This window comes from Streptomyces sp. NPDC050704, from assembly GCF_040654355.1.
Taxonomy (GTDB): domain Bacteria; phylum Actinomycetota; class Actinomycetes; order Streptomycetales; family Streptomycetaceae; genus Streptomyces.
In genome coordinates this window covers 57418-113877 of sequence record NZ_JBFAHW010000019.1, presented here as the reverse complement: position 1 = coordinate 113877, position 56460 = coordinate 57418, and the positions used below count along the sequence as shown (strand labels likewise).

Sequence of the window (56460 nt, the reverse complement as noted above, 5' to 3'; positions counted from 1 at the left end):
CCCAAGGGGCGCGGGGAACTGCGCGACAAGCCCCCACCGGCCCGCACCCTACGAACCCCCCGTCACCACCCCTTCCCGCGCCTCCTTCAACCGCACCGCATGCTCATTCGTCCGCACGTCATACGTCATGAGCTTCGGAAGACACAACGCCAACGCCCCCACCGCCGCCACACACAGCACACCCCCGGCCCACACAGACGCCCGCACATTCATCAGTGCGGCCATCCCACCGGCCCGCACCTGCCCGAGCTGCGGCCCCACCGAATACGACAGCAACTCGATCCCGGCCAACCGCCCCCGCAACTCGTCCGGAATCGTCTGGTTCCACATCGCCGCCCGGAAGATCCCGCTGACCATGTCGAAGCACCCGCCCAGGGTGAGGCAGAGCAGCACCAGCCACACGTTGTGAACGGCCCCCGCGGCCACCATCGCAAGCCCCCAGAACGCCGCCCCCAGCACCACCATCCGCCCGTGCCGATGAACCCGCGAGGTCCACCCGCTCGTGAGGCTCACCAGCAACGCCCCGGCGGGCAGCGCGGAGTACATCAGCCCCAGCGACCACTCGGCGTCCAACTCGTCCGCCAGGAACGGCAGCACGGCGAGCGGAAAGGCGAGGAACATCGCGGCGAGGTCGATGGTGTAGGTACCCAGGAGCTCCTTGCGGCTCCACGCGTACCTGGCACCCTCCGCGATCGCCCGCAACGACGGCTTCGCCGCCTCGTGCGAGGCGGGCGACGAGGCGAGTCCGACGGCGAGGACGACCGAGACCACGAAGGTCGCGAGATCCGCGGCATAGGCCCAGCCGAGACCGGCGTACGCCACCACGAGCCCAGCGACGGCCGGCCCCGCGACACCCCCGACCGTCCACCGCAACGAGTTGAGCGCGGCCGCCGCCGGCAGGTGCTCGTGCCGGACGATGCGCGGCGTGAGCGCGTCCAGGGCCGGCCGCTGGATCGCGATGAGTGCGGAGGAGACCGCGGCGACGGCGTACAGCGGCCACACCAGCGGGTCCGGCAGCACCGAGTTGACCAGCAGCGCGGCACAGAGCAGGCCCTGTCCCACCTCCGTCCACAGGATCAGCTTCCGCTTGTCCAGGGCATCGGCGAGCGCCCCGCCGTACAGACCGAAGACGATCAGCGGTACGAGTTCCGCGGCACCGATCGCACCGACGGCCACCGCGGACCCGGTCAGCTCCTTCATCTGCACCGGCAGCGCGACGAAGGTCAGGAAGCTGCCGAAGTTGGTGATGAGCCCGGCCACCCACAGCCGCCGGAAGTCGGCGGAGGTCCGCCACGGGGCCAGATCGGGCAGCAGCCCGCGCAGCCGTGCGACGACGGAGCCGGAGACAGGGGCCGAGGCGTCGGTGTCCGTACCGGCGTCGGTATCGCGGCCGGGGCCGGTACCCGTATCGGTATCTGCGTCGGCGGACGCGGGCGCAGATACGGATACGGATACGGATGCATCGGCACCGGCATTGGCATCGGCGTCGGCGTCGGCGTCGGCGGATTCAGTCACGAGTGGCCATGCTCCGGCGCGGCGACCGTGAAGACAAACCCTTTTCCGGCGCCGACGACGTGAAAAAAGCGCCGCTAGGGCGGCCGGGAACCGTGCCTACCAGCGCGCCGGCGGTGGCGACGTCAGCTGGTCCGTCAGCCGTGACAGCCGGTCCCGGAAACGGCGTCGGCCGTGCGGCACCGGGAGGGAGTTCTCCCCGGCCGCCGCGCTCACCAGATGCTGCACGGTGTCCAGGTCGAGATCGGGCTCGGACGGCACCGCGAGCGCCTCGTGCGCCATCGCGTGCAGCTCGCGGTCGCCGGAGTCCAGCGCGAGGACCGTGGCCCCGGCGCTGCGCGCGTTATGGACCCGCTCCAGGAGCGCGGCCCCGGGCGCGTCCGGCGCCACGACCAGCAACGTCTCGCCACGCCTGGCCGCCTCGATCCGGCCGAGCCCGACGGCCAGATGGGCCGGGTCCCCGGGCCGCGCTCCGTGCCGTACGAGCGTCGGCGTCAGCTCGGGCGTGCCCGACCAGGCGGCCTCGTCCACCAGATGCGCGGCCAGATGCCACGGCTCGTACTCCGCCGTCCCCACCAGCAGCAGCCCGCCCCCGTGCGGCACGACGGAGGACCGCAGCGCCCCCGCGAACCGCCGCGTGGCCCCCAACCACTCGGTTCCGGCCAGCACTTCGCGCAACAAGGCCACTCGTACGGCATCCATGCGCACGCATCCTGCCGTAAACGGCCGCTCGTCAGGCGGAGTTCACCCCGAATTCGCCCGACGTGGGCAGAGTGTGCAACCCAGTCGGCAAGGGAGGGTTCCATGACGACCAGTGAGACCAACCAGACCAGCGAGACCGGCGAAACCGGTGAGGTGTCCGTGCCGTTCCGGGCGGGGCAGGGGGGCTACGCGAGCTTCCGTATCCCGGCCGTCGTCGCCACCGGCACCGGACAGCTGCTCGCCTTCTGCGAAGGCAGGGTCGGCTCCCGCGACGACTTCGGGAACATCGACATCGTCCTGAAGCGGTCCACCGACGGGGGACTGACCTGGGGCCCGCTCCAGGTCGCCGCCAAGAACGGCGACGCCCTCGCGGGCAACCCGGCGCCCGTCGTCCTCGACACCGGCCGCGTCCTGCTCGTCCACGTTCGCAACGCGGCCCTCGCCACCGAGGACGCCATCCGCCGCGGCAAGGTGAGCGCCACCGACGGACGCCGCGTCTGGGTCCAGCACAGCGACGACGAGGGGCTCACCTGGTCGAACCCGAAGGAGATCACGGGGCAGGTGAAGAAGGCGGCCTGGCGCTGGTACGCCACCACGCCCGGCCACGCCCTCCAGCTGAGCACCGGCCGGGTCGTCGTCCCCGCCAACCACTCCCTCCCGCCGGCCGGCCAGGACAACGGCACCGAGGGCAAGTACAACGGCGGGCACTGTCTGCTGAGCGACGACCGCGGCGAGAACTGGCGCATCGGATACGTCGACGACAACACCGACGGCTACATCAACGTGAACGAGACGACGGCGGCCGAACTCGCCGACGGGCGCGTCTACTTCAACACCCGCAACGACTCGCCCGCTCCCGGCACCCGCGCCGACGCGTACTCGCGGGACGGCGGCCAGACCCTGCTGAAGCCCTTCCGTCCGCAGGCCGGCCTCACCGCCCCCGTCGTCGAGGCGAGCGTGCTCCAGCTCCGCGACCCCGACGTGCTGCTCTTCTCCGGGCCCGCCGACCCCGGCTTCCGCGCCCTGATGACGATCCGCGCCAGCACCGACGGCGGCACCACCTGGCGGCCCGCGCACACCGTGGACGGACTGCCCGCCGCGTACTCCGATCTCGTCCGCGTCGACGACGACACCGTCGGACTCCTCTACGAGACGGGCGACTTCGGCGCGTACGAGACCATCACCTTCCGCCGCGTGCCGGTGACGGACCTCACCTGAGCCGGAGGTCGGATCCACGCCGACGTAAAGTCGGCCCATGACCTCTAACGACAGTGTGCAGAAGGCCCCCGCGAAGGCTCCGGCCAAGGATCCCTGGGACCTTCCCGACGTCTCCGGGCTCGTCGTGGGCGTGCTCGGCGGCACCGGCCCGCAGGGCAAGGGCCTTGCCTATCGGCTGGCGCGGGCCGGCCAGAAGGTGATCATCGGCTCGCGGGCCGCCGAGCGCGCGCGGTCCGCCGCCGAGGAGCTCGGACACGGCGTCGAGGGTGCCGACAACGCCGAGACCGCGCGCCGCAGCGACATCGTGATCGTCGCGGTGCCGTGGGAGGGGCACGGCAAGACGCTGGAGTCGCTGCGCGGGGAACTGGCGGGCAAGCTCGTCGTCGACTGCGTCAACCCGCTCGGTTTCGACAAGAAGGGCGCGTACGCGCTGAAGCCCGAGGAGGGCAGCGCCGCCGAGCAGGCCGCCGCCCTGCTGCCGGACTCGCGGGTGGCCGCCGCCTTCCACCACCTCTCGGCGGTGCTGCTGATGGACCCCGAGATCGCGGAGATCGACACCGATGTGATGGTGCTCGGCGAGGAGCGGGCGGACGTCGAGATCGTGCAGGCGCTGGCCGGGCGGATTCCGGGCATGCGCGGCATCTTCTCCGGGCGGCTGCGCAACGCCCACCAGGTCGAGGCGCTGGTGGCGAACCTGATCTCGGTGAACCGGCGGTACAAGGCCCACGCGGGTCTGCGCCTGACCGACGTGTAGGCCGTGCGGACGGACGTGCCGACGGATGTGCCGCGGGGGTGGGGGACACTGGAGCTCAGCAGTGTCCCCCGGCACGGCCGGACAGGAATCGACAGGAGCCGCCCCCCATGTCCCGACTCGCCCTCTACACCCTCGTCGTCTGCGTGCTCGCCGTCGCCGCGGCCGTCGTCTCGTTCGTACAGGGCAGCTGGCTGGGGATCGTGTGGGTGCTGCTCGCCGGGCTGTCGTCCAACATGACCTGGTACTACGTGCGTCGGGACCGGGCGCGGCGCAAGGCGTCGTCCGTCACGGGCTGACCGAGCAGTACTGGTTGGTGTCGGTCCAGAAGCGGTACAGGTTCTGGCCGCAGTAGGTCTCGATCTCGTCGATGCCCAGGCTGCGCAGCAGCGAGTCGATCACGTCGAAGAACACGCTGTTCACCGCCGGGATCCACAGGATGGCGATCACCAGGAGCAGCCCGAAGGGCGCGAGCGGCTCCACCTGGCGGCGGATCTTGTACGACAGCCAGGGCTCGATCACGCCGTAGCCGTCCAGGCCCGGCACCGGCAGGAAGTTCAGCAGCGCGGCGGTGACCTGGAGCAGCGCCAGGAACGCGAGGGCGAACCGGAAGTCGTCCGGCACGCCGTCGAGCGCGTCCAGCCAGAACGGGGCCGTGCAGACGATCGCGAACAGCACGTTCGTCAGCGGGCCCGCCGCCGAGATCAGGCTGTGCTTCCAGCGGCCCTGGATGCGGCTCCGCTCGATCCAGACCGCGCCGCCCGGCAGACCGATCCCGCCCATCATCACGAAGATGACGGGCAGCACGATGCTCAGCAGCGCGTGCGTGTACTTCAGCGGGTTGAGGGTCAGATAGCCCTTCGCGCCGATCGAGATGTCGCCGCTGTGCAGGGCCGTGCGCGCGTGCGCGTACTCGTGCAGACAGAGCGAGACGATCCAGGCCGCCGTCACGAAGAGGAAGACGGCGACGCCGGGCTGCTCGGCGAAGCCCGTCCAGGTCGCCCAGCCGGTGACCGCGGTGACGGCCACGATCCCGAGAAAGACGGGGCTGATCCGCCGGTCGCTGTGCCGGCTGGTGGCGGTGGTCATGGGGTCGGGCTCCCTGGGGTTCGCTCAGCGGGGTTCACGCTGATGGGCGTGCCCGACCGTACCGGGCGTATGCCGAAAACGTCTCGCGGTCCACTGTGAGTTCCGGGGAAGGTGGACCCATGGGGTCGTGGCAGGTGTTCTACGAGAGCTGGCAGATGGAGTGCTGCGGCACCCCGTTCTCGGTGGGGGACGAGGTGACCTGGCCGCTGCGGTTCACGGACGCGGACGAGTCGCTCGCCGTTGAGCTGCACGGCGGAAAATGGCCCGAGCGTACCGGCCTCGTCCAGGAGATCCGGCTGGTGAGTGAGCGGAACGCCGCCGCCGTGCCGGGGTCGAGCACCCGTGAACCCGTGCCGGGGGAGCGGTCGCTGCGGACCGTCGATACCTGCCCGAAGTGGTTCAACACCGATGAAAGCCGTACGCCGGAGGGCCTCGCCGAGACCGGTGTCCTCGTCACCCTCGCGATCCCGGACGCCACACCGCCGCAACCCCGCGACCGGCGCTGAGAACACCGGAGACAATGGACCCCGTGCGCTACCGCATCCTCGGCACCACCCAGGCACTCCACACCGACGGCACCCCCGTCCCGGTCGGTGGGGCGCGGCTGCGTGCCCTGCTGACCGTGCTCGCCCTGCGGCCGGGACGAACCGTGTCCGCGGCCGTGCTGGTCGACGAGGTGTGGGGCGCCGACCCGCCCGCCGACACCACGGGCGCGCTGCAGGCCCTGGTGGGGCGGCTGCGCAGGGCGCTGGGCGCGGACGCGATCGGCTCCGCGGAGGGCGGCTACCGGCTGTGCGCGGCGGCCGACGACATCGACCTGCACCGCTTCGACCGGCTCGCCGCCGAGGGCGCCCGCGCGCTGGCCGACGGCGACCCCGGCAAGGCGGCCGTCATCCTCGACGACGCCCTCGCCCTCTGGCACGGCCCCGCCCTCGCCGACCTCCCCGACCGCACCACCGAGTCGTCCCGCTGGGAGACCCGCCGCCTGGACGCCCGCCGCGCCCGCCTCACCGCGGCCCTCGCCCTCGGCCACGCCGAACAGTCCCTCCCCGACCTCACCGCCCTCTGCGACGTCCACCCCCTGGACGAGCCCTTACAGCTCCTGCGCCTGCGGGCCCTGCGCGACGCGGGCCGCACCGCGGAGGCACTGGCCGGCTACGAGTCCGTACGACAGCTCCTCGCCGACCGGCTCGGCACCGACCCGGGTCCTGAACTGCGGGCGCTGCACACGCAGTTGCTGCGGGGCGCCCCCGATCCCGTACCCGCGCACAACGGCGAGCGGCGAGCCCCGGAGCCGGAGTTCCGTACGCACAGCGCACCTCCCGGCAACCTCCGGGCCCGGCTCACCTCCTTCGTCGGCCGGGACACCGACCTGGAGACCATCCGCGGGGACCTCGCGGCGGCGCGGCTCGTCACGCTGCTCGGGCCCGGCGGGGCCGGCAAGACGCGGCTGTCGCAGGAGGCGGGGGAGAGCGTCGCCCCGGCCGCGCCCGACGGGGTGTGGCTGGCCGAACTCGCGCCCGTCGACGACCCGGAGGCCGTACCCGAGGCCGTGCTCACCGCGGTCGGGGCGCGGGAGACCGTGCTGCGCGGCGCCGGGGCCGAGGAGATGCGGGCCGTCGCCGACCGGCACGACGACCCGCTCGTCCGGCTCACCGAGCACTGCGCGGGGCGCCGCATGCTGCTCATCCTCGACAACTGCGAACACGTCGTGGAGGCGGCCGCCCACCTCGTCGAGACGCTCCTCGAACGCTGCCCCGGACTGACGGTCCTCGCCACGAGCCGCGAACCCCTGGGCGTACCGGGGGAGTTGCTGCGCCCGGTGGAACCGCTGCCCGAGCCGTACGCGCTGCGGCTGCTCGCCGACCGGGGAGCGGCCGCCCGCCCCGGCTTCCGCGTCGAGGACGATCCCGCAGCCGCCGCCGAGATCTGCCGACGGCTCGACGGACTGCCGCTCGCCATCGAACTCGCCGCCGCCCGGCTGCGGATGCTCACCCCGCGGCAGATCGCCGACCGCCTGGACAACCGCTTCCGCCTCCTCACCTCCGGCAGCCGCACCGTCCTGCCCCGCCAGCAGACACTCCGTGCCGTCGTCGACTGGTCCTGGGACCTGCTCGACGAGGACGAACGGGACGTGCTGCGGCGGCTGTCCGTGTTCGCCGGCGGCTGTGATCTCGCCGCGGCGGAAGCAGTCTGCGGGCCCGCCGCGCTGGAGGCGCTCGGCTCGCTCGTCGACAAGTCCCTTGTGGTGGCCGCGCCTTCGGGTGAGCCGTCGGGTGAGGGGAGCGGGATGCGCTACCGGCTCCTGGAGACGGTCGCCGAGTACGCGGGGCAACGGCTCGACGAGTCCGGCGAGCGCCCCGGCGCCGAGCGCGCCCACCTCACGTACTACCGCGAACTCGCCCGCACCACCGACCCCCGACTGCGCGGCCCCGACCAGCGGGCGGCCATCGAGCTGCTCCAGCTGGAGGGCGAGAACATGCGCGCCGCCCTGCACCACGCCGTCGCCGAACGCGACGAGCAGGAGGCGCTCTGCCTCTTCCTCTCCCTCGCCTGGTACTGGCAGATCCGCGATCTGCGCACCGCGACCCGCACCTGGGCCCGCGAGGTCATGGCCCTCGGCCCCGACCCGTTCGCGCCGCCCGCGGAGCCCGCCGTCCCGCTGTACGAGCCCTGCACCGCGACCCCGCCGCCGATGCGCCCGGAGGTCCTCGCCGAGGCCCGGCGCGGCGTCCACCTGCTCCATCTCGCCTGTATGGACCTGGAGTTGGAGACCTGGCAGACCCCGGAGGCCGAGGTGAAGCTGCGCGCCATCACCGAGGCCTACCGGCCGGGGCTCCCGCAGGTCTGCCGCAACCCCGGCTACCTCTGGTTCTACGCCGTTCTGCTGACCGGCGACATGGACCGGCTGCGCGGGGTCATCGACGCGAGCATCGAGACCTGCCGCGAACTCGGCTACGGCTGGGAGCTGGCCGTCGCCCTGCAGATGCGCGCCAACATCCTCGCCAACCGCGCCGACTGGGCGGGCGACGCGACCCGCGACGCCGACGAGGCGCTGGAGATCTTCACCCGCGTCGAGGACGCCTGGGGCGCCGCCGAGGCGCTCTCCGCACGCGGTGAGGCCCGCGAACGCAAGGGCGAGTACCAGCTCGCCGCGGCCGACTACGAAGCGGCCATCACCCACGCCGAACGGCTGGGCGCGCGCGCCCAGACGGCGGTGCTCGGCGCCCGCCTCGGCAGTGTGTTCATCGACTCGGGCCAGATCGAGCGCGGCGAGCGGCTGCTGCGCGAGGTCCTGGAACAGGGCCACGGCGCGGCCAACGAGGCGATGCCCGCGGCCCGGCTCTTCCTCGCGATGTGTCTCGGCCGCACCGGCCGGGTCGCCGAGGCGCGCGAGCAGATGGTCCGGCTGCGCACCGACTTCGGAGCCGCCCGCTTCGTGGCCTTCGACGGGTTCGTCCTCGGTGTGGAGGCCTGGCTGGACACACTGGACGGCCGGTACGAGGAAGCCGTGGTGAAGATGCGGGGGGCCTTCGTGCGCGGGAACGACCCGCTGGCCCGGATGATCGCGCCGCACATGATCACCGCCCATCTGATCACCGCCGCCATCGCGCTGTCCGGCGTCGACGGCGGCCGGCGCGCCCGGGACGCGGCCCGCTGCCTGGGCGCCGCGGACCGCCTCGCGCCGCCCGGCCACCTCCCGGCCGCGCTGGAGCGCGAGATGCGGGCCAGGGCCGAGACCCAGACGCGCGCCGTCCTCGACGACGAGATGTACGAGACCGCGTACGCGGAGGGCGGTGACCTCTCCTTCCGGGAGGCCACCGCCCTGGTCTGACGACGACGCGGATCGCTGCACGGGTAAACGGGTAATGGGCAGGCCGGGCGGACGTCAGCTCTTGGTGCGGTACTTGTGGATCGCGACCGGGGCCATCACCACGGTGATGACGACGGACCAGACCAGGGTGATCGTGACGTCGTGGGCGACCGGCTGGCCGCCGTTCATCAGACCGCGGGCCGAGTCCGCGAGGGACGACAGCGGGTTGTAGTCGGTGAAGGTCTGGAGCCAGCCCGGCATGGTGGACGGCGGCGAGAAGATCGAGGAACCGAACTGCAGGGGCATCAGCACGAGGAACCCCATTCCCTGGATGGCCTGGGCGTTCTTCATCACCACGCCCATGGTCAGGAAGATCCACATGATGGCGGAGCCGAAGACCACGGACAGGCCGATGGCGGCGAAGAGGCCCGGGACGTTCGACACGGACAGGCCGAGCATGAAGCCGACCGCGAGCAGGATCGCCGTGGCGACCAGCAGGCGGCCGATCTCGACCGAGATCTTGGCGATCAGGACCGAGGCACGGGAGATCGGCAGGGACCGGAAGCGGTCCATCACGCCCGTCTGGAAGTCCTGGTTGAAGCCGGTGCCCACGCCCATGGCGATGTTCATGCCCATCATCGCCATGAGGCCCGGGACGACGTAGTTGACGTACACGTCCTGGTTGCCCTGGCCGGCGATCGCGCCGCCGAAGACGAACACGAACAGCAGCGTGAACACGATCGGCATCAGGATCACGTCGAACATCGACTCCGGGTCCTGGCGGATCCACAGCACGTTGCGGCGGACCAGGGCGCTGATGTGGCGCAGGTGGGCGCGGAGGCCGACGCGGGGGTCGTCCGTGACCTGGGCGGCCGGGGCGTCGATGACGGCGGTACTCACGCGGAGACCTCCTCGTAGGCGTGGGCGGGCTGGGGTTCGTCCTGGGGGTCGGTGGCCCGGTGGCCGGTGAGGGACAGGAACACCTCGTCCAGGCTGGGCAGTTCGGTGCCGAGGTCGGCGAGGGTGATGCCGCGGGCGGTGACCGCGCCGACCACCGCGGTCAGCTGCTCGTCACTGAGGATCGGGACGACGACCGTGCCCGTCTCGATGTCCACGGTCGCGTTGCCCGGTCCGGTGAGCCCGAAGTCGTCCAGGGCCGCCGCCGTGGGCCGTAGCTCCAGCGGGTCGGCCGGGCGGATGCGCAGGACGCGGCCGCCGACCTTCGCCTTCAGTTCGTCGATGGCGCCGTTCGCGATGACCTTGCCGCGGTCGATGACCGTGAGCTCGTCGGCGAGCTGCTCGGCCTCCTCCATGTACTGGGTGGTGAGCAGCACGGTGACGCCGTCGCCGACCATGCGCTTGACCTCGGTCCACACCTCCATGCGGGTCCGCGGGTCCAGGCCGGTCGTCGGTTCGTCCAGGTAGAGGACGGCCGGGCTGCCGATCATGGACGCGGCGAGGTCCAGGCGGCGGCGCATGCCACCGGAGTACGTGTTCGCCGGGCGCTTGGCCGCGTCCGTCAGCGAGAAGCGCTCCAGGAGCTCGTCGGCGCGGGTCCTGGCGTCCTTGCGCGTCAGGTCCAGGAGGCGGCCGATCAGGTAGAGGTTCTCCCGCCCTGAGAGCTTCTCGTCCACGGAGGCGTACTGGCCCGTGAGGCCTATCACCCGGCGGAGCTGGCGGGGCTGGCGCACGACGTCGTAGCCGGCGACGGTCGCCTGTCCCGCGGTCGGGGCGAGGAGGGTGGACAGGATGCGTACGAGGGTGGTCTTGCCGGCGCCGTTCGGACCGAGTACGCCGCGCACGGTGCCCTCGCGTACGTCCAGGTCCACGCCGTCCAGTGCCTTGGTCTCGCCGTAGTGCTTGACCAGCCCCCGCACGGTGACGGCGTTGCGGCCGCCGGCACCGTCGTCTTGTCGGGGAGTGTTGTCGATTCGCGTCATGCCGACCAAGGTGCCAGCCCCCACCGACAAACCACCTACAGCTTGCCGACAGCGGCCGATATGTCGCCGACAGTCGTTTATTTTCCAGCCCGGTCCCGCATTTCCAGCCCGTCCGGCGTTTGAGGACGAGGCCGTTCAGGCCGATCAGCGGGGGTCTGGGGGCGCAGCCCCCAGGGATGGGACGGGTAGGGGCGGCGGGGGCGAAGGAAAATCAGCGGCCCACAGCCGCCCCCGTCCGCCACACTCCCCACCATGGACATCACGATCAGGCGGGCGCAGCCCGACGAGTACACGGCGCTGGGCGAGATCACCGCGCAGGCCTACCTGGAAGACGGGCTGCTCGACTTCGGGGAGAGCGACGAGTACCTCGGCGAACTGCGGGACGTGGCGAAACGAGCCACCGCAGCCGACGTCCTCGTAGCCACGACCGGCCCCCACCTCCTCGGCGGCGTGACCTTCGTACCGTCCGGCGGCCCGATGGCGGACATCGCGCAACCGGGCGAAGCCGAGATACGAATGCTGGCGGTCGCGAAGGAGGCCCGCGGCCACGGCGCCGGCGAGACCCTCGTCCGCGCCTGCGTCGAGCGAGCCCGGGCCACGGACGGCTGCGTACGCGTCGTCCTGTCCACCCAGCACACCATGCACAGCGCTCACCGCATCTACGAACGCCTCGGCTTCACCCGCACCCCGGCCCGCGACTGGAACCCGATTCCGCACCTCGACGACATCACGCTGCTCACCTACGAGTTGACGTTCTGACACCCTCCGAAGCCGACACGACACAACATGTGGGGGTGCTTCCGGAGCCCGGCACAAGATGTATGCTCATGCTCGCTGTCGCCGCAGGGGAATCCGGTGCAAATCCGGAACTGTCCCGCAACGGTGTACTTGTGCGTGTCCGTCCCCAGGGAACCTCCGAGGAACCCCGGAGGAGAGCCGCGCACTCGGTCAGTCCGAGGACCTGCCGACAGCGCGCCCAGGCCGTCCGGCCCGGGTACCGATGACGTCCGGGCCTCGCGGAGTGGGCCGGTGGACGCGGCGTACCGCTGCGCAGAGCGCGTACCCCCGTGTGCCCCGAAACCCTCTCCCCGCAGGCCCCCGCGCCGAGCGAGGGAGAACCCCACGTGACCATCGCGCCAGCCGATCCGGTCTCAGCGAAAGCGACAGAGGCGGGGACAGGGACCGGGACAGGGAGTGGGACCGGGACAGCGCCGGGGAGAGTGGCCCAGCAGAAGGTCGACAGGGTCGAGGCCGCTGCCGACGGGCCGGGAACCGCGTTGCTGCGGACCCTGACCGACCTCACCGCCGACCTCTCCGACGCCGACCCCGGCAAGGTCGCCGCCGCCGCGCTGCGCGGCCGGTCCGCCGCCGCGGACGTGCCGGAGCTGCGCGAGCTGGCCACGGAGGCGGCCGCGGGCCTCATCTCCGAGGACCCGGTGTACTCGAAGCTGGCCGCGCGCCTGCTGACGATCAGCATCACCGCGGAGGCCGCCTCGCAGGGAGTGAGGTCCTTCTCCGAGTCCGTCGCGGTCGGGCACCGCGAGGGCCTGATCGCCGACCGCACCGCCGAGTTCGTACGGCTCCACGCGGCCCGCCTCGACGCCCTCGTCGACCTCGAAGGCGACGACCGCTTCGGCTACTTCGGCCTGCGCACTCTCCACAGCCGCTATCTCCTGCGGCACCCGATCACCCGGTCCGTCATCGAGACACCGCAGTTCTTCATGCTGCGGGTGGCGAGCGGGCTGGCCGAGGACGACACCGCGCGCTCGGTCGACGAAGTGGCCGCCCTGTACCGGCTGATGAGCCGCCTCGACTACCTCCCCTCCTCCCCCACGCTCTTCAACTCCGGTACGCGGCACCCGCAGATGTCCTCCTGCTACCTCCTCGACTCCCCGCTGGACGAGCTGGACTCGATCTACGACCGCTACCAGCAGGTGGCCCGCCTCTCGAAGCACGCGGGCGGCATCGGACTCTCGTACTCCCGTATCCGCTCTCGCGGTTCGCTGATCCGCGGCACGAACGGGCACTCGAACGGCATCGTCCCGTTCCTGAAGACCCTCGACGCCTCGGTCGCCGCCGTGAACCAGGGCGGCCGGCGCAAGGGCGCGGCCGCGGTCTACCTGGAGACCTGGCACTCCGACATCGAGGAGTTCCTGGAGCTGCGCGACAACACCGGTGAGGACGCCCGGCGTACGCACAACCTGAACCTCGCGCACTGGATCCCGGACGAGTTCATGCGCCGGGTGGACGAGGACCGCGGATGGTCGCTGTTCTCGCCCTCCGACGTGCCCGAGCTGGTGGACCTGTGGGGCGCGGAGTTCGACGCCGCGTACCGCAGGGCCGAGGAGGCGGGCCTCGCGAAGAGGTCGATCCCGGCCCGCGAGCTGTACGGCCGCATGATGCGCACCCTCGCGCAGACCGGTAACGGCTGGATGACCTTCAAGGACGCCGCCAACCGCACGGCCAACCAGACGGCCCTGCCCGGCCACACGGTCCACTCCTCCAACCTCTGCACGGAGATCCTGGAGGTGACGGACGACGGGGAGACCGCGGTCTGCAACCTCGGCTCGGTCAACCTGGGCGCCTTCGTGGACGCGGACGCCCAGGACATCGACTGGGAGCGGCTGGACGAGACCGTCCGTACCGCCGTCACCTTCCTCGACCGCGTCGTCGACATCAACTTCTACCCGACCGAGCAGGCGGGCCGCTCCAACGCCAGGTGGCGCCCTGTGGGCCTGGGCGCGATGGGTCTGCAGGACGTCTTCTTCAAGCTGCGGCTGCCGTTCGACTCGCCGGCGGCCCGCGCCCTCTCCACCCGGATCGCCGAGCGGATCATGCTCGCCGCGTACGAGGCCTCCGCCGGCCTCGCCGAGCGCAACGGCCCGCTGCCGGCCTGGGAGAAGACCCGTACGGCCCAGGGCGTGCTCCACCCCGACCACTACGACGTCGAGTTGACCTGGCCGGAGCGCTGGGCGGCGCTGCGGCAGCGGATCGCGGCGACGGGCCTGCGCAACTCGCTGCTCCTCGCGATCGCGCCCACCGCGACCATCGCGTCGATCGCGGGCGTCTACGAGTGCATCGAGCCGCAGGTCTCCAACCTCTTCAAGCGCGAGACGCTGTCCGGGGAGTTCCTCCAGGTCAACTCCTACCTGGTGGCCGAGCTGAAGAAGCTCGGCGTCTGGGACGCGCAGACCCGGGAGGCGCTGCGTGAGTCGGGCGGCTCGGTGCAGGGCTTCACCTGGGTGCCGCAGGACGTGCGCGACCTGTACCGCACGGCCTGGGAGATCCCGCAGCGCGGCCTGATCGACATGGCCGCCGCCCGGACCCCGTACCTGGACCAGGCCCAGTCGCTGAACCTCTTCCTGGAGACGCCGACCATCGGCAAGCTCTCCTCGATGTACGCGTACGCCTGGAAGTCGGGCCTGAAGACGACGTACTACCTGCGCTCACGCCCGGCGACGCGCATCGCCCGGGCCGCCCAGGCCCAGGCACAGGCGCAGACGCAGACCCCGATCCCCGTGGCGGCGGCCACCGAAGACGCCGTCGCCTGCTCCCTTGAGAACCCCGAGTCCTGCGAGGCCTGCCAGTAATGTCAGCAACGTCCAGCGAAACCAAGAACCTGCTCGACCCGGGCTTCGAACTGACCCTCCGCCCCATGCGCTACCCCGACTTCTACGAGCGCTACCGGGACGCGATCAAGAACACCTGGACCGTGGAGGAGGTCGACCTCCACTCGGACGTCAGCGACCTCGCGAAGCTGTCGCCCGGCGAGCAGCACATGATCGGCCGGCTGGTCGCGTTCTTCGCGACGGGCGACTCGATCGTGTCGAACAACCTGGTGCTGACCCTCTACAAGCACATCAACTCCCCCGAGGCGCGGCTCTACTTGAGCCGCCAGCTCTTCGAGGAGGCCGTGCACGTCCAGTTCTATCTGACGCTGCTCGACACCTACCTGCCCGACCCGGAGGACCGGGCCGCGGCCTTCGATGCCGTGGAGAGCATCCCGTCCATCCGGGAGAAGGCCGAGTTCTGCTTCCGGTGGATGGACTCGGTGGAGAAGATCGACCGGCTGGAGAGCAAGGCCGACCGCCGCCGCTTCCTCCTCAACCTGATCTGCTTCGCCGCGTGCATCGAGGGGCTCTTCTTCTACGGTGCCTTCGCGTACGTCTACTGGTTCCGCAGCCGGGGCCTGCTGCACGGCCTGGCGACCGGCACCAACTGGGTGTTCCGGGACGAGACGATGCACATGAGCTTCGCCTTCGAGGTCGTGGACACCGTCCGCAAGGAGGAGCCGGAGCTCTTCGACGACCAACTCCAGGAGCAGGTCACCGACATGCTCCGGGAGGCCGTCGAGGCCGAGCTGCAGTTCGCGCGGGACCTGTGCGGTGACGGCCTGCCGGGCATGAACACCGACTCGATGCGCCAGTACCTGGAGTGCGTCGCCGACCAGCGCCTCGTACGCCTCGGCCTGGCCCCGGTCTACGGCTCCGAGAACCCCTTCTCCTTCATGGAGTTGCAGGGCGTCCAGGAGCTGACCAACTTCTTCGAGCGCCGCCCTTCGGCGTACCAGGTGGCGGTGGAGGGCTCGGTGTCGTTCGACGACGAGTTCTAGGTCTCCCACCAGGGACCGCATGTGCCGCATGTGCCGCGTGTCATGAGGGCTGCCCTTCGCCGTGGGGAGAGGGGCAGCCCCGCCACGCGGCGGCGAACTCGCCGACCGTCCGGAACCGCCGGTCCGGGTCGGCGCGGGTGGCCCGTCCGAGCACGGCCAGCTGAGCGGGAGTGCCCCGCCAGGCGCGCTCCTCGTCCCCGGCGTCCAGCAGCAGCCGAGCCGCGCGGCCGAGCGTGAACACCGTCGTGCGTACGTCGATGACCGCGCCCCGCTCGAACTCCTCGGGAGCCATGAACCGCCGTGATCCGGGCAGCCGTTCCGCGTCCAGGACGAAGGGGCCCGGCCGGTACTCGTCGAGGTCGATCAGATGCGGCACGTGACCCGCGAAGTCGTACAGCAGGGCGCCGTCGTAGAAGTCGACCGCGACGTGACCGGCGTCCTCGACGGCGAGATGGGCGGCCAGAATCCGGTCGACGGCGTGCAGCACGCGGGGCAGCGGAAGCGCGCGGAACCGTGCCATCGCGCTGTCCGGGCTCGTACGGTCCCGCACTCCGGCCACGGTTGCGGGGTACAGCACCTCACCCTCGTGCCACGGCATCACCGCCGCCCATGAGCCGCCCACCGCGATCCGGTGGACCTGCGGGACGATCGCGGGATGCCGTACGGCCCGGTGGAAGGCCCAGGCGCGTTCCAGTGACCGCCGCCCGCTGTCGGTGACGGCCTCCTTGACGAACCACCGCTCACCGCCTGCCAGCCGGACTCCGTAGGACACGCAGCCCGAGTCCTGCTTCCGGAAGGCCGTGAACACCTCGCCCACCCGGCCGAGGTACGGCTCGACCGCCTTGACTTCACCGACGTCGAGCAGGAGATGCGAGGCCATGCGTTCATGGTCCCGCATCCCCTGCGGAGGAGCGGAGGCGCGGAGGCAGCGAGCTCAAGGTGACGGTGGCGCTCAGACAGCCCGGGCGACATCGTGCGCGGCGAGACCACGGCGGCTCCGGCTCGTCGGGGCCGGGACGGGCCGGCGCTCGGCCGCACGGAGCTGGCGGTCTATGCGGCGCTCACGGACGTACCCGGCGAACGCCGGAGCGGAGAGGACGGCGGCGAGGATCAGGACGGTGAGGTAGCCGAGGAATGTGTTCATGGACATCACTCTGGCGCTGATTGCTCCTTACCGACAGTGGCAGGACTGCCGCACACCCTCGAATTACTGCCAGAGATGGTGCACACTGGCAGCATGCTGAAAAACGTGGCCGCGGTCCTGCTCGACGGCGTGCACCCCTTCGAACTCGGAGTCGTCTGCGAGGTGTTCGGCCTCGACCGCAGCGACGAGGGGCTGCCCGTGTACGACTTCGCGGTCGTGTCGGCGGAGGGGCCGTCGCTCAGCACCCATGTCCCCGGCTTCTCGGTCTCCACCCCGTACGACATCGACCGGCTCGACGAGGCCGACCTGGTCATCGTGCCGGCCGGGAGCACGTACGCCGTACGCGGCTATCCGCCGGAGCTGCTCGCCGCGCTGCGCCAGGTCGTGGACCGGGGTGCCCGGGTGCTCAGCGTCTGCTCCGGGGTCTTCGTGCTCGGTGCGGCCGGACTCCTGGACGGACGGCGCTGCACCGTGCACTGGCAGCACGTGGACGAGCTGGCCCGGCAGTATCCGCGGGCGATCATCCAGCCGGACGTGCTGTACGTGGACGAGGACCCGGTGATCACCTCGGCGGGCACCGCCGCCGGCATCGACGCCTGCCTCCACATCGTCCGCAAGGAGCAGGGACCCGAGGTCGCCAACAGCATCGCGCGCCGCATGGTGGTGCCCCCGCACCGCGACGGCGGCCAGGCCCAGTACGTCGAGCGGCCGCTGCCGCGCTCGCAGTGCGACACGGTCGGCGAGGTGCTCGTCTGGATGGAGCACCACCTCGACCGGGAGGCGACCGTCGAGCAGCTCGCGGCCCGCGCCCGCATGTCCCCGCGCACCTTCGCACGCCGCTTCCAGCAGGAGACGGGCACGACCCCGTACCGCTGGATCCTGCGCCAACGGGTGCTGCTGGCCCAGGAGTTGCTGGAGGCCACGGACGAGACGATCGACTTCATCGCGGGCCGCACCGGATTCGGAACGGCTGCCGCGCTGCGCCATCAGTTCTTCCGGGCGCTCGGGACGACCCCGAACGCGTACCGGCGCACGTTCAGGGGCCCGCAGGCCGCCTGACCGTGCGCCGCGGTACGGCAGTCGGCTCAGCGCCACCAGCTCAGCGCCACCGACTCAACGCCGCCGGCTCAGCGCGGCACCGCCTTGAGCAGCAGCCGGTACGGCCGGAGCGTGATGCCGACCCGTGTCGCGTCGTTCGACTCGGACACCTGTTTGAAGCGCCAGCGCGTCGCCACCGCCGCCGTGATCAGGCTGAGCTGGGCCATCGAGAAATGGTCGCTCGGGCACTTCCGGTTGCCCACGCTGAACGGGCTCATCGCGTACTTCGGCACGTCCTTGGCGCGTTCCGGAAGCCAGCGGTCGGGGTCGAACTCCTGATGCCCGTCGTACGAACGCGGATCGCGCTGGATCGCGTACGGACTGTAGACGATGTCGGCACCGGCCGGAATGCGGTACCCGCCCAGTTCGGTTTCGGTCACCGCCTGCCGCGTCAATATCCATACGGCGGGACGCAGCCGCATGGCCTCGACGACGACATTGTTCGTGTGGGACAGCCTCCTCACATCCGCGAATGCGACAGGCCGGCCCCCGGTGACGGATTCGACCTCTTCGCGCACTCGGTCCGCGTGTTCCGGGTGTTCCGTGAGCACCTGGAGGAGCCACATGATCGTGGACGCGACGGTTTCGCTGCCGGGGGTGAGTATCGCGACGACCTGGTCGTGGATCTCCTGTTCGCCGATGGGGTCGCCATTCCCGTCCTTCGCTTCCAGCAATGCCGTCAGCAAATCGTCCGGCTTTTGACCAGATGCCCGGCGCTCGGCGATGATCTCGTCGACCAGCAGGTGCAAATCGGCCAATGCGCGATCGAATTTGCGGTTGGCCGGAAGCGGCAGCCGATAGAGCGGTCCCGCGGGTATCACCATGCGCCGGTACATGCCGCGGAACACCGTGGCGAGCGCGACGCTCAGCCGCTCGGCCCGCTCGTCCATGTAGTCGCCGCGCAGCAGGCAGCGGGCCGCGATGCGCACGGCGACCCGGAACGACTCCGACGTGCAGTCGATCGTCTCGCCGGGCTCCCAGCGCCCCGCGAGCGCGTGCGCCTCCTCCTCCATGATCGGCCCGTACTCGGGGATGATGTCGAGCCGGAACGCGGGCTGGATCGTCCGCCGCTGGCGCCGGTGCGTCGGCCCGTTGGCGGTGGCGACGCCTTCCTTGCCGAGCAGGCCTTCGAGGGACTCCCAGAGCGGACCGCCGATCTTGAAGTCGGTGCTCAGCGCCATCGCCCCGGTGAGGGCCGGCGTGGTGACGGCGTACACCGTCTTCGGGCCGAGCTTCAGCCGGACGACGTCACCGTGCTCGCGCAGCCGGGCCAGGAAGCCCAGCGGGTCGCGGACCAGTTTCCAACCGTGGCCGAGGCCGGGGACGCCACCCCCGGCGAGGGGTGGGGCGGGCAGCTCGGCCGCCCCGGGTGCCGCGGGTTTGACGGACTCGACGGTCATTTCTCACCAGCCGCTTCGTTGTTGACGTACGGGGGTGTGGAGCGGTCGTCCCAGCTGTCGACCATGTACCGGCCGGACTCGTGGTGGAACCAGTACACGGAACTGAACCAGTTCCGCATATTGCACAGGCACGCCCGCACGGCGACCGCCAATTCGGCGCCCCGCACGGACCCGTCGTCGAGCCGGTCGGCGTACAGAAATACCTCCTGTTCGACCACGAGGAATTCCGTGATGCATCCCTCGACCCGACGCCTTACCTCCTTGACCGCTTTCTCGAGTCGCATTCCCTCGTGGTGAATGAGACTGATTCCGAGATTGTGGACCTCGTCGCCCGCGATTTCCTTGGGGAGCGAACACAGGTCGTTGTACCAGGCCGCGAAATCCTGGCAGAGAAGGGAAGCCCGCCGGTATGCGGGATTCTGTCGTACGGCGACGGGGAGTTCGCACTCCGCGCTCGGCTCGAGGAGGTCGAGCCAGATCCAGTGCGCGAAAGTGAGACGCCGCAGTTCGAGGTAGTCCTCGACGGTCGGAACGGTTCCCGACGTACGGTTGTGGAATTCCCGGTCGTACGCCTCGATGACTCCGTGGAAGTGCTGGGCGAACCGGGCGTTCCAGCGCGTGCTCAGGAACGAGTACAGCCGCACCATGCTGTCCGCGAACCCCGCGACCAGGGGATCCTGGTGGTGCAGATGGTCCCGGGGCGAGTCGAGGGCGAGGTGCAACTGGAGCCTGAGCCTCCGCCAGGCCGCCGGCCGGCCGTGGATCACGTCGCGGTCGTGGCGGTCGTCCCAGACGAAGAACCACGCGCTGTAGTCCGCTATCGCCTGGAGGACCTTGTCGGGCGCGCCAATGTAGTAGCCCGCCATGAGGTCGGTGTAGCAAAGCCCATCGGCATATGCCTGAACCTTGTCCTCCGACATGAGGTGCTTTTCCAGGAGCCAGGCCCTGGTCTCCTCCTGGAGCTTCGGCCAATACGGATGGAGTTGACGGGGAAAATCGGTCTCGATCACCGGGAGAGAGAGCGCCGGTGGGACCGCAATCGCGGTGTGTGTCGTTGTGGTGCTCTGTGAGAAAGCAGGCACGAACAAACCCCTCTCAGCCGCCTGTTGGCGACACACCCCTCCCGCTGTGCCGGGCGTGCGCCGTTGCGTATCCCCGCACTTCCCATTCAGCACCCCAACTGACCGTTTTGGGAACGGATTTGCTCCCTTCACTACCCCACGGTGCCGAGAATCTCCCCTTGCGTGACTGAATATGGATCATTAGAGGCGCACAAGGGATCGAACGTGCGACACACACACGAACGACGCCTGGTCGGAGGATGATCCGACCAGGCGTCGCGGAGTGGGGGCGTTCACGCCCCAGCTGTCATTTTCTGTCTCAGTCGTTCGGGACCACGGCGTACCGGGGCTCGTTCTCGGCCATCTGCCGCAGCGCGTCCTTGCGTTCGCGCTTGGAGAGCCGGTCGATGTAGAGGTACCCGTAAAGGTGGTCCGTCTCGTGCTGGAGGCAGCGCGCGAAGTAGCCGGTGCCGCGCACCTTGACCGGATTGCCCTTCTCGTCCTGCCCGGTGACCTCGGCGTAGTCGGGGCGGGCGAGCGGCGCGTACGCGGTCGGCACCGACAGGCAGCCCTCGTTGCTCTCGTCCAGCTGGCGCCGCTCGGCGGGCAGTTCGACCAGTACGGGGTTGCAGACCACGCCCGTGTGCCGCTTGCCGTCGTCGTCCGGGCAGTCGTAGACGAAGACCTTCAGGTCGACGCCGATCTGGTTGGCGGCCAGGCCCACGCCCTCGGCGGCGTGCTGGCTGGCGAACATGTCGGCGACCAGCTGCTCCAGCTCGGGACCGAACTCGGTGATGTCCTTGCACTCCTTGTGCAGCACCGGGTTCCCGACGACCGTGATGGGCCGCGAGGTGCCGCGCGCGCGGTAGGCCTCCTCGCGCTCCGCCCCGTCCTCGGTGTCGATGACGAAGCCGTCGTCGTCCACGGGGAGCACCCCGCTCTGCTCTGTGTCCTGCTGCGCCATGACCGACGTACGCCTTCCTGCGTCCAGAGAAAATCTGCGGGGTACAGCCTACGGGCAGCGCGCCCCCGTAAGGGCGCGGGCCAGCGTCGATATGCGGCTCCGCCTCGGGGCGCGACCAGCCACGACGATCCCGCAGCCGACAACAGTCCTAGCGACCCCTAACAGACCTCTTCAAGATCCCGCCAGTCCCGAGAGTCCGGGCTGTCCGCAACCCACCCGTCCAACAGCCCCCTCACCAGCGAAGCCGGCGCAGCCAGCCCACACTCACGCTCAGGAACCCACAGCTGCCCGTCGGTGACATGCCCCAGCGGCCCGGGATGCCCCGGCTCACTGTGATCGTGCGGATCCAGATGCTCCCCGTCACCCTCGTCGGACGGCATCCGCGACTCGGAGCACATCCGGCACAGCAGCCGCACGGAAGAAGACCAGTCCTCGGCGGCGAACCCCGCGTCGGCCGCGAGCCGCTCCAGCGCGTCCCGGTCGTCCTCGGTCTCCGCCTCCAGAAGCACGACCCAGGTGGGCACCGGCGAGGGCGCCCACAGCTCGATCTCGTCGAAGACGGGGTACGAGTGCCCGGCGGCGGTGGTCCGCTCGCCGTGCGGGACGCCGTCGTGCAGCACGACCTCGCCCCAGCGCCGCCCTGAGGACGGCAGCGGAATGGAGAGGACCTCGACCCGGGCGGGGTCCAGCCTGCGCCCCCACACGACCTCGGCCTCGCCCTCCGGCGACAGCCGTACGGCGGCGCTGCCCAGCTCCATCCCGACGGGCTCACCGGCGGCGGTGGCCCCGCCCGGCACCCGCAGCCCGTACGCCTGCCAGGAGCGCCGGGCGAGCGGCCAGTCCTGGAGGGCGGTGGCCGCGATGCCGACGTTCCACCAATCAGGGGCCCCGGTCTCCCGGTCGAGCAGTGCCACGGCTCTGAGACCGGCCGCCCGCGCCTGCTCCCAGTCGTGCCGGAACTTGTGCAGCAGGGCTAGGTTGAACCAGGACTCGGACAGCCAGGGTTCGAGATCCGCGGCGCGCGTGAGCAGCGCGCCCGCGTCCTCGTACCGGCCGTCGCCGATCAGCGTGAACGCACGGTCGGTGGCCTGCCGCCATGAGGCGGAGGGCCGGTGCCGTCCCTTGCCGAAGATCCTCACGATTCCCGCCTGCCAGTTCGTTGAAGAGCGTGCAGCCTCGGGCTGGACTGTGCCCCCTGATGTCCTCTTCCTCGCATCCAACCACGGACGGTCGGACGGGCGCTCATTACCCATGGGTTACCCAGCCGACGGCAAGGTCAGACCGTCTCGTGCCAGCACACGGGCCAGCGACTCCACGACCTCGGGCTGGTAGTCCCGGGCGGTACCCAGTCTCAGTTCCTCCAGGGCCTTCAGCGGTCCCCCGGGACCTGCTTCCCGGGCTTTCTCCTCGTACGCGTTGACGGCCCGTACGATCCTGGCGCTGACCGGCTGTTCGCGGTAGGGGTCCGCCTGCCGTTCCACCACCACGGCGACCTCCGCGTCCACCCCGGTCTGGCGCACCACCGCGCCGCCCAGCAGGGCGATGCGCCGCTGGTCGGCGGGGGCGAGGGCGGCGGTGGCCCCGGCGGGCACGGGGTCGAGGAGGGAGAGCTGCCCGATGTCGTGCATCAGGGCCGCGTACTCCAGGACCGTGAGCTCGGGCCCGGACAGGCCCAGCTCGCGGCCGACGGCCCGGCTGAGGGCGGCCACCCGGCGGGCGTGCCCCGCGGGGGTGTAGCCGGCGATCTCGGTGGCCCGGGCCAGGGAGGCGATGGTCTGGCGGTAGGTGGTCCGCACGGCCGCGTACCGCCGGAAGGACAGCTGGGTGAGCAGCAGCGGCAGCGAGAAGACGGGCAGCGCCCACAGGCCCGCGACGGCGACCGCGAGTGCCATGACGGCGCCGGTCGCGCAGACCGCGGAGCCGATGCCGAGGGTGGCCCGCAGCTCGTCCCGCAGCAGCGGGCCGAACGGCCAGCGGGTGCGCGCGTGCGCCATGGCGGCGGCGAGCACGGCGTCCCACAGCACGGTGAGCACGAGCAGCGCGACGACGATCGCCGCGTACGCGGGCCCGTCCCCGGCCCACTCCCGCAGCCTGCCCTGGTTGTAGAGCGGCTGGAAGCACACGGCGGCGAAGGCGACGGTCAGGATGCGCCGGGTGAGATGGTCGGCGGTGGGCCCGCGCCCCTTGGCCACGTGGGGCACGCACCCGAGGAGCGAGGCCGCGGCGACCACGGCGACGACCTGGAGCACCCCGTGGTGGGTGGACCGCCCGGCGACCTCCCCGAGCAGGGCGTACGCGAGGGCGCCGGCGGCTCCGAGCGGCGCCGACTCCCGCTCGTCGGACCCGCTCCACCGGGCGAACTCGCCTACGGCGATGAGCAGCCCGAAGGCTAGGGCGACACCCCGTTCGTCGAGTCCGTGCCAGAGGGCGACGGCGAGGGAGCCGGCGGCGAGCAGCAGGGTGGCGCCGTGCAGGAGGCGGGTCGGGTGCGTGAGGGGCAGCCCGGGCGGTGTCATGAGGTGGTCTCCGCGCGCAGGGAGTCGGCCGGCGACGGAGGCGGGACGTTTCCGCGCGGCTCGTCGGCGGTGACGGCGGGGTGCCAGCCGTACCGGGCCAGCGCGCGGACCAGCGCCCGCACCATCTGGGGGTCGAACTGCGTCCCCGCGCACCGGTCCAGTTCCGTCAGCGCCGCCGCGACGGGCCGTGCCCTGCTGTACGACCGGGTGGACGTCATCGCGTCGAAGGCGTCGGCGACGGCCACCACCCGGGCGAACTCCGGGATCTGGCCGCCCATCAGCCCGTACGGGTACCCGCTTCCGTCCAGCCGCTCGTGGTGGTGCAGGATCGCCGACCTGGCCTCCCCGAGGAAGCCGATGCCCCGCACCATCTCGTGCCCGTACTCGGGGTGCAGCTCGATCACCCGCCGTTCCTCGGGGGTGAGCGGCCCGTCCTTGCGCAACAGCCGGGTGGGGACGCCGAGTTTGCCGACGTCGTGCAGGATTCCGGCGAAGCGGAGCACCTCGGCGCGCTCGTCGTCCATGCCGAGTTCGCGCGCGATCATCATGGACGCCTGCCCCACCCGCTCGCTGTGCCCGCGGGTGTAGCCGTCCTTGATGTCGACGGCCTGCACGAGCGCCCGGATGGTGGCCTGATGGGCGGCCCGCTCCCGGTGGTACTGCGCGAACACCCACCAGGAGACGTACATCGGCAGCAGCACGAGCAGCGCGGCGACCGGCCCGTACGGACTGCGCCAGAGCACCGCCATCATCAGTCCGGCCAGCCCGTGCACGGCGAGGGGCGCCAGCGACCGAGGGAAGAGCCCGCGCCAGGCGGTCCGTACGGGTACCCGCTCGGCGGTCGCCAGGATGCCCCCTTCCAGGACCGTAAGCACGGCGCAGAAGGCGAGGATCGCGGCCGCGGCCGGCCCCAGCGCGTACGGGAAGTCGGCCTGGACGACCGCGTCCCGACCGCCGAGCGCCCAGTGCACCCGGGACGCCGCCCAGGCCCCGAGCACGAGTTGGGCCGCCCGCCACACCCGGCGCAGCCACCGCGGCCGCTGCTCCACCCGGGAGAACAGCGCGCCGGGCAGCGCGACGAGGGCCGCGGCGGGCGGCGGCAGCAGGAAGGCCCCGGCGAGGAGTACGGGGAAGAAGGTGCCCATGCCCTGGACGGCGTGCTGGTGGCCGAAGCGCCACCGGGTGAGGTGCTCGCATCCGGCGTACAACGCGGCGAGCAGCACGATCGCGCCCCACGGAGCGCGGATGTCCGTCAACCGGGCCAGCACGGCCACGGCGGCCAGGACGACACAGGCGACGTAGACACGGGCCCGTGGCGGAATCGTCCCCATCGCGCCCCTCCCCGTGGCCCGTGCGTATCTCGCGGGCCCCGGTCAAGCCCGTACAGGCCCGGAGACTATTGCGGCGGGGGTGGCGCGGGTGCGGCAATGTCTGATTCCCCCGCCCGGCGAACCGCGGATTCGCACGTTCGGGTGACACGCGGCATGACAACAGGCCGCGACGAACCGTCGCGGCCTGGGTGTCAACTACGGGCGGTGCACAGAGGAGTTCAGGACTCCTGCGCCTGGGGCGCCGCGCCCACGTCGTGCTCGGGCACCGTCTGGCCGCTGCGGATCAGGTCGATGCGGCCCATGACCTTCGAGCGCAGGTCGGTCGGCACGTCGTCATGTCCGCAGCACCGCTTGACCAGCTTCTTCACCGCCTGCTCCAGGCCGTACTTCTCCAGGCACGGAGAGCACTCCTCGAAGTGCTGCTCGAACTTGGTGCAGTCGCTGTCGGGCATCTCCCGGTCAAGGAACTCGTAGAGATGATCGAGTACTTCACTGCAGTCCGTCTCGTGCGGGTCTCCGCAGCTCATGAGCCCGAACCTTTCGTTCCGTCCGACTCCCCGACGCCCGCCGGCACCAGGCCGCGGTCCTTGGCGTAGTCCTCGAGCATGCCGCGCAGCTGGCGGCGGCCCCGGTGCAGCCGGGACATCACCGTACCGATGGGTGTCCCCATGATGTCCGCGATCTCCTTGTACGCAAAGCCTTCTACGTCCGCGAGATAGACGGCGATGCGGAATTCCTCGGGGATCGCCTGCAGCGCTTCCTTGACGTCCGAGTCGGGCAGGTGGTCGAGCGCCTGCGACTCGGCGGAGCGCAGACCTGTCGACATGTGCGACTCGGCGCGCGCGAGCTGCCAGTCCTCGATCTCCTCGGCGGCGGAGCGCTGGGGCTCGCGCTGCTTCTTGCGATACGAGTTGATGAACGTGTTCGTGAGGATCCGGTACAGCCACGCCTTGAGATTGGTGCCCTCGCGGAACTGGTGGAAGGACGCGTACGCCTTCGCGTACGTCTCCTGCACCAGGTCCTCGGCATCGGCCGGGTTGCGCGTCATGCGCAGCGCGGCCGAGTACATCTGGTCGAGGAATTCCAGCGCGTCACGCTCGAAGCGCGCGCTGCGCTCCGCGGTCGTCTCCGCGCCGCCCGGGCCCTCGGGCTGCTCCGCCTGGCCGTGTTCGGTCCCTGCGTCGGTCCCAGTGACCGGACCCACCTCCTCCAGAGTCTGGGCAGGACCGAAACCGGTCCCACCAGAATCGGAGGATAGACGACGATCCGGTCCGCCCGCCGCCCGAATAGGGGCGTTCTTCGTCGCATGCAGGACCGACCAGTCCAGGTCAGCACGGCTGCTGCGGCTCGGGCAGATGGTCGAACCCATGCGGCGGACTTCCTCTCGTACGAACGGTCACAGCGCCTTTCGTGCTGTCTGATCCGCACAACAGTGGTCCAGGGCGCAACATTCCCGGGGGTTCACGCCAGTGACGCGGTCCACTTCAGGACACCGTCGGTGATGATCCTCACAGCCTGGTCCTGATCGACCGGGGCGCGCTTCGGCACCGCGAACCCGTGATCGCCGTACGGCACCTCGACCAGCTCGTACGAAGCCTGCGGTCCGGTCGGGAACTCCTCGGGCTTCCCGAAGGGGTCGTTGCCGCCCTGTACGACGAGCGTGGGGACCCCGGCGCCGAGCAGTTCGGCGGCGCGGGACTTCTCGGGCCTGCCCGGCGGGTGGAGGGGGAAGCTGAGCGCGAGGACGGCGTGGGCACCGAGTTCGCCGGCCGTGCGGCAGGCGACGCGGGCCCCGGCGCTGCGGCCGCCTGAGACGACGGGCAGCCCTGGCCCGGTGAGGGCGGGCCAGATCCCGCGCCAGCCGACGTCCAGCGTCTTCGGCGGGGGCGCCAGCTTCTTCCCCGCCACCCGCCAGGGCTGCTCCACGAGGGCCACGGTCACCCCCTGCGCGGGCAGCTCGGCGGCGAGCGCCTGAAGGTCGCGTGCCTCGATGCCGCCACCGGCGCCGTGGCTGACGGCCAGTACCAGCCGTGCCTCCACCGCTCGCGCCCGGTGCCAGGTGACGCGGGCGGTACCCGCGTCCGTCTCGATGATCTCGCTGTGCGTCACGTCCGTCACGTCAGAAGAGTGTGCCCTCTTCGGGCCCTTCCAGCTCCTTCAGCAGCTCCGGCCCGTTGTTGCGGACGTTGCTCACCGCCGTGGAGACGGGATAGGCCCGCATCAGCCCCTCCGGCGGCGGCGCGAGCAGGGAGCGCACCTCCTCGACGTCCGTACGGGCCGGGTCGAGCCAGGGCCCCCAGCGGTCCGGTGTGAGCATCAGCGGCATACGCGGGTGGATGTCCGCCAGCGTGCGCGGCCCCTCCTTCGGGGCGGCGGCGAGCGGCGAGGTCTCCGCCTCCGTGGTGATGACGGAGCACGTCACCCACCAGGCCCCCGGATGGTCGTCGGGCAGCGTCTTGTCCCGCCAGAACTCGTAGAGCCCGGCCATCGCGAAGACGGAGCCGTCGGCGGGGAGCACGAAGTAGGGCTGCTTGCGGGGACGCTTCTTCCGGCCCTCGACCTCCAGGTCGCGCTCGGCGGTCCCGGTCACCCACTCGTAGTACCCGTCCGCGGGGATGATGCAGCGCCGGGTCGAGAAGGCCCGCCGGAACGAGGGCTTCTCGTGCACGGTCTCGGCGCGGGCGTTGATCATCCGGGCGCCGCCCTCGGGGGTCTTCGACCAGGACGGAACCAGGCCCCACCTGAGCCTGCGCAGCTGCCGGACCGGCACTGGCTCCTTGGCGTCCTTGGCGTCCCTGAGCGGACGGTCAAGGACCGCGTAGACGTCCTTGGTGGGAGCCACGTTGTAGTCGGGGGCCAGCGCCTCCTCCGGCTCCCACTTCTCTATCTCGAAGATTCCTGCGAGATCCTCCGGCCCACGACTCGACGCATACCGCCCACACATCTGTAACCACCTATCCGACCTGCGAATACGCCAGTTCACGCCGCCTCGGTCAGCACCCGTCAGCAGTGTCTTCACCACCTTACGGAAGGACGGGAGGAAGGAAGACGAGTAGTCCGAAACGGCCGCCAGGGCCCCGGTCACCGTCTGGAACAGGGCACGGAGTGTGCGGGCAGCTCGCGGCGGACCGCGGGAGCAGGGTTGAAAGCCTAGCCTTGTTTATTAATGACACCTTGTTGCAAACTGTAGCCGCCCGCCGAACTGCCGCGCCCCTCAAGGAGCTTCCGCATGCCTGCAGACACCTCGGTGCCCGAGCCGCAGGCCCTCGCCACTCTCACCGCTCTCACCGCCGAGGTGCGTCCCCGCGTCATCACCGCCGCCGTCCTCGCGGCCGTCTCCGGGCTCGCCTCGCTCGTCCCCTTCGTCGCCGTCCACCGGCTCGCCGTCGCGTTCTCCGGGGGCGAGCCGGACCGGCGGGAGGTGTGGACGATCGTCGCGGTGACGGTCGCCGCCGTCCTCGTGCGGTTCCTGTGCCACGGCGCCGCGGTGTCGCTGTCCCACCGGGCCGACATGGACATGCAGCTGCGACTGCGGCGGTCCATGGCCGAGCGGCTCGGCAGGGCCCCGCTCGGGTGGATCTCCGGGCGGGGCGCGGGCCGGCTCAAGAGCACCCTCCAGGACGACGTCGAGGACATGCACTACCTCGTCGCCCACGCGTTGCCTGACTTCGTGGTCGCCGTGTCCACCCCGCTGGCCGCCGCCGTCTATCTCGCCTTCGTGGACTGGCGGTTGACGCTGGTGTGCCTCGTCGGCATCCCCTGCTATCTGCTCGGCTACCGGTTGATGATGAAGGTCGCGGGTGCCCGGATGCCCGCGATCGGCGCCGCGATGGGCCGGCTCAACAGTGCCGTCGTGGAGTTCGTGCAGGGCATCTCCGTCGTCAAGGCGTTCGGCCAGACACAGCGTGCCCACAGCCGCTTCGCCGCCGCCGCGGACGACTACCTGGAGTCGTTCAGCACCGCCAACGGCCCGATCATGCGTATCCAGTCCATCGCCACCGGCATCCTGTCGCCCGCCTCGACCCTGCTGGTCGTCGCGCTCGGCGGCACGCTGTTCGTGAGCCGGGGCTGGCTCGACGCCATCGACGTCGTACCGTTCCTGACCCTCGGCCTCGGTCTGACCGCCCCCGTGCTCGTGGTGGGGTTGGCCGGCAATTCGCTGCGCTCGGCCCGGCAGGCGGCCGGCCGGGTCGGTGAACTGCTCGCCGTGGCCCCGCTTCCCGAGCCCGCCGAACCCAGGATCCCCACCGGGAACCGGGTCGAGCTGCGCGGTGTGACCTTCGGGTACGAGGCCGACGCGCCCGTCCTGCACGACGTGCGCGCCACGCTCGCCGAGGGCACGGTGACCGCGCTGGTCGGACCGTCCGGCTCGGGCAAGTCCACCCTGGCCGGCCTGCTGCCCAGGTTCGCCGACCCGCAGAGCGGCCAGGTCCTGCTCGGCGGGGTCGACGTCCGTGACATCGCCGCCGACGAGCTGTACCGCCACGTCGGCTTCGTCCTCCAGGACGTACGTTTCCTGCGCGCCTCCGTCACCGACAACCTGCGGCTGGCCCGCCCCGGCGCCACCGACGCCGAACTGGCCGACGCGGTCAGGGCGGTCGGCCTGGAGGAGCGGATCGGGCGGCTGCCGCGCGGCTTCGACTCCGTGCTCGGCGAGGACGCGCTGCTGTCCGGCGGCGAGGCCCAACGCCTCTCCATCGCCAGGGCGTTGCTCGCCGACACCCCCGTCCTGGTGCTGGACGAGGCGACGGCGTACGCCGACCCGGAGTCGGAGGCGGTCGTCCAGCGGGCGCTGTCCCGGCTGATCGCCGGGCGGACCGTGCTGGTCATCGCCCACCGGCTGGGCAGCATCGTCGACGCGGACAACATCATCGTGCTGGACGAGGGGCGGATCGTGGAGCAGGGCCGCCACGACCGACTGCGCGCCGCGGACGGGCTGTACGCCTCGATGTGGGCCACCCACCAGCGGCACACCGACGCCCCCGACCACCTGGGCGCCTTCGGACCCGAGCAGATCGGAGCGACCCCGTGATCAAGCAGCTCTTCCAGGTGGTCGGGCCCGCGCTGCGGCGCCGGCTCGCCCTCCAACTGGCGGTTCTCCTCGCCTACAGCGTGCTCCAGGGCGTGGCCTTCGTCCTGATCGTGCCGGTGCTCGGGCGACTGCTCGCCGGGGACACCGACGCGGCCTGGCCGTGGGCCTGGGCGCTGGCCGGCGTCGCACTGGCGACCGCGGTGGCGTACTACGTCCAGCAGATGCTCAGCTTCCAGGTGGCCCTCGCCGCCTCGCACCGCCTCTACCACCGCCTCGGTGACCATGTCTCCGCGCTGCCGCTGGGCTGGTTCTCCGGTGAACAGGTCGGTGCGCTCGGCCAGTTGGCCTCGCGGGGCGTGCCGCAGGTCAGGTCGTTGCTGGCACACCTGCTTCAGCCGCTGTGCACGGCGGTGGTGACCCCGTTGACCGTGGTGGTCGCCATGGCGTTCCTCGACTGGCGCCTCGCCCTGGCCACCGCGCTCGGCGTCCCCTTCATGTACGTCACCTTCCGCTGGGCGATGAGCACGGTCGCGCGCGCTGACGAGGTGGCCGACAAGGCGGCCTCCGAGGCCAACGAGCGGGTGGTGGAGTTCGTCCGCGCCCAGGCGGTGCTGCGCAGCACCGGCAGCGGGGAGCGCGGCCGGGCCCTTCTGGAGTCCGCGCTGCGCGAGCAGGACGAGGCCGCGCGCCGCCAGTCGGCGGCGATGGCACCGGGCCGTACGTCCTTCCTCGCGGTCGTGCATCTCGCGGTGGCGGCCGTGGTGGTCGTCGGCGCCGCACTCGGTCTGGACGGCTCGCTGGGCGTCGCCGAACTCGTGGCTCTGCTGGTGCTCGTGGTGCGCTTCGCCGAGCCGGTGTCCGGCCTGGCCGAGCTGGGCGGCGGCCTGCGCGCCTCGCGCGGCGCCCTGACCCGGATCGACGCGGTCCTCGCCGCCCGCCCGCTGCCCGAGCCCGCCGACCCGGGCCCGCCACCGGCCGACGCCTCGCTGGAACTGCGCGAGGTGCGCTTCTCGTACGACCCAGGCGTCGGCGCAGGCGTCGGCACGAGTGTCGGCACGGATACGGAAACGGATGCCCGCGCGAAAGCCGTGGTCGACGGTGTCTCGCTGAGGCTGCCCGCCAACACCACGACCGCCGTCGTCGGGCCGTCCGGCTCCGGCAAGACCACGCTCATCCGGTTGCTGGCCCGGTTCTGGGACGTCGACGAGGGTGCGGTCCTGCTGGGCGGCACCGATGTGCGGGCACTGGGCGCCGACGGGCTGATGGACCACTTCTCGCTGGTCTTCCAGGACGTGTACCTGTTCGACGAGACCATCCGGGAGAACGTACGCCTGGGCCGTCCCGACGCGAGCGACGAAGCGATCGAGGAGGCCGCCCGGCTGTCCCGGGTGGACGAGATCGTGGCCAGGCTCCCGCAGGGCTGGGACACCCGGGTCGGCGAGGGCGGCACCGCGCTGTCCGGCGGTGAGCGCCAGCGGGTCTCGCTGGCCCGCGCCCTGCTCAAGGACGCGCCCGTGATGCTGCTCGACGAGGCGACCTCCTCCCTCGACCCGGCCAACGAGGCCGCCGTGCAGCAGACGCTGGACTCCCTGAAGGGGCGGCGCACGCTGGTCGTGGTGGCCCACCGGCTCCAGACCGTGGTGAGCGCCGACCGGATCGTCGTCCTGGACGGTGGCCGGATCGCGGAGACCGGCACGCACGACGAACTGCTCGCCCTGGACGGCCGTTACGCGGAGTTCTGGCGCGAGCGCGACCGGGCCCACGGCTGGCGGCTCACGCACGAGGCCGACGGCGGGGTGCCGCCGGTCGGGGCGGGCGCCCGGTGACCGAGCCGCCGCCCGAGGAACCCGGCGTCGGCAGGGACGCCCCACCCTTGGTAACTAGTCCTTTGGACTGTTTCCGGCCACCGGAACCGTGGCCGCGATGCCGTCGAGGATGACTTCGATCTTCCGGTTCAGCCAGTCCTCGGGACGGCCGTCGACCACTCGCTCGAAAGCGTCGGTCACCGGCCCGGGGACCGCTTCCCGCATGTCGTCGAGCATGTTCCGGCGCAGTTCGGCGGTCTCCTCGGTGCCGGTCGCCGGTTGCCCCTCCCGCTGTCCGGCGAGGAAGAAGAGCAGGACCTGTTCGTTGACCAGGTCCTGCGCCAGCACGGCGAACTCCGGGTCCATTCCGGTGTCGACGAGTGCCGCGGCGGTGCGGGCGCCCTGGCGGGCGTACTCCACGAGTCCCCCGCGCAAGGCGGCCACATGGAGAGCCAGGCCGGGGTGTGCGGCGAACATCCGGAAGGTGGTTCTGGCCAGTTCCCGCAGATACGGCCGCCAGCTCGGGTGGGGGGACGGCCAGTTCATCGAGGCCACGACGTGGTCGGCGGCGGCCGCGAGCAGCGCCTCCCTGTGCGGGAAGTAGCGGTAGAGCGTGGAGTGCTTGACCCCGAGCTGCCGGGCCACCGAGCTCATGCTGAGCTCCTCGAACCCCACGGCGACCGCCGCGTCGACGATCGCCTTGTGTCCCACCTGAGGGGGACGGCCGAGTTTGGGCACGCGCAGCCTGGCGCTGAGGTCTGCGTGCGGGCGCTGCCGGTCACCGGGGGTCGCAGGGGACATACGGCCATTGTCCCTGAGCCCGGACGCACCGAGTGAACCCCGGTCCCCGGTGCCCGCGGAGACTAGATGACATGATGTCATTTATAAGTTAGCCATGCCTTAGATTCCTGCTCGGACGGCTATGAGGAGAGCGGTATGGAAACCGTCGGAGCAGGACCCCGTCGGCGAACGGGGACCTCCGTCGGCCCACCCCGGCGGCCCGGTCCGGCCGGCCGTCGCCGACTGCGGGCGTCGGGCGTGCCGGTCACCCTGGCGCTGATCGTGCTCCTCGCCATGGCCTCCGTCGCGGTCGGCGCCAAACCGATACCGCTCCACACGGTGTTCGACGCCCTCTTCGACTACCACGGCACCACCGACGAGCAGCTGGTCCGAGCACTGCGGCTGCCGCGCACCGGCCTCGGTATCGCCGCCGGCGCGTCTCTCGGAGTCGTCGGCGCGCTGCTGCAGACCCTGACCCGCAACCCGCTCGCCGACCCGGGCATCCTCGGCGTCAACGCGGGCGCCGCCGCGGCCGTCGTGGTCGCGATCGGCTTCGCCGGGCTCCAGACCTTCACCGGGTACGTGTGGTTCGCCCTGGCCGGTGCCGCCCTGGTCGCCGGTCTTGTCCACGTGCTCGGCGCCGCCGGTCCCGGCGGCGTCACCCCCACCCGGCTCGTCCTCGCCGGCACGGCCGTCGCCGCCGCCCTCACCTCTCTCACCTCGGCCGTCCTGCTGATGCGCCCCGACGTGTTCGACGCCTTCCGGTTCTGGACGGTCGGCTCCGTCGCGGGCCGCGAGGCCTCCGTGCTCGTCCAGGTGCTGCCGTTCCTCGCCGCGGGTGCGCTGATCGCCGCGGCCGTGGCCGGACCGCTGGACGCCATGGCCATCGGCGACGACGGTGCCGCCGCGCTCGGTGCCCGCGTCCGCACCACCCGCGCGCTGGGCATCCTCGCCGTCACCCTGCTGTGCGGCGCGGTCACCGCGGCCGTCGGGCCCATCGGCTTCGTCGGTCTCGCCGTACCGCACCTGGCCCGTGCGGTCAGCGGTCCCGACCACCGCTGGATCTTCTTCTACTCCGCCGCGCTCGGCGCCCTGCTCCTGCTCGGCGCCGATGTACTGGGCCGGGTACTGGCGAGCCCCGGCGAACTGGAGGTGGGCATCGTCACCGCGTTCCTCGGAGCGCCCGCGCTCGTCGTGCTGACCCGCCGCGGCCGCAAGGGGAGGCGCTCATGACCGGCACCGAGGTACGGCGGGTACGGACCCCGCGCCCAGGAGTCCTCGTCCTGCGGGCGGGCCGGAACTCACTGCGGTTACGGCCGCGCGGGCTGGCCGTGTGCCTGTGGCTGCTGCCCCTCGCCACCCTGGCGTTCCTGGTCGGCTGCGCCACCGGCGACTACCCCGTGTCCGTCGCGGAGGTCGCGCGCATCCTCGCCGGGGGCGGCGACGCCGGAAACCGCTTCATCGTGATGGATCTGCGCGTGCCGCGCGGGCTGACCGGGCTGCTCGTCGGAGCCGCCCTCGGTGTCTCCGGCGCGCTCTTCCAGTCGGTCACCCGCAACCCGCTCGGCAGCCCCGACATCGTGGGTTTCGGCAACGGGGCCGCGACCGGCGCCCTGCTGTCGCTGCTGTGGTGGCGGGGCGGCCCGCTGGAGACGTCACTGGCCGCTTTCGCCGGCGGCACGGTCACCGCGGCCGTGGTGTACGCGATCTGCCGGCGCGACGGGCTGAGCGGGCACCGCCTGATCGTCGTCGGCATCGGCATCTCGGCCATGGCGTACTCCTTCAACGCCTGGCTGCTGAGCCGGGCCAGGCTCCAGGACGCCGAGACCGCCCAGCTGTGGCTCACCGGCACGCTCAACGGCCGGGGCTGGGAGAACGTCGCCCCGGTCGCCGCCGTCCTCGCGGTACTGCTGCCGGCCGCGCTGGCCCAGAGCCGCTCCATCGGCCTGCTGGGCCTCGGGGACGACACCGCACAGGCGCTCGGCGGCTCGCCCGCCCGTACCCGGCTGCTGGCCCTGGTCACCGGTGTCGCCCTGATCGGCGTCGCGACAGCCGCCGCCGGACCGATCACCTTCGTGGCGCTGGCCGCCCCGCAGGTGGGCCGGCTGCTCACCCGCGACCCCGGCCCTGGCATCGCGGCCTCGGCCCTGACCGGCGCGGTACTCCTGGAGGGTGCGGACGTGGCGGCCCAGTGGGTGGTGCCGTCGGTGGAGGTGCCTGCGGGGTTGGCCACGGGGCTGGCGGGGGGCGTGTACCTGGGGTGGCTACTGACGCGACACAGGAAATATTAGGTAAACCTTGCCTATTAGTTACACCCTGTCTTAAAGTTCGTCGAACGAGATGCGGATGATCAGGCAGGGAAAGGGACACAGCCATGGGGACAGCCCGCACTACACGGTCATCGTCCGACGCGGCCCACGAGGCCGCCGTCGGGCGAGCGCACCGGTATGTGTCCGTACGCCGTCGAGGCGGCGCCCTCCTGACCGTCGCCGCGCTCGGCGTGACGCTCGCCGCCTGCGGATCGTCCGACGACGACGGTGACAGCGGCAACAGCGGCGACAGCGCCAAGGCCGCCGCCACCGGCACCGCCGACGCGGGCGCGTTCCCGGTGGAGATCAAGCACTCCCAGGGCAATCTCTCGCTGAAGGCGGCACCCGAGCGGGTGGTCGCCCTCAGCGCGATGGACCTCGACGCGGCGCTCTCCCTCGGTGTCACCCCGGTCGGCGCGGCCAAGGACCCCTTCGGAGAGAAGGGCGTCAGCCCGTGGCTCACCGGGAAACTGGGGTCGGACACCACGCTCGTCAACACGACGCCGGATGTGTCCTTCGAGCAGATCGCGGCACTGAAACCCGACCTGATACTCGCCACCGGTGACTACGCCATCAGCAAGAACTACGCCAAACTGAGCCAGATCGCGCCCACCCTCGCGCCGGCCAAGGCCGCGGCCGACGACTCCTGGCAGAACCGCGAGACGCGGATCGGCAAGGTGCTCGGCAAGGAGGAGGCCGCCACGAAGGCGGTGGCCGACACCGAGGCGCTGATCCGGAAGACCGCGGACACGTACCCCGAGCTCAAGGGCAGGACGTTCTCGGCCTCCTTCGCCTACTCGGCCACCCAGATCGCCACGATCGCCTCCCCCGACGACTTCGCCGTGAAGTTCCTGGAGTCGCTCGGCCTCCAGGTCGCCCCGGCCCTGAAGGGCGCCGAGGAGACGGCCACCAAGACCCAGCCCGGCTTCCTCAGCCCGGAGCAGGCGGGCCGGATCACCTCCGACTTCACAGTGATCGGCTTCACCTCTCCGCAGGTGAAGAACGCGGTCGAGAAGGGTCCGGCGTTCGCGAAGGTCAAGTCCACCGGCGCGTACACCCCGGTGGACACGGCGACCATCACGGAGTTGCGCAACCCGTCGATCCTGGGCATCCCGTGGCTGCTGGAGGAGCTGACGCCGTCGTTCAAGGCGGTCAAGTAGCCGCACCGGCCAGGGAGTCCGGGCGAGGGCAGCACACAGTCAGCAGTGGTAGAGCGAGAGCCCCGGATCATTCCGGGGCTCTACTGCTGTGACCTGCACGTTTGTCGCCGGGAACGATCGCTGGTGGCTCAGCGTCTCAGATACCGTCCGCACGTACGTGCCACACTGCCAGGTTCCGCGCCATCCAGAGGAGCTCTCACCGACAATGGACAGCACCGCAGCCACCTCGCTGGCCACTCTCTGGGACGAGGTCTTCGGGAGCCAGCCGGACCCCGACACCTGGGTGGTTTTCGCCACCATGGTCGCCGCCCTCGCTGTGATCATCCCGCACAACATATGGCGGCTCTCGCGCAACGCCATCACCATCGCCCACGAGGGCGGCCACGGTCTGGTGGCACTGCTCACGGGCCGCAGCCTCAGCGGAATCCGGCTGCACTCCGACACCAGCGGCCTCACCGTCAGCCGCGGCAAGCCGACCGGCCTCGGCATGATCCTCACCGCGGCCTCGGGATACACCGCTCCCCCGCTGCTCGGCCTCGGCGGCGCCGCGCTCCTCGGCGCCGGTCACATCACCGCGCTGCTGTGGGCGGCCACGCTGCTGCTCGTGGCGATGCTGGTGATGATCCGCAACGCGTACGGGGCGCTCACGGTGGTCCTCACCGGCGGCACGTTCGTGGTGGTCTCCTGGCTCGCGGGCCCCCAGGTACAGGCGGCCTTCGCCTACGCCGTGGTCTGGTTCCTGCTCCTCGGCGGAGTCCGCCCCGCTTTCGAACTCCAGGCCAAACGCACCCGAGGCAACGCGGGCGACTCCGACGCAGACCAACTCTCCCGCCTGACCCACGTCCCACCAGGCATGTGGCTGTTCCTGTTCCACGCGGTATCCCTGTGCTCACTGATAGGCGGCGGCCGCTGGCTGCTACAGCTGTGACGGCGGGCTCTAAAGGGGGCGCAGCCGCCCTTTAGGGGCGCGGGGCTGTGACATATGCGGCTCCGCCGCGGGGCGCGACCAGCCACACACGCCCCGCAGCCGCCCGACCACAGCAATCCCCCGAGCTCTCAGGCGCACCCCCGAAGTGGTTTCACCGTTTTCGATCAAGATCCCCACCAGTGGCGAGCCACTAAAGTAAAGGCATGCCCGTAAACCCCGCACACACCGCCCTCTGGCCCGCCCCGCACGCAAGCGGAGCCGTCGACGCGACGGTCCACGTGCCCGGGTCCAAGTCGGTCACCAACCGCGCCCTCGTCCTCGCCGCCCTCGCGGCGGAGCCCGGCTGGCTGCGCCGCCCGCTGCGCTCCCGCGACACCCTGCTGATGGCGGGCGCCCTGCGTGCGATGGGCGTCGGCATCGAAGAGGGCGTAGGCCCCGACGGCTCCGGCGAGGCCTGGCGCGTCATCCCCTCCGGCCTGCAGGGCCCGGCCACGGTCGACGTGGGCAACGCCGGCACGGTGATGCGCTTCCTGCCGCCGGTCGCCGCACTCGCCGACGGCCCCATCCGCTTCGACGGCGACCCCAGGTCGTACGAGCGCCCGCTGAACGGCGTGATCGACGCCCTGCGCGCCCTGGGTGCCCGCATCGACGACGACGGGCGCGGCACGCTGCCGCTGACCGTGCACGGCGGCGGTGCGCTGGAGGGCGGTCCGGTGGAGATCGACGCCTCCTCGTCGTCGCAGTTCGTGTCCGCCCTGCTGCTGTCGGGCCCGCGCTTCAACCAGGGTGTGGAGGTACGGCACACCGGCTCGACGCTGCCCTCCATGCCGCACATCCGGATGACCGTCGACATGCTGCGCTCGATCGGCGCCCAGGTGGACACCCCCGAGTCGGGCGGCGAACCGAACGTCTGGCGGGTCACGCCGGGCGCGCTGCTCGGCCGCGACCTGACGGTCGAGCCGGACCTGTCGAACGCCCAGCCGTTCCTGGCGGCCGCCCTGGTCACCGGCGGCAAGATCGTCATCCCCGACTGGCCCGAGCGCACCACCCAGCCGGGCGACAAGCTGCGTGAGATCTTCACCGAGATGGGTGGTTCCTGCGAACTGACCATGCGGGGCCTGGAGTTCACCGGCTCCGGCTCGATCCACGGCATCGACGTGGACCTGGGCGAGGTCGGCGAGCTGACCCCGGGCATCGCGGCGGTCGCGGCCCTCGCCGACTCCCCGTCGACCCTGCGCGGCGTGTCCCATCTGCGCCTGCACGAGACGGACCGGCTGGCCGCGCTCACCAAGGAGATCAACGAACTCGGCGGCGACGTCACCGAGACCGCCGACGGTCTCCACATCCGCCCGCGCCCCCTGCACGGCGGCACCTTCCACACGTACGACGACCACCGCATGGCCACCGCGGGCGCGATCGTCGGCCTCGCGGTCGACGGCGTACGGATCGAGAACGTGGCGACGACGGCGAAGACCCTGCCGGACTTCCCCGACCTGTGGACCGGAATGCTCGGGAACTGACGGGCGGACCAGGATCATGCGCCGTTACGGCAAGCACACCGACGAGGACGACATCCGCCAGCGCCCGAACCGCAAGGGCAACCGACCGCGTACGAACATCCGGCCCAAGCACGAGGACGCCGCGGAGGGCATGGTCGTCACCGTCGACCGCGGCCGGCTGACCTGCCTCGTCGAGGACCGCCTCGTGTACGCCATGAAAGCCCGCGAGCTGGGCCGCAAGGCCGCGGTGGTCGGCGACCGGGTGGCCATCGTCGGCGACCTGACCGGCAAGAAGGACACCCTGGCCCGTATCGTCCGCATCGAGCCGCGCACCTCGGTCCTGCGCCGCACGGCCGACGACGACGATCCGTACGAGCGGGTGGTCGTCGCCAACGCCGACCAACTGGCCATCGTCACGGCCCTGGCCGACCCGGAGCCCCGCCCGCGCCTGATCGACCGCTGCCTGGTCGCCGCGTACGACGCCGGGCTCGACCCGCTCCTCGTGCTCACCAAGTCGGACCTCGCGTCGCCCGACGAACTCCTGGAGTCGTACGGGGCGTTGGGCGTCCCCTACGTCGTGACCAGCCGGGAGGAGCTGGAGAGCGGCGAGGCGGTGGACCGCGTACGCAAGCAGCTGGACGGCAAGATCACGGCGTTCGTGGGGCACTCCGGTGTCGGCAAGACGACGCTGGTCAACGCGCTCGTGTCGCGGGAGCGGCGGCGGTCGACGGGAATCGTCAACGCCGTCACCGGCCGCGGCCGGCACACCACGACGTCGGCGCGGGCGATTCCGCTGCCGGACGACGACGGCTGGGTCGTCGACACTCCGGGCGTACGGTCCTTCGGTCTGCACCACGTCGATCCGTCCCGGGTCGTCCTCGCCTTCCCGGACCTCGTGCCGGGCACCGAGGGCTGTCCGCGGGCGTGCAGCCACGACGAGCCGGACTGCGCGCTGGACGAGTGGGTAGCCGAGGGACACGCGGATCCGGCCCGCCTCTACTCGTTGCGCAGGCTGCTCGCCACGCGTGAACGACGCGAGGGCGACTGACGTCCGTCACTCGCCATTCGTCACCCGTCGCTCCCGGTAACTCGCCGTTCTTCGCGTGACCTCAGTGTTGTTTGCATCCCTGCCACGACGGTAAAGGCATAATCGCACCAAGCGGGACCCAAGCAAGACGAAGCGGTCACGGAGCGTGGGAGGGCATCACATGGCGTGGCTGCTGGTTGTCGTGGCCGGACTTCTCGAAACCGGCTTCGCGGTCTGCCTCAAGCTGTCGCACGGTTTCACGCGGCTGTGGCCGACGGTCGCGTTCTGCATCTTCGCCCTGGGGAGCTTCGGTCTGCTCACGCTCTCCCTCAAGAAGCTCGACGTCGGTCCGGCGTACGCGGTCTGGACGGGCATCGGCGCGGCCGGCACCGCCATCTACGGCATGATCTTCCTGGACGACCTGGTCTCCACGCTGAAGATCGTCTCGATCGTGTTCGTGATCGCGGGGGTCATCGGCCTGCAGCTGTCGGGCTCGGCCCACTGAGCCGGCCGCCCGAGAGGGCCACCTGATCGAGGCGGCCTCAGACCACCGACCGGACAGTGGCCAGCGCGTCCCGGACCAACCCCGCCGTACCGCCCTCCCCGGCCGGCGCGAGCACACACGACAACCCCAGCCGCACCACCAGTTCACACGCCCGCGCCAGCTCCGCGGCCTCGGACTTGGACGTCCCGGGCGCGGTCAGCGCGGCCACCGCACGGTCCCGCACCAGTGTCACGAAGTCGCCCGGCGAGGGCAGCGGCCCGTCGGCCCGCCGCTGCGCCGGCACGGCCGAGGAAGACGGCACGGAGGACAAGGCGGGGGCCGGCAGCCGCTCGCTCCAGCACCCCGTGAGCATCGCCCGCACCAACGCGTTGCTCCGCGCCGACGACACGGTCCACTCCGCCGCCGCGGCCAGCCGCTCCCGGGGCTCCGGACGGCTCACCAGGGCCCGCTCCATGCCCGCGAGATAGGCGTCGGCCTCCCGGCGTACGAGAGCCCGCGCGAGGCCGTCCTTGCTCCCGAACTCGTTGTAGAGGGTCTGCCGCGACACTCCGGCCACGGCGGCCACGTCGACCATCCGCACGGCGGACCACGGACGGTGTCCGAGCGCTGTGAAGGCGGCGTCCAAGAGGGATTCCCGCGCTGCAGGCATCATCGCCTCCCTGGGGCGATCGGTTCTGCGCTTCAGAGTTGACGTGCGCAGGGGCACTGTCAAGGGTTCGCGGCGGCACGGAGGGGCGTGCGTCGGCCCGCGTACGCGGGAAGGACGGAGCGGCATACGCAGAAGAGGCGCGGAAGCGTACGTCGTCGGCGTACGCGGAGACAGCGGAGCGGGAAGATCACCGCACGCCCCTTGGGCAAGGAGGTCCCGTAGTGATCCCCCGGGGAGTGTGGCCCCGGTCGGACCCTGGCAGATACGGTTCGCTCATGCCCGACTATCGCGATGACCTGCGCCTCGCCCATGTCCTGGCGGACGCCGCCGACGCCGCGACGATGGACCGGTTCAAGGCGCTCGACCTCAAGGTCGAGACCAAGCCGGACATGACACCGGTGAGCGAGGCCGACAAGGCCGCCGAGGAACTGATCCGCGGCCACCTCCAGCGGGCCCGGCCGCGCGACGCGATCGTCGGCGAGGAGTACGGCACCGAGGGCACGGGCCCCCGCCGCTGGGTGATCGACCCGATCGACGGCACCAAGAACTACGTACGCGGCGTGCCCGTGTGGGCCACGCTGATCGCGCTGACGGAGGCGAGCGAGGGCGGTTACCAGCCGGTGGTCGGGGTGGTCTCGGCGCCCGCGCTGGGCCGCCGCTGGTGGGCGGCCCAGGGTCACGGAGCATTCACCGGCCGCAGCCTGTCGTCCGCGTCCCGGCTCAGGGTCTCCCAGGTCTCACGCATGCCGGACGCCTCCTTCGCGTACTCCTCGCTCAGCGGCTGGGAGGAGCGGAGCCTGCTGGACGGCTTCCTGGACCTGACCCGCGAGGTCTGGCGCACGCGCGCGTACGGCGACTTCTGGCCGTACATGATGGTCGCCGAGGGCTCGGTCGACATCTGCGCGGAGCCCGAGCTGTCGCTGTGGGACATGGCGGCGAACGCGATCATCGTGACCGAGGCGGGCGGCGCCTTCACGGGCCTCGACGGCCGCCCCGGCCCGCACAGCGGCAACGCCGCCGCGTCGAACGGCCTCCTCCACGACGAGCTGCTGGGCTACTTGAACCAGCGCTACTGAAACATCTGGAGCGCTGACGACATCTGGGGCGCTAACCGAAAGAGTGCGCGCCCCAAACAGTGCGCACCCGCCCCCTTGTTGACCCTCTCTTCAACTGCGACTCTGAGAGTCCCCCCACTTGTGAACTTGTGAATCCGAGCGCAAGCTGGATTCGTAGGAGGTGGCTCCGTCCATGCTCGTTCGCGACGCCATGAGTACGGTGGTCCTCACCATCGGCCCCGATCACACCCTCCGGCAGGCAGCCGCGCTGATGTCCGCACGGCGCATCGGTGCGGCCGTGGTCCTCGACCCCGACGACAGCGGGCTCGGCATTCTCACCGAGCGCGACATCCTCGACTCCGTCGGCCTGGGCCAGAACACGGACACCGAGCGGGCCCACGACCACACCACCACCGACGTCGTGTTCGCCGCGCCGTCCTGGACCCTGGAGGAGGCCGCGCGCGCCATGGCACACGGCGGCTTCCGTCATCTGATCGTCCTCGACCACGAAGAGCCGGTCGGCATCGTCTCGGTCCGCGACATCATCCGCTGCTGGGCACCACTGCGGCAGCACGTCCCGGCCTGAGAGCCACGGCCGGAAACCTGAAACCGGAAAGCGAACGGGCCGGATCCCCGTCTACGGGAGATCCGGCCCGCCCTCTACGACAAGCGTTCCAGTGCTGGTGGCAGATCAGCCGCGCAGGGCCTGGACCGCGGCTTCCAGCCGCTTGCCGAAGTCTCCGTCGGCCTGACGGAAGTTCTCGATCGCGCGCTCGGCGATGTCGTCGCGCGAGACCTGGGCGATGAAGCCGGCCAGGTTGTCGACCAGACGGCCCTTCTCATCCTCGGACATCAGACGGTAGAGGTTCCCCGCCTGCACGAAGTCGTTGTCCTCGGCGTGGGCCGGAGCCTCGGTGCCGCCGGTGTGGCCGGTCACCACGAGCGGCTGCCACAGCGGCGCATCCGTCTGGAACGGGCCGCCGAAGGAGTTCGGCTCGTAGTTCTTCGCGCCCTTGTGCCGGCCGTCGTACAGGAAGCCGTCACGGGAGTTCGTACGCGCCTCGGTGGCGTGCGGACGGTTCACCGGCAGGTGGTCGGCGTTGATGCCGACGCGGTAGCGGTGGGCGTCGCCGTACGCGAACAGGCGGCCCTGGAGCATCTTGTCCGGCGACGGGCCGATACCCGGCACGAAGTGCGCGGGCGAGAAGATGCTCTGCTCGACCTCGGCGAAGATGTTCTCCGGGTTGCGGTTGAGCTCCAGCCTGCCGATCTCGACCGGCGGGTAGTCCTCGTGCGGCCACACCTTGGTGAGGTCGAACGGGTTGAAGCGGTAGTTCGCCGCGTCGGCCGCCGGCATGATCTGCACCTGCACGGTCCAGGTCGGGAACTCGCCGCGCTCGATGGACTCGCGCAGGTCGCGCTGATGGGAGTCGGGGTCCTCACCGGCGATCCTCGCGGCCTCTTCCGAGGTCAGGTTCTTGATCCCCTGGTCGGTCTTGAAGTGGTACTTGACCCAGAAGACCTCGCCGGCCGCGTTGTTCCACTGGTAGGTGTGCGAGCCGTAGCCGTTCATGTGGCGGTACGAGGCGGGGATGCCGCGGTCGCCGAACAGCCAGGTCACCTGGTGGGTGCTCTCCGGGCTGAGCCCCCAGAAGTCCCAGACGTTGTCCGCCTCCTGCGAGCCCGAGTACGGGTCGCGCTTCTGGGTGTGGATGAAGTCGGGGAACTTGATGGCGTCCTTGATGAAGAACACCGGGGTGTTGTTGCCGACGAGGTCGTAGTTGCCCTCTTCGGTGTAGAACTTCAGCGCCCAGCCGCGCGGGTCACGGACGGCGTCGGCCGAACCGAGATTGCCCGCCACGGTCGAGAACCGGAGGAAGGTCTCGGTCCGCTTGCCGACCTCGGAGAGGAACTTCGCACGAGTCCAGCGGGACACGTCACGGGTCAGCGTGAACGTGCCGTACGCACCGGCGCCACGGGCGTGGACGACGCGCTCCGGGATGCGCTCACGGTTGAAGTGCGCGAGCTTCTCGAGCAGCACCTGGTCCTGGACGAGGACAGGCCCACCGACGCCCGCGGTCTCGCTGTTCTGATTGTCGGCCACCGGAGCACCGGCCTCCGTCGTAAGCGGTCCCTGCGTCACGTGCGCCTCCTGCGTCATTCCCGTCGAACCCTGTTCCACAACCAATGTCGACCTCGATCCTACAATGGACAATGTCTAAGTCAAGCAGACCTCCAAAGTCACACACGTTCGGGAACTGGTCCGACCTGCTGTTAGGCTGGTCCGCATGAGTGACCTGTTGGAACGACTGCGCGGACGCGGCTGGCGCATGACGGCGCAGCGGCGTGTCGTGGCCGAGATCCTCGACGGCGACCACGTCCATCTGACGGCCGACGAGGTGCACGCACGGGCCGTCGCGAAGCTGCCCGAGATCTCCCGGGCGACCGTCTACAACACGCTCGGTGAGCTGGTCACGCTCGGCGAGGTGCTGGAAGTCGCCACGGACAAGCGCGCGAAGCGGTACGACCCGAACGCGCACCGCCCGCACCACCACCTGGTCTGCGCCCAGTGCGGTGCGATCCGCGACGTCCACCCGAGCGGCGACCCGCTGACGGACCTCCCCGACTCCGAGCGCTTCGGCTTCACCGTCTCGAACGTCGAGGTGACGTACCGCGGCGTGTGCCCGAACTGCTCGGCCGCCTGATCGGTACGGCTTTCTCACGCCAAACAGACCGAAGGCCCGGAACCAATGGTTCCGGGCCTTCGGTCTTCAGTAGCGGGGACAGGATTTGAACCTGCGACCTCTGGGTTATGAGCCCAGCGAGCTACCGAGCTGCTCCACCCCGCGTCGACAAACTGAACACTACGTCACCACTCCCGACCAGCGCAAATCCCTTGTCTTTCAGCCCGTCCGGCGTTTGAGGACGAGGCCGTTCAGGCCGATAAGCGGGGTCTGGGGGCGCAGCCCCCAGGGATGGGACGGGTAGGGGCGGCGGGGGCGAAAAACCCCGCCGCACCCTCACGCCGACAACTCCTCCCGCAACGCATCCCGCAACCGAGCCGCCCGCTCAGAAACCTCACCCGGCCCGAGCGACACAGCCCGATCGGCCCACCGCTGCCCCTCCGCAAGCTCCCCCCGACGCGCGTAGACGAGGGCAAGCCGCAAAGCCGCCCGCCCATGCCCCGCATCAGCGGCCCGAGCCCACCACAGCGCAGCCTCCGGCTCACTCCCCTCCCGAACCAGCAGCAGCCCGAGATTGAACGCCCCGTTCCGAGACCCGGCCTCCGCGGCCTCGCGGTACCACCGAGCCGCCTCCACCACATCCCCCCGGGCGGACGCGAGCATCCCCACCCGCACCTGAGCCCGCCGATGCCCCTGGGTAGCGGCCCGCTCGTACCACTCCTCGCACTCGCTCTTCTCGGTGGCCGGCTCCCCCAGCTCGTGCGAGGGCGCGGGCGGCCGCCGCGCGTCGAGCACGGTGGCCAGCCGGTAGGCCGCCTCCGCGCTCCCCCCACCCGCGGCACACCGAAGATGCCGCTCGGCGGCCCGCTCGTCCCCGTCCCGGAGCCGCGCGATCCCGACCTGGAGCGCGGCCTCGGTGTGCCCGGCGGCAGCGGCCCGCTCGTACCACCGCAGGGCGGCCGCGTCCTCCTCGCGCCCGGCATGCAGGATGCCGAGGTTGAACGCGGCGTCCACGCTGCCGGCCTCCGCGGCCTTGGAGAACCACGGCTCTGCCCCGGCCGCGTCACCGACCTGGAGCAGCAGAATGGCCAGCGCGTTGGCCGCCTCCCGGTGCCCGGCGTACGCCGCGCGCCGGTACCACTGCTCGGCCTGCGCGGTCCGCCCCTGCTCGGCGCAGAGCAGCCCGAGGTTGTACGCGCCGTTCACGTCGCCTGCGTCCATCGCGGCCCGGTACCAGCGCTCGGCGGTCTGCGTCTCGCCCCGCTCGGCGTGCAGCGCCCCCAGGGCGTTGGCGGCGTTCCCGTCGCCGTCCTGGGCGGCCCGCAGCCACCACACGGCGGCGCTCTCGGTGTCGCCGGCGTCGCGCAGCAGGAACCCGAGCGCGCAGGCGGCCCGTGCCTCGCCCTCCTTGGCGGAGGTCAGGTACCAGCGCCCGGCCTCCTTGAGCTGTCCGCGCTTCTCCAGGATCGCCCCGAGGTGCAGGGCCGCCCGCCGGTGGCCGCGCGCGGCCGCCTGCCGGTACCACTGCTCGGCCTCCGCGGCGGCGGACGTCGCGACACCACTGTCGGCGTCGTCCTCCGCCGCCCGCGCGGCCTTCCGGTCGAGCGCCCGGGCGAGCCGGTACGCCGCCTCGCGGTGGCCCCGCTCGGCGGCCGCCCGCATCCAGTGCTCGGCGCCGGCGTCGCCGCGGTGCTCCAGGAGATCGGCGAGCGCGTACGCGCCGAGCGGGTGTCCCTGTTCGGCGGACTGGCGCAGCCAGTACTCGGCGGCGGGCTCGTCGCCGCGCTCACGGTGGTGGCGGCCCAGCGCGTGTGCGGCGGCCGCGGATCCGGCGACGGCGGCGATCCGCCACCAGCCGGCGGCCTCTTCGGCGTATCCGCGCTGGTGCAGGAGGACACCCAGGTTGTTGGCGGCGGCCCGGTCCCCGGCCGCGGTGGCAGCGCGCAGCTGGGGCTCGGCGCCGTCGAGATCACCGCGGCGCAGCAGCATGGCTCCGAGGACGCTCATCGCCTCGGCGTCACCCGCTTCCGCGGCGAGTCTTTGACGCGCCTCCTCGACAGCCTCGCCGGTCTCGTCCCGGTCGGAAGGCTGCACAAAGTCGGAAGGCTGCACAAACCGCCCTGTCTCCAACAGAGTTGCCTTGTCCCCCATAACGTCCATCGTCGCACCACCTGCAACCTGGGTACACCTGGTATACCGCAGCCAGTGAGGTCACTTCAGCGTTTTGTCGACATGCCCACAGAGAGACAAGTGAAACACAGATTCCCCAACTACCCCCGTACCGAGCGGCCTTCGCCACGACAGCACTGGTGAGCGAGGGAAACACGGGGAGGCCCACACACGCCGAAGGACCCGAATCCTTGAGGATCCGGGTCCTTCGATTTCAGTAGCGGGGACAGGATTTGAACCTGCGACCTCTGGGTTATGAGCCCAGCGAGCTACCGAGCTGCTCCACCCCGCGCCGTTGTGTTCAAACCGTACCACGGCGCGGGGTGGCCTCCTGACTAGCCGCTGCCGGCGCTCCCGCCGCCACTCTCCTCACTGTTGTCGCCGTCACCGCTGCCACCCGGGGTGGGCGTGGCCTGCGCGTCCTCCGCCCGCTTCAGCGCGTCCTCAAGATCCTTCTGCGCCTTGCCGTACGCCTCCCAGTCGCCCTTCTTGAGGGCTTCCTGGCCTTGGTCGAAGGCCTTCTGGGCGTCGTCGAGCGCTGCCTGGACCGTCGGGTTGTCGGACGTCGGCGGTGGCTTGGTCCCCTCGCCCTCGTCCGGTGGCGGTGGCTCCTCGGTCGCTCCATCGGCTCCGAAGATCTTGTTGAGCGCCTGGTCCAAGGTGTCCTCGAAGGCCGTGGCGCCTCCGTAGGTCACCAACACCTTCCGCAGCAGCGGGTACTTGAGTCCACCACCGCGTACGTAGACGGGCTCCACGTAGAGCAGGCCTCCGTCGAGCGGCACCGTCAGCAGGTTGCCGTACTCGACTTCCGAGTCACCACCTCTCAGCAGCCTGATCGACTCGGCGATGGATGGTTCGGAGTTGAACTGGCTCTGCACCCGTTTAGGCCCGTCGACCGTTCTGCCGGTGGGCAGTTTGAGGATGCTGATCTTGCCGTACTCGCTCGTGTTCGCTTCGGCGTTGACCGACATGAAGGCGCTCAGGTTGTCCCGCCCGTTCGGCGTGAGCGTCGTCGTCAGCGAGAACTCCTGGGCCTTCTCGCCCGGCAGCTTCATGCTCAGGTAGTACGGCGGCACCGCGTTGCCCGACTTGTTGGTCGGGTCGTCCGGGACCTGCCACACCTCGCTGCCACTGAGGAACGTCTCCGCGTCCTTCACGTGGTACCGGGTCAGCAGCTCGCGCTGGACCTTGAACAGGTCCTGCGGGTACCGCAGATGGTCCATGAGGGCCTGCGGGATGTCACCCTTCGCCTTCACCGTCCCGGGGAAGGCCTTCTTCCAGGTCTTCAGGACCGGGTCCTTGGTGTCCCACTCGTAGAGCGTCACCTTGCCGGTGTACGCGTCGACGGTCGCCTTCACCGAGTTGCGGATGTAGTTGACCTGGTTCTGCTGGGCCACCACCGCACGCTGGTTGTTGGCGGCGGTCAGCGAGTCGGCCGTCGTGTCGCCGAGGGTGGTGCGAGAGGCGTACGGATAACCGTTGGTCGTCGTGTACGCGTCGACGATCCACTCGATCTTCCCGTCGACGATCGCCGGATAGGCGTCACCGTCGATGGTCAGCCACGGGGCGACCGCCTCGACGCGCTCCTTGGGAGTGCGGTTGTAGAGGATCCGCGAACCCTCGCCGATGGCGCCCGAGTACAGGATCTGCGGCTCGCTCAGCGCGACCGCGTAGGCAGCCCTGTTGACCGGGTTCGAGAGGTTGACCCCGCTCTTGCCCTTGTAGCTGGTCGTCTTCTCGCCGGTGTCGTCGGAGTAGTCGATCTCCTTCTGCGGGCCGCCGACGATCGAGTACTGGCTGGTCTTCTCGCCGTAGTAGATCCGCTGCTCGTAGTCCCCGAGCTCGCCCTTGGACGGCAGGTCGTACTCGGTGAACTCCGGGCGGCCCTCGGCGTCGGCGTTGGTGCCCTTGGCCGCGACCGCTCCGAACCCGTGGGTGTACCGGAAGTGGTCGTTGATCCAGTTGTTCTTCGGAATGCCCTGGAGGTTCAGCTCGCGCAGACCGATGACCGTGTCCTGGTCCTTGCCGTCCTTGGTGTAGCGGTCGACGTCCAGGTTCGACGGGAAGGCGTAGTAGTTACGCACCTGCTGGAGCTGCTGGAACGTCGGCGACACCACGTTCGGGTCCAGGAGCCGGATGCTCGCGGCACCGTCGGCGTCGTCGCGCAGCTTCGTCTTGTCCGTGGTGGTGCTGGTGCCCGGGTACTCGGTGACCTGGGTGCCGTTGATGCCGTACGCGTCGCGGGTCGCCTTGAGGTTCTTCTCGACGTACGGCGCTTCCTTGGCCTGCTCGTTCGGCTGGACCTGGAACTTCTGGACGATCGCCGGGTACAGACCGCCGATCAGGATCGCCGAGAGCACCATCAGGCCGAAGCCGATGACGGGCAGCTGCCAGGTCCGCCGCCACAGGGTGGCGAAGAACAGCAGGGCGCAGATGACCGCGATGCAGAACAGGATCGTCTTGGCGGGCAGATACGCGTTCGCGTCGACGTACCTGAGGCCCGTCCAGTTGCCCGTCGCCTTGAAGTCGCTGGACTTCACCGCGAGTCCGTACCGGTCGAGCCAGTACGCGACCGCCTTCAGTGCGACGAAGATGCCAAGGAGCACCGAGAGATGCCCGGTGGCGGCGGCCGTGGCGCGGGCGCCGGGGCTGGTGATCCGCAGTCCGCCGTACAGGTAGTGGGTCAGCGCGGCGGCGATCACGGAGAGGATCGCGGCCGCGAAGCCGAAGCCCAGCAGGAAGCGGTACCAGGGCAGGTCGAAGGCGTAGAAGGACACGTCGAGGTGAAACTGCGGGTCCTTCTGGTTGAAGGGCACGCCGTTCACCCACATGAGCCACGTACGCCACTGGCCCGCCGCGGAGGCACCCGCGATCAGCCCGACCAGAGACGTGATCCCCAGGAGGATCCACGTCTTGTACGGGGCCACGCCCATCCGGTAGCGGTCGAGACTCTGCTGCTCCATCGACATGGCGCTCAGGGGCGGCCGCAACCGGTGGGCCAGCCAGATGTTCACTCCGACGGCCGTGGCCATCAGCAGTCCGAAGACGAAGAACAGGCCGATCTTGGTCCACAGGGTGGTCGTGAAGACGGACGAATAGTTGACGGACCGATACCAGAGCCAGTCCGTCCAGAACCCCGCGAACATGACGAAGGCCATGGCCAGCACGGCCAGTACGCCCAGTGTCATGAGCAGGGTCCGGACGCGCCGGGACGGTCGGCCCACTCTGATCCGTGGCCCCGTCGGGCCTCCGCCGCGGTCCGGCATCTGGAAAGCCAAGGTGCGCACCTCGAAGTTCGCTGTTGGTATTTCGGGGCTCTGCGAGTGCCGGGCCCCAACTATGCAACTTACTGATGCTTTACTCGGTTCCCGCTTCGGGGGCCGAACGAGGCAGGATTGTGACCATGTCCAACACCGCCTCCTCAGGCACCCCCATGGCGGCCGAGCCACTGACCCGTGCCGTCCTCGAGATCGACGAGTACGTTTCGGGGCTCGGCTGGGATCAGCCCGCCCGGCTTTTCGCGCTGGTCGACACCGTTCAGCTGCGTTCCCAGGAGCCGGGGCTCGCCCAGCGCCTCGGTCTGACGGAAGACGCCCCCGAAGGCACCCTCACCCCCATCGAACAGGATGAACTCCCTGCCGGCAGCCCGCTGGACGAGTTTCTCGGCACCATCGCCTGGCCGGACGCGGTGGTCGGCTGCGCCATGTCCGTGGAGCGGCTGATGCTGCCGCCGTCCGCGGAGGCCTCCGTACCGGCGGGTCTCGACGAGAAGCGGCTGGCCAAGTGGGTCGCCGAACATCCGGAGCGTCAGGAGGTCCGGATGACCGTGGGCGTGCTGCGCGGCGGGAAGCGTGAGTCGGCGCTGCGGCTGCGTGAGAAGGACTCGGCGACCGAGGTGCTCACCGGGTCCGACCTGGTGCCCGGGCTCGCGGAGGCGCTGGGGGCGACGTTCGCGGAGTAGTCCTCCGCGGCCGGTGCGCCGCCTGCTCCTGGTGGGCCTCAGCCGGTGGTGCACTTCGGCAGGTCCGCCGTGTCGCCGCCGCGGATGTCCTTGAGGGCGCTCATCGCGTCGTCGATCGTGTCGACCTTGACGAGTGTGAGTCCCTCGGGGACGTCGCGGGCGGCGGCCGCGCAGTTGTCCTTGGGTGTCAGGAAGTACTGGGCGCCCTTGTCGCGGGCGCCGACCGTCTTCATCTCGATGCCGCCGATCGGGCCGACCTTGCCGTCGTCGTCGATGGTGCCGGTGCCGGCCACGAACTTGCCGCCGGTGAGGTCTCCGGAGGTCAGCTTGTCGACGATGCCGAGGGAGAACATCAGGCCGGCGCTGGGGCCGCCGACGTCGGCGAGCTTGATGTCGATGGTGAACGGGAAGGTGTGGTCGGTTCCGGCCGAGATTCCGACGATCGCCCGCTCCTTGCCGTCGTCGTCGGACTTCTCGGTGGTGAGCGTGATGTCCTCGGTGACCGTCGGCGTCCTTTTCTCCTTCTCGGCGGCCGCCTGCTCCTTGGCGGGCACGATCGTGAAGTCGACCTTCTCGCCGGGCTTGTGCTTGGTGACCAGCTCGGCGACGTCGCCGGGCGCCTTGACCGTCGTACCGTCCACGGCCTTGATGACGTCGCCGGCGTGCAGCCTGCCCTCGGCCGGGGAGTCCTTGACCACCGTCTGGACGATCACCCAGGACTTCACGGGGATGTCCAGCTCCTTGAGGGCCGCGACCTTGGCGCTCTCCTGGGACTGGCTGAACTCCTCGGCGTTCTCCTGCGTCGACTGCTCCTCCGTCTTGCCGTCGGGGTAGAGCGTGTCGTGCGGGACCACCTTGTTGTCGTGCGCCAGCCAGCCGTACACGGCCTCGACGAGGTTCATCTTGTAGTCGGCGCTCGTGACCCGGACCGTCGTCATGTTGAGGTTCCCGGACGCCGGGTACGTCTTGCGGCCGGAGATCTGGAGCACCGGCTCGCCGTCGTGATCGCCGAGCGTGTTCACCGTGGGGCCCGGTGACATCTCCGAATACGGCACTTTGATGAAGACTCCCGCGCACAGGAGCGCGATCAGCATCAGGGTGGAGGCGAGCATCGTCGCGGTGCGGCGTGGCATGGAACGACAGTACGGGACCACCCTGTCAGCGGTCTGTCGGGGCCGTCCGTCCGGGGCCCGCGGGCCCGCTCAGACGTCCGTGTGTGCCTTCGCCGTCTTCTCCGCCGTCTCCGCTGCCTCGGACTTCTCCATGGCTTCGCGGAAGCGTGTGTAGCCCGCGAGCTCGGTGCCGTCTCCGATGGTCTTGCGGTTCCGGCCGACCCAACTGCCCCACAGTCCGGCACCGATCGCAGCGAAAAGCGGAATCAGCAACCAGGCGAGCGCCGCCATGTCGACCTCCCGACCCCATTGTGCGACCGCAACTGACTGATCAGCAGATTAACCGTCCACATGGCCAACGCTCACGGCAGGGACCGAGTTCCGCAACCGGAACAACGGCCGCTCAGCATGCGCCCACCCATTCCTCCGTACCGTCGGAGAATTTCTGGTGCTTCCAGATCGGGACCTCGTGCTTCAGGTCGTCGATCAGCTTGCGGCAGGCCTCGAAGGCCTCTCCGCGGTGCGGGCAGGAGACGGCGACGACCACCGCGAGATCACCCACCCGCAGGTCACCGATTCGGTGGACGGCGGCCAGGGCCCGTACCGGGTACTCGGCGGCGACCTTCTCGGCGATCCGCCGCATCTCCGCCTCGGCGCTGGGATGGCACGAGTACCCGAGCTCGTCGACGTCCGCTCCCCCGTCGTGATTGCGCACGGTCCCCACGAAGAGCGCGGTCCCACCGGAGGCATCGTCCCCGACGGCCCGGAAGACCTCGTCCAAAGAAAGCGCCGTTTCCCGGATCGCCAGAAGCTTGATGGGGTCCTGCGCCGCCTGCTCACCGGGATGGTCGTTCATGGATGCCATGACCCCATCGTGCCCCACCCCACTGACACCGCGAAACGCCGTTTCATCCCAGTCCGGCCCTCCAGCCCGTCCGGCGTTTGAGGACGAGGCCGTCCAGGCCGACAAGCGGGGGTCTGGGGCGCAGCCCCCAGGGATGGGACGGGTAGGGGCGGCGAGGGCGAAAACCCTGGAGGCCGACCCCCACTCGGGTCTCCTTCAGATCCGCCGACGGGCCTTCCGCGCACGCCGCACCAACGCAGCCGTACCCAACAGAGCAACCGTCGCCCCCGCGGCACCGGCGGCGGTCGCATCCTTCCGCCCGAGCCGCCGCCCGACAACGGTATGCCGCCCCGCCACCTCCTCCAGCAGCTCGGCGAGAACCTCCTCATTGGTCCACTGCGGCCGCCACCCGGCATCGTGCAGCCGGCTCCCGCTGACCACCCAGGGGTACATCGTGTACGCGAGATCCCCGGCCGGCGACGGCGTGAGCCCGATCCGGTGAAGCCGGGCAGCGGCACCCAGGGCGACGGCCGACGGCAGCTCCATCCGGCGGATCCCGCTGAGCTCCTCGACCTCCTCCTGCTCCAGCCACCCGTCACAGCCGACGGCCAGCTCCCCGTCGACCTTTTCGAGGACGGCGTACTCCAGAGCGCTGCACAGGTCCTCGACATGGCAGAACTGCCAGGCGGGCCGTGACCCGGCGACGACGAGCAGCCGGGGCGACTCGAAGTACCTGGTGAGGGCCGTGTCGGTGCCCCCGACGAGGATGGCGGGCCGTACGACGGTGACGTTGAGCCCGGGATGCGCCCGCGGCCCCCGCCGGGCGAGCCGCTCGACCTCCAGAAGGTCCCCGACGCCCGTGGCCTCCGCGGTGGCCCGCAGTTCGGCGTCTTCGGAGAGGGGCAGTTCGTTGTCGGGCAGCGCTCCGTAGACCATCGTCGAGGTGCACAGCACCACGCGGTGGACGCCGGCCGCGGCCGCGGCGGTGAGCACGGTCTGGGTGCCCCGCACGTTGTACGCGGTACGCGCGGCCGCGTCGGTCTCCAGGTCCAGGTCGAGCGCCAGATGCACCACGACGTCGGCGCCGCGCAGCTTCTCGGCGATCGCCGGGTCCCGGACGTCCAGGATGTGCCACTGGGCGGCCGCGCACTCGCCGCGCCGCTCGTCGATGGCGATGACCTGCTTGACCTCGTCGCTGGCGGCGAGCCGCTCGATGAGCAGCGCGCCGATGCCGGCCGCGGCGCCGGTGACCGCGACGACGGGGCCGCGCGCGGCGGACGACTCGCCGGCGCGCTGCGCCGCCGTTGAGGGGCGATCGTCGGGCGACGGGTGGGCTGACGGGTTTCGCGCTGCGCGAACCTGCGGATCTGGGGAACTCACCGGGCGTCTCCAGCGGTTGTCTTCAGTAAGAACGCGCGTGACGCGTACGTACCAGGTGGCATCCATCCTGCCGCAGCCCAAGAGTCGGCGAAGCACCGAGGCCCGAACCGGCTGTGGTGTCTACGCTGGGTGGTGATGTAGGGCAGCCGCCGTCGGCACGAAACCGGCGGCCTTAACAGCCGAGGAATCCCGTGAGTGACACCCCATTCGGATTCGGCCTTCCGCCGGAGGAGCCGGAGAACGGCGACGAGGGCAAGAAGAAGGACCAGGAGAGCGGCGGTGGTCAGGGACCTGACAACCCGTTCGGTTTCGGGCCCGGAGGACTGGGAGGCCCGGGGGGCGACAATCCGCTCGCTGCCATGTTCGGTTCCCTGAACCCCAACGACCTGGGCGCCGCGTTCCAGCAGCTGGGCCAGATGCTCTCGTACGAGGGCGGTCCGGTGAACTGGGACATGGCCAAGCAGATCGCACGCCAGACCGTCTCCCAGGGCACCCCGGACGGCACGAAGGACGCGAGCATCGGCCCGGCCGAGCGTACGGCGGTCGAGGAGGCGGTGCGGCTGGCCGACCTGTGGCTCGACGACGCGACGTCCCTGCCGTCCGGCGCCGGATCCGCGGTGGCGTGGAGCCGCGCGGAGTGGGTCGAGGCGACCCTGCCGGTGTGGAAGGAGCTCGTCGACCCGGTAGCCGAGCGGGTCGGCGCGGCCATGGGCGATGTCCTGCCCGAGGAGATGCAGGCCATGGCGGGCCCGCTCCTGGGGATGATGCGCTCCATGGGCGGCGCCATGTTCGGCACACAGATCGGGCAGGCCGTCGGCGTGCTCGCGGGCGAGGTCGTCGGTTCGACCGACGTCGGCCTGCCGCTCGGCCCGGCCGGCCGGGCCGCGCTGCTGCCGCTGAACATCGAGTCGTTCGGCAAGGACCTGAGCGTCCCCCAGGACGAGGTCCGGCTCTATCTCGCCCTGCGCGAGGCCGCCCACCAGCGACTTTTCGCCCATGTGCCGTGGCTGCGCTCGCATCTGTTCGGTGCGGTCGAGGGGTACGCGCGCGGGATCAAGGTCGACACGGCGAAGCTGGAGGACGTGGTCGGCCAGTTCGACCCGCAGAATCCGGAGGAGCTGCAGCAGGCACTCCAGCAGGGCATGTTCCAGCCGGAGGACACGCCGGAGCAGAAGGCCGCTCTGGCCCGTCTGGAGACGGCGCTCGCGCTCGTCGAGGGCTGGGTGGACGCCGTCGTGCACGCGGCCGCCAAGCCGCGTCTGTCGTCCGCGGACGCCCTGCGGGAGACGCTGCGCCGCCGCCGTGCGACCGGCGGCCCCGCCGAGCAGACCTTCGCCACGCTGATCGGCCTTGAGCTGCGCCCGCGCCGGCTGCGGGACGCCTCGCGCCTGTGGGCCTCCCTCACGGACGCGCGCGGCGTCGACGGCCGCGACGGCCTGTGGGCGCACCCGGACATGCTGCCGACCGCCTCCGACCTGGACGATCCGGACGGCTTCGTGCATCGCGAGCAGCTGGACTTCTCCGAGCTCGACAAGATGCTCGGCGAGGCGGCGGACGGCTCCTCCGAGAAGCCGAACCTGACGAAGGACGAGGACAAGCAGACCGGGGAAGACAAGGGCGACGACGACCGGTGAGCCTGTACGACGACGCCGTCCTGGTCCTGAAGGGCTACGAGGACCAGGAGGAGCTGCGCCAGGCGTATCTGGACCATCTGGAGGCGCATCCGGACGGGATGTGGAAGGCCTGCACGGCCGGGCACATCACGGCGAGTGCCCTGGTGATCGACCCCGAGCAGGGCCGCGTACTTCTGACGCTTCACAAGAAGCTGCGGATGTGGCTCCAAATGGGTGGTCACTGCGAGCCGGAGGACACCGACCTGGAGGGCGCGGCCCTGCGTGAGGCCATGGAGGAGTCGGGCATCCAGCAGGGGCTGACGCTGATCCCGGGTGGGCCCGTCCGGCTCGACCGGCATCCGATCCCGCCGCCGTGCCACTGCCACTTCGACGTCCAGTACGCGGTCCTGGCGCCGCCCGGGGCGGTCCAGGAGATCAGTGAGGAGTCCCTCGACCTGCGGTGGTTCGCGTACGAGGAGGTGGCGGGCGTGGCCGACGAGTCGGTCGTACGTCTGCTGGAGGCGACGCGCGCGCGGCTCTGACGAACGGTAAGGGGCGGTCGCAGTAGCGACCGCCCCTTACACACGCGCCCTGACAGGGGCGCCGCCGAACTGCGCGACCGGTCACGGACGGCTCGCAGCTGTCGAGCCGCCCTTCCCGCGGAGCGCCTAGCTCCAGGCGTTGCCCTGGTTCTGGGCGTGGGCGCCCTGCTGTCCCATGCCGTACTGGGCGCGTACGCCCTGGCCGATCACGGCGTTCTGCGGCGGCAGCAGCTCGCTGGGCTGGACGAGCGCGT

51 protein-coding genes, 2 tRNA genes and 1 riboswitch (1 of these 54 only partly in view) are annotated in these 56460 nt (G+C 70.7%); of the genes, 24 read left to right on the top strand and 29 right to left on the bottom strand.

Annotated elements, in window-relative coordinates; translation table 11 throughout:
* Positions 1 to 48 precede the first annotated feature (48 nt).
* A complete protein-coding gene (locus AB0I18_RS13855; protein ID WP_363105674.1) occupies positions 49 to 1323 on the bottom strand; it encodes an MFS transporter in 1275 nt (424 codons plus the stop codon).
* A gap of 288 nt (positions 1324 to 1611) precedes the next feature.
* Entirely contained in the window at positions 1612 to 2214 is a 603-nt protein-coding gene (locus AB0I18_RS13850) for a hypothetical protein (protein WP_363105655.1), read from the bottom strand.
* 102 nt (positions 2215 to 2316) lie between these two features.
* Here AB0I18_RS13850 and AB0I18_RS13845 point away from each other — a divergent pair, with 102 nt between their 5' ends.
* From AB0I18_RS13845 to AB0I18_RS13835, 3 genes are all read left to right on the top strand, one after another.
* Positions 2317 to 3432 carry a sialidase family protein gene (locus tag AB0I18_RS13845; protein ID WP_363105654.1) on the top strand — a complete coding sequence of 372 codons (1116 nt, stop codon included), beginning with the start codon at positions 2317 to 2319 and terminating at the stop codon, positions 3430 to 3432.
* Between the two features lie 37 nt (positions 3433 to 3469).
* A complete protein-coding gene (npdG, locus tag AB0I18_RS13840; protein WP_363105653.1) occupies positions 3470 to 4186 on the top strand; it encodes an NADPH-dependent F420 reductase in 717 nt (238 codons plus the stop codon).
* A gap of 107 nt (positions 4187 to 4293) precedes the next feature.
* Positions 4294 to 4482, top strand: coding sequence for a hypothetical protein (locus AB0I18_RS13835; RefSeq protein ID WP_363105652.1), 189 nt, complete (start codon positions 4294 to 4296; stop codon positions 4480 to 4482).
* On the opposite strand, the gene AB0I18_RS13830 is transcribed toward AB0I18_RS13835, so the two are convergent.
* A complete protein-coding gene (locus tag AB0I18_RS13830; protein WP_363105651.1) occupies positions 4472 to 5272 on the bottom strand; it encodes a site-2 protease family protein in 801 nt (266 codons plus the stop codon). The two genes, AB0I18_RS13835 and AB0I18_RS13830, sit on opposite strands and share 11 nt — an antisense overlap.
* A 119-nt stretch (positions 5273 to 5391) precedes the next feature.
* On the opposite strand from AB0I18_RS13830, the gene AB0I18_RS13825 reads away from it, so the two are divergent.
* Complete coding sequence (locus tag AB0I18_RS13825; protein ID WP_363105650.1) at positions 5392 to 5778, top strand: DUF6578 domain-containing protein; 387 nt, start codon at positions 5392 to 5394, stop codon at positions 5776 to 5778.
* Positions 5779 to 5792: 14 nt separating this feature from the next.
* Positions 5793 to 9107: a BTAD domain-containing putative transcriptional regulator gene (locus AB0I18_RS13820; protein ID WP_363105648.1), complete on the top strand. Its 3315-nt coding sequence runs from the start codon at positions 5793 to 5795 to the stop codon at positions 9105 to 9107.
* A gap of 54 nt (positions 9108 to 9161) precedes the next feature.
* Here AB0I18_RS13820 and AB0I18_RS13815 read toward each other — a convergent pair whose 3' ends face one another.
* Positions 9162 to 9986 (bottom strand): ABC transporter permease, encoded by an 825-nt coding sequence (locus AB0I18_RS13815; protein ID WP_363105647.1) that lies wholly within the window; start codon positions 9984 to 9986, stop codon positions 9162 to 9164.
* A complete protein-coding gene (locus AB0I18_RS13810) occupies positions 9983 to 11026 on the bottom strand; it encodes an ATP-binding cassette domain-containing protein (RefSeq protein WP_363105646.1) in 1044 nt (347 codons plus the stop codon). Before AB0I18_RS13810 ends, AB0I18_RS13815 begins: the two co-directional genes overlap by 4 nt.
* A gap of 252 nt (positions 11027 to 11278) precedes the next feature.
* Here AB0I18_RS13810 and AB0I18_RS13805 point away from each other — a divergent pair, with 252 nt between their 5' ends.
* The 3 genes from AB0I18_RS13805 (at position 11279) to AB0I18_RS13795 (ending at position 15638) form a co-directional block, all read left to right on the top strand.
* Positions 11279 to 11785, top strand: coding sequence for a GNAT family N-acetyltransferase (locus tag AB0I18_RS13805; RefSeq protein ID WP_363105645.1), 507 nt, complete (start codon positions 11279 to 11281; stop codon positions 11783 to 11785).
* Positions 11786 to 11872: 87 nt separating this feature from the next.
* A riboswitch (cobalamin riboswitch) is annotated at positions 11873 to 11988 on the top strand.
* A gap of 258 nt (positions 11989 to 12246) precedes the next feature.
* Entirely contained in the window at positions 12247 to 14616 is a 2370-nt protein-coding gene (locus AB0I18_RS13800; RefSeq protein WP_363105644.1) for a ribonucleoside-diphosphate reductase subunit alpha, read from the top strand.
* Positions 14616 to 15638: a ribonucleotide-diphosphate reductase subunit beta gene (locus AB0I18_RS13795; RefSeq protein WP_363105643.1), complete on the top strand. Its 1023-nt coding sequence runs from the start codon at positions 14616 to 14618 to the stop codon at positions 15636 to 15638. Before AB0I18_RS13800 ends, AB0I18_RS13795 begins: the two co-directional genes overlap by 1 nt.
* A 40-nt stretch (positions 15639 to 15678) precedes the next feature.
* On the opposite strand, the gene AB0I18_RS13790 is transcribed toward AB0I18_RS13795, so the two are convergent.
* Both AB0I18_RS13790 and AB0I18_RS13785 read right to left on the bottom strand, forming a co-directional pair.
* The gene (locus tag AB0I18_RS13790) at positions 15679 to 16518 is read right to left on the bottom strand and encodes a serine/threonine protein kinase (RefSeq protein WP_363105642.1); all 840 of its coding nucleotides are present in this window, start codon (positions 16516 to 16518) and stop codon (positions 15679 to 15681) included.
* Positions 16519 to 16590: 72 nt separating this feature from the next.
* Positions 16591 to 16782, bottom strand: coding sequence for a hypothetical protein (locus tag AB0I18_RS13785; protein WP_363105641.1), 192 nt, complete (start codon positions 16780 to 16782; stop codon positions 16591 to 16593).
* A 93-nt stretch (positions 16783 to 16875) separates the two neighbouring features.
* Here AB0I18_RS13785 and AB0I18_RS13780 point away from each other — a divergent pair, with 93 nt between their 5' ends.
* Positions 16876 to 17841, top strand: coding sequence for a helix-turn-helix domain-containing protein (locus tag AB0I18_RS13780; RefSeq protein ID WP_363105640.1), 966 nt, complete (start codon positions 16876 to 16878; stop codon positions 17839 to 17841).
* A 68-nt stretch (positions 17842 to 17909) separates the two neighbouring features.
* On the opposite strand, the gene AB0I18_RS13775 is transcribed toward AB0I18_RS13780, so the two are convergent.
* The 10 genes from AB0I18_RS13775 to AB0I18_RS13730 all read right to left on the bottom strand — a co-directional run bounded on the left by AB0I18_RS13775 (position 17910) and on the right by AB0I18_RS13730 (position 28096).
* Positions 17910 to 19280: a cytochrome P450 gene (locus tag AB0I18_RS13775; RefSeq protein ID WP_363105639.1), complete on the bottom strand. Its 1371-nt coding sequence runs from the start codon at positions 19278 to 19280 to the stop codon at positions 17910 to 17912.
* Positions 19277 to 20362 (bottom strand): epi-isozizaene synthase, encoded by a 1086-nt coding sequence (gene cyc1, locus AB0I18_RS13770; protein WP_363105673.1) that lies wholly within the window; start codon positions 20360 to 20362, stop codon positions 19277 to 19279. Before cyc1 ends, AB0I18_RS13775 begins: the two co-directional genes overlap by 4 nt.
* A gap of 298 nt (positions 20363 to 20660) precedes the next feature.
* A complete protein-coding gene (gene def, locus AB0I18_RS13765; protein ID WP_363105638.1) occupies positions 20661 to 21305 on the bottom strand; it encodes a peptide deformylase in 645 nt (214 codons plus the stop codon).
* A gap of 158 nt (positions 21306 to 21463) precedes the next feature.
* Positions 21464 to 22444 (bottom strand): hypothetical protein, encoded by a 981-nt coding sequence (locus AB0I18_RS13760; protein WP_363105637.1) that lies wholly within the window; start codon positions 22442 to 22444, stop codon positions 21464 to 21466.
* A 117-nt stretch (positions 22445 to 22561) separates the two neighbouring features.
* On the bottom strand, positions 22562 to 23821 hold the full coding sequence (locus tag AB0I18_RS13755; protein WP_363105636.1) for an HD domain-containing protein: 1260 nt from the start codon (positions 23819 to 23821) through the stop codon (positions 22562 to 22564).
* Complete coding sequence (locus tag AB0I18_RS13750) at positions 23818 to 25152, bottom strand: HD-GYP domain-containing protein (protein ID WP_363105635.1); 1335 nt, start codon at positions 25150 to 25152, stop codon at positions 23818 to 23820. Before AB0I18_RS13750 ends, AB0I18_RS13755 begins: the two co-directional genes overlap by 4 nt.
* 218 nt (positions 25153 to 25370) lie before the next feature.
* On the bottom strand, positions 25371 to 25679 hold the full coding sequence (gene rsrA / locus AB0I18_RS13745) for a mycothiol system anti-sigma-R factor (RefSeq protein WP_363105634.1): 309 nt from the start codon (positions 25677 to 25679) through the stop codon (positions 25371 to 25373).
* Positions 25676 to 26356, bottom strand: a complete 681-nt coding sequence (gene sigR, locus AB0I18_RS13740; protein WP_363105633.1) for an RNA polymerase sigma factor SigR — start codon at positions 26354 to 26356, stop codon at positions 25676 to 25678. Before sigR ends, rsrA begins: the two co-directional genes overlap by 4 nt.
* 257 nt (positions 26357 to 26613) lie before the next feature.
* Positions 26614 to 27270 (bottom strand): alpha/beta family hydrolase, encoded by a 657-nt coding sequence (locus AB0I18_RS13735; RefSeq protein ID WP_363105632.1) that lies wholly within the window; start codon positions 27268 to 27270, stop codon positions 26614 to 26616.
* 1 nt (position 27271) lies between these two features.
* Entirely contained in the window at positions 27272 to 28096 is an 825-nt protein-coding gene (locus AB0I18_RS13730) for an SOS response-associated peptidase (protein ID WP_363105631.1), read from the bottom strand.
* A 285-nt stretch (positions 28097 to 28381) separates the two neighbouring features.
* Between AB0I18_RS13730 and AB0I18_RS13725 the strand changes: the two genes are divergently transcribed.
* Entirely contained in the window at positions 28382 to 30184 is a 1803-nt protein-coding gene (locus AB0I18_RS13725) for an ABC transporter ATP-binding protein (protein ID WP_363105630.1), read from the top strand.
* A complete protein-coding gene (locus AB0I18_RS13720) occupies positions 30181 to 32010 on the top strand; it encodes an ABC transporter ATP-binding protein (protein ID WP_363105629.1) in 1830 nt (609 codons plus the stop codon). Before AB0I18_RS13725 ends, AB0I18_RS13720 begins: the two co-directional genes overlap by 4 nt.
* A 54-nt stretch (positions 32011 to 32064) precedes the next feature.
* On the opposite strand, the gene AB0I18_RS13715 is transcribed toward AB0I18_RS13720, so the two are convergent.
* Positions 32065 to 32790 carry a TetR/AcrR family transcriptional regulator gene (locus AB0I18_RS13715; protein WP_363105628.1) on the bottom strand — a complete coding sequence of 242 codons (726 nt, stop codon included), beginning with the start codon at positions 32788 to 32790 and terminating at the stop codon, positions 32065 to 32067.
* A 135-nt stretch (positions 32791 to 32925) separates the two neighbouring features.
* Between AB0I18_RS13715 and AB0I18_RS13710 the strand changes: the two genes are divergently transcribed.
* The 7 genes from AB0I18_RS13710 to AB0I18_RS13680 all read left to right on the top strand — a co-directional run bounded on the left by AB0I18_RS13710 (position 32926) and on the right by AB0I18_RS13680 (position 40197).
* Complete coding sequence (locus tag AB0I18_RS13710) at positions 32926 to 34002, top strand: iron chelate uptake ABC transporter family permease subunit (RefSeq protein WP_363105627.1); 1077 nt, start codon at positions 32926 to 32928, stop codon at positions 34000 to 34002.
* The gene (locus tag AB0I18_RS13705) at positions 33999 to 35060 is read left to right on the top strand and encodes an iron chelate uptake ABC transporter family permease subunit (protein WP_363105626.1); all 1062 of its coding nucleotides are present in this window, start codon (positions 33999 to 34001) and stop codon (positions 35058 to 35060) included. Before AB0I18_RS13710 ends, AB0I18_RS13705 begins: the two co-directional genes overlap by 4 nt.
* Positions 35061 to 35143: 83 nt before the next feature.
* Positions 35144 to 36238 (top strand): ABC transporter substrate-binding protein, encoded by a 1095-nt coding sequence (locus AB0I18_RS13700; protein ID WP_363105625.1) that lies wholly within the window; start codon positions 35144 to 35146, stop codon positions 36236 to 36238.
* Between the two features lie 205 nt (positions 36239 to 36443).
* Positions 36444 to 37166: a M50 family metallopeptidase gene (locus AB0I18_RS13695; RefSeq protein WP_363105624.1), complete on the top strand. Its 723-nt coding sequence runs from the start codon at positions 36444 to 36446 to the stop codon at positions 37164 to 37166.
* A gap of 203 nt (positions 37167 to 37369) precedes the next feature.
* Positions 37370 to 38686: a 3-phosphoshikimate 1-carboxyvinyltransferase gene (gene aroA / locus AB0I18_RS13690; protein WP_363105623.1), complete on the top strand. Its 1317-nt coding sequence runs from the start codon at positions 37370 to 37372 to the stop codon at positions 38684 to 38686.
* 16 nt (positions 38687 to 38702) lie between these two features.
* Complete coding sequence (gene rsgA / locus AB0I18_RS13685) at positions 38703 to 39713, top strand: ribosome small subunit-dependent GTPase A (RefSeq protein ID WP_363105622.1); 1011 nt, start codon at positions 38703 to 38705, stop codon at positions 39711 to 39713.
* A gap of 160 nt (positions 39714 to 39873) precedes the next feature.
* Complete coding sequence (locus AB0I18_RS13680) at positions 39874 to 40197, top strand: multidrug efflux SMR transporter (protein ID WP_363105621.1); 324 nt, start codon at positions 39874 to 39876, stop codon at positions 40195 to 40197.
* A 37-nt stretch (positions 40198 to 40234) separates the two neighbouring features.
* On the opposite strand, the gene AB0I18_RS13675 is transcribed toward AB0I18_RS13680, so the two are convergent.
* The gene (locus AB0I18_RS13675) at positions 40235 to 40849 is read right to left on the bottom strand and encodes a TetR/AcrR family transcriptional regulator (protein WP_363105620.1); all 615 of its coding nucleotides are present in this window, start codon (positions 40847 to 40849) and stop codon (positions 40235 to 40237) included.
* A 272-nt stretch (positions 40850 to 41121) separates the two neighbouring features.
* Here AB0I18_RS13675 and hisN point away from each other — a divergent pair, with 272 nt between their 5' ends.
* Positions 41122 to 41922 (top strand): histidinol-phosphatase, encoded by an 801-nt coding sequence (gene hisN, locus AB0I18_RS13670; protein ID WP_363105619.1) that lies wholly within the window; start codon positions 41122 to 41124, stop codon positions 41920 to 41922.
* Between the two features lie 172 nt (positions 41923 to 42094).
* Positions 42095 to 42487: a CBS domain-containing protein gene (locus AB0I18_RS13665; RefSeq protein ID WP_363105618.1), complete on the top strand. Its 393-nt coding sequence runs from the start codon at positions 42095 to 42097 to the stop codon at positions 42485 to 42487.
* 105 nt (positions 42488 to 42592) lie between these two features.
* Here the strand turns inward: AB0I18_RS13665 and AB0I18_RS13660 are convergent, their stop codons facing one another.
* Positions 42593 to 44062: a catalase gene (locus AB0I18_RS13660; RefSeq protein WP_363105617.1), complete on the bottom strand. Its 1470-nt coding sequence runs from the start codon at positions 44060 to 44062 to the stop codon at positions 42593 to 42595.
* Between the two features lie 127 nt (positions 44063 to 44189).
* On the opposite strand from AB0I18_RS13660, the gene AB0I18_RS13655 reads away from it, so the two are divergent.
* The gene (locus tag AB0I18_RS13655; RefSeq protein WP_363105616.1) at positions 44190 to 44606 is read left to right on the top strand and encodes a Fur family transcriptional regulator; all 417 of its coding nucleotides are present in this window, start codon (positions 44190 to 44192) and stop codon (positions 44604 to 44606) included.
* Positions 44607 to 44676: 70 nt separating this feature from the next.
* On the opposite strand, the gene AB0I18_RS13650 is transcribed toward AB0I18_RS13655, so the two are convergent.
* The 4 genes from AB0I18_RS13650 to AB0I18_RS13635 form a co-directional block, all read right to left on the bottom strand.
* Positions 44677 to 44750, bottom strand: a tRNA-Met gene (locus AB0I18_RS13650).
* A 171-nt stretch (positions 44751 to 44921) separates the two neighbouring features.
* Positions 44922 to 46745, bottom strand: a complete 1824-nt coding sequence (locus tag AB0I18_RS13645; RefSeq protein ID WP_363105615.1) for a sel1 repeat family protein — start codon at positions 46743 to 46745, stop codon at positions 44922 to 44924.
* A gap of 227 nt (positions 46746 to 46972) precedes the next feature.
* Positions 46973 to 47046 (bottom strand) — tRNA-Met (locus AB0I18_RS13640).
* A gap of 43 nt (positions 47047 to 47089) precedes the next feature.
* Positions 47090 to 50020 (bottom strand): UPF0182 family protein, encoded by a 2931-nt coding sequence (locus tag AB0I18_RS13635; protein ID WP_363105672.1) that lies wholly within the window; start codon positions 50018 to 50020, stop codon positions 47090 to 47092.
* Between the two features lie 137 nt (positions 50021 to 50157).
* On the opposite strand from AB0I18_RS13635, the gene AB0I18_RS13630 reads away from it, so the two are divergent.
* Positions 50158 to 50715 carry a PPA1309 family protein gene (locus tag AB0I18_RS13630; protein ID WP_363105614.1) on the top strand — a complete coding sequence of 186 codons (558 nt, stop codon included), beginning with the start codon at positions 50158 to 50160 and terminating at the stop codon, positions 50713 to 50715.
* Between the two features lie 38 nt (positions 50716 to 50753).
* Here the strand turns inward: AB0I18_RS13630 and AB0I18_RS13625 are convergent, their stop codons facing one another.
* The 4 genes from AB0I18_RS13625 to AB0I18_RS13610 all read right to left on the bottom strand — a co-directional run bounded on the left by AB0I18_RS13625 (position 50754) and on the right by AB0I18_RS13610 (position 54051).
* Complete coding sequence (locus tag AB0I18_RS13625) at positions 50754 to 51848, bottom strand: PDZ domain-containing protein (RefSeq protein WP_363105613.1); 1095 nt, start codon at positions 51846 to 51848, stop codon at positions 50754 to 50756.
* Between the two features lie 69 nt (positions 51849 to 51917).
* A complete protein-coding gene (locus tag AB0I18_RS13620; RefSeq protein ID WP_363105612.1) occupies positions 51918 to 52118 on the bottom strand; it encodes a hypothetical protein in 201 nt (66 codons plus the stop codon).
* A gap of 112 nt (positions 52119 to 52230) precedes the next feature.
* Positions 52231 to 52692, bottom strand: a complete 462-nt coding sequence (locus AB0I18_RS13615) for a molybdenum cofactor biosynthesis protein MoaE (RefSeq protein WP_363105611.1) — start codon at positions 52690 to 52692, stop codon at positions 52231 to 52233.
* Positions 52693 to 52887: 195 nt separating this feature from the next.
* Complete coding sequence (locus tag AB0I18_RS13610) at positions 52888 to 54051, bottom strand: SDR family oxidoreductase (protein WP_363105610.1); 1164 nt, start codon at positions 54049 to 54051, stop codon at positions 52888 to 52890.
* Positions 54052 to 54242: 191 nt separating this feature from the next.
* On the opposite strand from AB0I18_RS13610, the gene AB0I18_RS13605 reads away from it, so the two are divergent.
* On the top strand, positions 54243 to 55685 hold the full coding sequence (locus tag AB0I18_RS13605; RefSeq protein WP_363105609.1) for a zinc-dependent metalloprotease: 1443 nt from the start codon (positions 54243 to 54245) through the stop codon (positions 55683 to 55685).
* On the top strand, positions 55682 to 56206 hold the full coding sequence (locus tag AB0I18_RS13600) for an NUDIX hydrolase (protein ID WP_363105608.1): 525 nt from the start codon (positions 55682 to 55684) through the stop codon (positions 56204 to 56206). Before AB0I18_RS13605 ends, AB0I18_RS13600 begins: the two co-directional genes overlap by 4 nt.
* Before the next feature lie 126 nt (positions 56207 to 56332).
* Here AB0I18_RS13600 and AB0I18_RS13595 read toward each other — a convergent pair whose 3' ends face one another.
* Positions 56333 to 56460, bottom strand: partial view of an AIM24 family protein gene (locus AB0I18_RS13595; protein ID WP_363105607.1) — the 3' end only. The gene runs 628 nt beyond the window's last position; 128 of the gene's 756 nt are visible here — the last part of the coding sequence; its start codon lies off the right edge, out of view; its stop codon occupies positions 56333 to 56335.

Excerpts from the sequence above, each read along its gene's own strand:
- AB0I18_RS13850 (WP_363105655.1), bottom strand. The coding sequence starts at position 2,214 with ATGGATGCCGTACGAGTGGCCTTGTTGCGCGAAGTGCTGGCCGGAACC.
- AB0I18_RS13845 (WP_363105654.1), top strand. The coding sequence starts at position 2,317 with ATGACGACCAGTGAGACCAACCAGACCAGCGAGACCGGCGAAACCGGT.
- npdG (WP_363105653.1), top strand. The coding sequence starts at position 3,470 with ATGACCTCTAACGACAGTGTGCAGAAGGCCCCCGCGAAGGCTCCGGCC.
- AB0I18_RS13835 (WP_363105652.1), top strand. The coding sequence starts at position 4,294 with ATGTCCCGACTCGCCCTCTACACCCTCGTCGTCTGCGTGCTCGCCGTC.
- AB0I18_RS13830 (WP_363105651.1), bottom strand. The coding sequence starts at position 5,272 with ATGACCACCGCCACCAGCCGGCACAGCGACCGGCGGATCAGCCCCGTC.
- AB0I18_RS13825 (WP_363105650.1), top strand. The coding sequence starts at position 5,392 with ATGGGGTCGTGGCAGGTGTTCTACGAGAGCTGGCAGATGGAGTGCTGC.
- AB0I18_RS13820 (WP_363105648.1), top strand. The coding sequence starts at position 5,793 with ATGGACCCCGTGCGCTACCGCATCCTCGGCACCACCCAGGCACTCCAC.
- AB0I18_RS13810 (WP_363105646.1), bottom strand. The coding sequence starts at position 11,026 with ATGACGCGAATCGACAACACTCCCCGACAAGACGACGGTGCCGGCGGC.
- AB0I18_RS13805 (WP_363105645.1), top strand. The coding sequence starts at position 11,279 with ATGGACATCACGATCAGGCGGGCGCAGCCCGACGAGTACACGGCGCTG.
- AB0I18_RS13795 (WP_363105643.1), top strand. The coding sequence starts at position 14,616 with ATGTCAGCAACGTCCAGCGAAACCAAGAACCTGCTCGACCCGGGCTTC.
- AB0I18_RS13790 (WP_363105642.1), bottom strand. The coding sequence starts at position 16,518 with ATGGCCTCGCATCTCCTGCTCGACGTCGGTGAAGTCAAGGCGGTCGAG.
- AB0I18_RS13785 (WP_363105641.1), bottom strand. The coding sequence starts at position 16,782 with ATGAACACATTCCTCGGCTACCTCACCGTCCTGATCCTCGCCGCCGTC.
- AB0I18_RS13780 (WP_363105640.1), top strand. The coding sequence starts at position 16,876 with ATGCTGAAAAACGTGGCCGCGGTCCTGCTCGACGGCGTGCACCCCTTC.
- AB0I18_RS13775 (WP_363105639.1), bottom strand. The coding sequence starts at position 19,280 with ATGACCGTCGAGTCCGTCAAACCCGCGGCACCCGGGGCGGCCGAGCTG.
- def (WP_363105638.1), bottom strand. The coding sequence starts at position 21,305 with ATGGCGCAGCAGGACACAGAGCAGAGCGGGGTGCTCCCCGTGGACGAC.
- AB0I18_RS13755 (WP_363105636.1), bottom strand. The coding sequence starts at position 23,821 with ATGACACCGCCCGGGCTGCCCCTCACGCACCCGACCCGCCTCCTGCAC.
- AB0I18_RS13750 (WP_363105635.1), bottom strand. The coding sequence starts at position 25,152 with ATGGGGACGATTCCGCCACGGGCCCGTGTCTACGTCGCCTGTGTCGTC.
- rsrA (WP_363105634.1), bottom strand. The coding sequence starts at position 25,679 with ATGAGCTGCGGAGACCCGCACGAGACGGACTGCAGTGAAGTACTCGAT.
- AB0I18_RS13730 (WP_363105631.1), bottom strand. The coding sequence starts at position 28,096 with ATGTGTGGGCGGTATGCGTCGAGTCGTGGGCCGGAGGATCTCGCAGGA.
- AB0I18_RS13725 (WP_363105630.1), top strand. The coding sequence starts at position 28,382 with ATGCCTGCAGACACCTCGGTGCCCGAGCCGCAGGCCCTCGCCACTCTC.
- AB0I18_RS13715 (WP_363105628.1), bottom strand. The coding sequence starts at position 32,790 with ATGTCCCCTGCGACCCCCGGTGACCGGCAGCGCCCGCACGCAGACCTC.
- AB0I18_RS13710 (WP_363105627.1), top strand. The coding sequence starts at position 32,926 with ATGGAAACCGTCGGAGCAGGACCCCGTCGGCGAACGGGGACCTCCGTC.
- AB0I18_RS13705 (WP_363105626.1), top strand. The coding sequence starts at position 33,999 with ATGACCGGCACCGAGGTACGGCGGGTACGGACCCCGCGCCCAGGAGTC.
- AB0I18_RS13700 (WP_363105625.1), top strand. The coding sequence starts at position 35,144 with ATGGGGACAGCCCGCACTACACGGTCATCGTCCGACGCGGCCCACGAG.
- AB0I18_RS13695 (WP_363105624.1), top strand. The coding sequence starts at position 36,444 with ATGGACAGCACCGCAGCCACCTCGCTGGCCACTCTCTGGGACGAGGTC.
- aroA (WP_363105623.1), top strand. The coding sequence starts at position 37,370 with ATGCCCGTAAACCCCGCACACACCGCCCTCTGGCCCGCCCCGCACGCA.
- rsgA (WP_363105622.1), top strand. The coding sequence starts at position 38,703 with ATGCGCCGTTACGGCAAGCACACCGACGAGGACGACATCCGCCAGCGC.
- AB0I18_RS13680 (WP_363105621.1), top strand. The coding sequence starts at position 39,874 with ATGGCGTGGCTGCTGGTTGTCGTGGCCGGACTTCTCGAAACCGGCTTC.
- AB0I18_RS13675 (WP_363105620.1), bottom strand. The coding sequence starts at position 40,849 with ATGATGCCTGCAGCGCGGGAATCCCTCTTGGACGCCGCCTTCACAGCG.
- hisN (WP_363105619.1), top strand. The coding sequence starts at position 41,122 with ATGCCCGACTATCGCGATGACCTGCGCCTCGCCCATGTCCTGGCGGAC.
- AB0I18_RS13665 (WP_363105618.1), top strand. The coding sequence starts at position 42,095 with ATGCTCGTTCGCGACGCCATGAGTACGGTGGTCCTCACCATCGGCCCC.
- AB0I18_RS13660 (WP_363105617.1), bottom strand. The coding sequence starts at position 44,062 with ATGACGCAGGAGGCGCACGTGACGCAGGGACCGCTTACGACGGAGGCC.
- AB0I18_RS13655 (WP_363105616.1), top strand. The coding sequence starts at position 44,190 with ATGAGTGACCTGTTGGAACGACTGCGCGGACGCGGCTGGCGCATGACG.
- AB0I18_RS13645 (WP_363105615.1), bottom strand. The coding sequence starts at position 46,745 with ATGGACGTTATGGGGGACAAGGCAACTCTGTTGGAGACAGGGCGGTTT.
- AB0I18_RS13635 (WP_363105672.1), bottom strand. The coding sequence starts at position 50,020 with ATGCCGGACCGCGGCGGAGGCCCGACGGGGCCACGGATCAGAGTGGGC.
- AB0I18_RS13630 (WP_363105614.1), top strand. The coding sequence starts at position 50,158 with ATGTCCAACACCGCCTCCTCAGGCACCCCCATGGCGGCCGAGCCACTG.
- AB0I18_RS13625 (WP_363105613.1), bottom strand. The coding sequence starts at position 51,848 with ATGCCACGCCGCACCGCGACGATGCTCGCCTCCACCCTGATGCTGATC.
- AB0I18_RS13620 (WP_363105612.1), bottom strand. The coding sequence starts at position 52,118 with ATGGCGGCGCTCGCCTGGTTGCTGATTCCGCTTTTCGCTGCGATCGGT.
- AB0I18_RS13615 (WP_363105611.1), bottom strand. The coding sequence starts at position 52,692 with ATGGCATCCATGAACGACCATCCCGGTGAGCAGGCGGCGCAGGACCCC.